The sequence below is a fragment of the Acinetobacter sp. WCHAc010052 genome, assembly GCF_002165295.2.
Classification (GTDB): domain Bacteria; phylum Pseudomonadota; class Gammaproteobacteria; order Pseudomonadales; family Moraxellaceae; genus Acinetobacter; species Acinetobacter chinensis.
Window position 1 is genome coordinate 980,412 of the sequence record NZ_CP032143.1, and the last position, 57,671, is coordinate 1,038,082.

Annotated in this window: 33 protein-coding genes and 2 tRNA genes (2 of these 35 cut by a window edge); 18 read left to right on the forward strand and 17 right to left on the reverse strand. The window is 44.2% G+C overall.

Going from position 1 to position 57,671, the window contains the following annotated elements:
- The 3 genes from CDG61_RS05175 to trpS form a co-directional block, all read right to left on the reverse strand.
- Positions 1-1,245, reverse strand: the 5' portion of a protein-coding gene (locus CDG61_RS05175) for a flotillin family protein (RefSeq protein WP_087551163.1). The gene continues 468 nt to the left of window position 1, outside the view; only the first 1,245 of its 1,713 coding nucleotides appear in the window; the start codon lies at positions 1,243-1,245; its stop codon lies off the left edge, out of view.
- Between the two features lie 31 nt (positions 1,246-1,276).
- Positions 1,277-1,924, reverse strand: coding sequence for a YqiJ family protein (locus CDG61_RS05180; protein ID WP_087551162.1), 648 nt, complete (start codon positions 1,922-1,924; stop codon positions 1,277-1,279).
- A 391-nt stretch (positions 1,925-2,315) separates the two neighbouring features.
- Entirely contained in the window at positions 2,316-3,329 is a 1,014-nt protein-coding gene (gene trpS / locus CDG61_RS05185) for a tryptophan--tRNA ligase (RefSeq protein WP_087513456.1), read from the reverse strand.
- A gap of 197 nt (positions 3,330-3,526) precedes the next feature.
- Here trpS and CDG61_RS05190 point away from each other — a divergent pair, with 197 nt between their 5' ends.
- The 11 genes from CDG61_RS05190 (at position 3,527) to CDG61_RS05240 (ending at position 38,734) form a co-directional block, all read left to right on the forward strand.
- On the forward strand, positions 3,527-4,456 hold the full coding sequence (locus CDG61_RS05190; protein ID WP_087551161.1) for a DUF808 domain-containing protein: 930 nt from the start codon (positions 3,527-3,529) through the stop codon (positions 4,454-4,456).
- A gap of 63 nt (positions 4,457-4,519) precedes the next feature.
- Positions 4,520-5,428: a neutral zinc metallopeptidase gene (locus tag CDG61_RS05195; RefSeq protein WP_087551160.1), complete on the forward strand. Its 909-nt coding sequence runs from the start codon at positions 4,520-4,522 to the stop codon at positions 5,426-5,428.
- A gap of 316 nt (positions 5,429-5,744) precedes the next feature.
- Positions 5,745-7,244 (forward strand): cation:proton antiporter, encoded by a 1,500-nt coding sequence (locus CDG61_RS05200; RefSeq protein ID WP_087551159.1) that lies wholly within the window; start codon positions 5,745-5,747, stop codon positions 7,242-7,244.
- A gap of 321 nt (positions 7,245-7,565) precedes the next feature.
- Positions 7,566-20,150 (forward strand): Ig-like domain-containing protein, encoded by a 12,585-nt coding sequence (locus CDG61_RS05205; protein WP_118998479.1) that lies wholly within the window; start codon positions 7,566-7,568, stop codon positions 20,148-20,150.
- Between the two features lie 617 nt (positions 20,151-20,767).
- Positions 20,768-30,268 carry an Ig-like domain-containing protein gene (locus tag CDG61_RS17755; RefSeq protein ID WP_322887959.1) on the forward strand — a complete coding sequence of 3,167 codons (9,501 nt, stop codon included), beginning with the start codon at positions 20,768-20,770 and terminating at the stop codon, positions 30,266-30,268.
- 157 nt (positions 30,269-30,425) lie between these two features.
- Complete coding sequence (locus tag CDG61_RS05215) at positions 30,426-32,093, forward strand: poly alpha-glucosyltransferase (RefSeq protein ID WP_087550652.1); 1,668 nt, start codon at positions 30,426-30,428, stop codon at positions 32,091-32,093.
- Positions 32,090-33,853: a hypothetical protein gene (locus CDG61_RS05220; RefSeq protein ID WP_087550653.1), complete on the forward strand. Its 1,764-nt coding sequence runs from the start codon at positions 32,090-32,092 to the stop codon at positions 33,851-33,853. Before CDG61_RS05215 ends, CDG61_RS05220 begins: the two co-directional genes overlap by 4 nt.
- A gap of 165 nt (positions 33,854-34,018) precedes the next feature.
- Positions 34,019-34,393: a capsular biosynthesis protein gene (locus CDG61_RS05225; protein ID WP_087550654.1), complete on the forward strand. Its 375-nt coding sequence runs from the start codon at positions 34,019-34,021 to the stop codon at positions 34,391-34,393.
- Position 34,394: 1 nt separating this feature from the next.
- Positions 34,395-35,111, forward strand: a complete 717-nt coding sequence (locus CDG61_RS05230) for a glycosyltransferase family 2 protein (RefSeq protein WP_087550655.1) — start codon at positions 34,395-34,397, stop codon at positions 35,109-35,111.
- On the forward strand, positions 35,111-36,679 hold the full coding sequence (locus CDG61_RS05235) for a phosphotransferase (RefSeq protein WP_087550656.1): 1,569 nt from the start codon (positions 35,111-35,113) through the stop codon (positions 36,677-36,679). Before CDG61_RS05230 ends, CDG61_RS05235 begins: the two co-directional genes overlap by 1 nt.
- 12 nt (positions 36,680-36,691) lie before the next feature.
- Entirely contained in the window at positions 36,692-38,734 is a 2,043-nt protein-coding gene (locus CDG61_RS05240) for a hypothetical protein (protein ID WP_087550657.1), read from the forward strand.
- Between the two features lie 45 nt (positions 38,735-38,779).
- Here CDG61_RS05240 and CDG61_RS05245 read toward each other — a convergent pair whose 3' ends face one another.
- A complete protein-coding gene (locus tag CDG61_RS05245) occupies positions 38,780-39,748 on the reverse strand; it encodes an alpha/beta fold hydrolase (protein WP_087550658.1) in 969 nt (322 codons plus the stop codon).
- Positions 39,749-39,850: 102 nt separating this feature from the next.
- On the opposite strand from CDG61_RS05245, the gene CDG61_RS05250 reads away from it, so the two are divergent.
- The gene (locus CDG61_RS05250) at positions 39,851-40,183 is read left to right on the forward strand and encodes an MGMT family protein (RefSeq protein WP_087550659.1); all 333 of its coding nucleotides are present in this window, start codon (positions 39,851-39,853) and stop codon (positions 40,181-40,183) included.
- Between the two features lie 56 nt (positions 40,184-40,239).
- On the opposite strand, the gene CDG61_RS05255 is transcribed toward CDG61_RS05250, so the two are convergent.
- Positions 40,240-40,680 carry a universal stress protein gene (locus CDG61_RS05255; RefSeq protein WP_087513268.1) on the reverse strand — a complete coding sequence of 147 codons (441 nt, stop codon included), beginning with the start codon at positions 40,678-40,680 and terminating at the stop codon, positions 40,240-40,242.
- Positions 40,681-41,155: 475 nt separating this feature from the next.
- Here CDG61_RS05255 and CDG61_RS05260 point away from each other — a divergent pair, with 475 nt between their 5' ends.
- Positions 41,156-41,569 (forward strand): hypothetical protein, encoded by a 414-nt coding sequence (locus CDG61_RS05260; RefSeq protein ID WP_147387771.1) that lies wholly within the window; start codon positions 41,156-41,158, stop codon positions 41,567-41,569.
- Positions 41,570-41,963: 394 nt separating this feature from the next.
- On the opposite strand, the gene CDG61_RS05265 is transcribed toward CDG61_RS05260, so the two are convergent.
- From CDG61_RS05265 to carA, 5 genes are all read right to left on the reverse strand, one after another.
- Positions 41,964-42,581, reverse strand: a complete 618-nt coding sequence (locus CDG61_RS05265; RefSeq protein ID WP_087550661.1) for a CatB-related O-acetyltransferase — start codon at positions 42,579-42,581, stop codon at positions 41,964-41,966.
- A 67-nt stretch (positions 42,582-42,648) separates the two neighbouring features.
- Complete coding sequence (locus tag CDG61_RS05270) at positions 42,649-43,530, reverse strand: class I SAM-dependent methyltransferase (protein ID WP_087550662.1); 882 nt, start codon at positions 43,528-43,530, stop codon at positions 42,649-42,651.
- A gap of 223 nt (positions 43,531-43,753) precedes the next feature.
- Positions 43,754-44,230 carry a transcription elongation factor GreA gene (gene greA, locus CDG61_RS05275; protein WP_087513264.1) on the reverse strand — a complete coding sequence of 159 codons (477 nt, stop codon included), beginning with the start codon at positions 44,228-44,230 and terminating at the stop codon, positions 43,754-43,756.
- A 95-nt stretch (positions 44,231-44,325) separates the two neighbouring features.
- Entirely contained in the window at positions 44,326-47,559 is a 3,234-nt protein-coding gene (gene carB / locus CDG61_RS05280; RefSeq protein WP_087550663.1) for a carbamoyl-phosphate synthase large subunit, read from the reverse strand.
- A 13-nt stretch (positions 47,560-47,572) separates the two neighbouring features.
- Positions 47,573-48,715 (reverse strand): glutamine-hydrolyzing carbamoyl-phosphate synthase small subunit, encoded by a 1,143-nt coding sequence (gene carA / locus CDG61_RS05285; RefSeq protein WP_087550664.1) that lies wholly within the window; start codon positions 48,713-48,715, stop codon positions 47,573-47,575.
- A 337-nt stretch (positions 48,716-49,052) separates the two neighbouring features.
- Here carA and CDG61_RS05290 point away from each other — a divergent pair, with 337 nt between their 5' ends.
- Complete coding sequence (locus tag CDG61_RS05290) at positions 49,053-49,604, forward strand: hypothetical protein (protein WP_228199616.1); 552 nt, start codon at positions 49,053-49,055, stop codon at positions 49,602-49,604.
- A gap of 112 nt (positions 49,605-49,716) precedes the next feature.
- Here the strand turns inward: CDG61_RS05290 and CDG61_RS05295 are convergent, their stop codons facing one another.
- Positions 49,717-50,256 carry a DOMON-like domain-containing protein gene (locus tag CDG61_RS05295; protein ID WP_087550665.1) on the reverse strand — a complete coding sequence of 180 codons (540 nt, stop codon included), beginning with the start codon at positions 50,254-50,256 and terminating at the stop codon, positions 49,717-49,719.
- 19 nt (positions 50,257-50,275) lie between these two features.
- Positions 50,276-50,599 carry a ribosome assembly RNA-binding protein YhbY gene (yhbY, locus tag CDG61_RS05300; protein WP_087513260.1) on the reverse strand — a complete coding sequence of 108 codons (324 nt, stop codon included), beginning with the start codon at positions 50,597-50,599 and terminating at the stop codon, positions 50,276-50,278.
- A gap of 283 nt (positions 50,600-50,882) precedes the next feature.
- Here yhbY and rlmE point away from each other — a divergent pair, with 283 nt between their 5' ends.
- The 4 genes from rlmE (at position 50,883) to CDG61_RS05320 (ending at position 54,988) form a co-directional block, all read left to right on the forward strand.
- Positions 50,883-51,533 carry a 23S rRNA (uridine(2552)-2'-O)-methyltransferase RlmE gene (gene rlmE / locus CDG61_RS05305; protein ID WP_087513259.1) on the forward strand — a complete coding sequence of 217 codons (651 nt, stop codon included), beginning with the start codon at positions 50,883-50,885 and terminating at the stop codon, positions 51,531-51,533.
- Positions 51,534-51,670: 137 nt separating this feature from the next.
- The gene (ftsH, locus tag CDG61_RS05310; protein WP_087513258.1) at positions 51,671-53,560 is read left to right on the forward strand and encodes an ATP-dependent zinc metalloprotease FtsH; all 1,890 of its coding nucleotides are present in this window, start codon (positions 51,671-51,673) and stop codon (positions 53,558-53,560) included.
- Positions 53,561-53,728: 168 nt separating this feature from the next.
- The gene (gene folP, locus CDG61_RS05315) at positions 53,729-54,580 is read left to right on the forward strand and encodes a dihydropteroate synthase (protein WP_087550860.1); all 852 of its coding nucleotides are present in this window, start codon (positions 53,729-53,731) and stop codon (positions 54,578-54,580) included.
- A 93-nt stretch (positions 54,581-54,673) separates the two neighbouring features.
- Positions 54,674-54,988: a DUF5713 family protein gene (locus CDG61_RS05320; protein WP_087513257.1), complete on the forward strand. Its 315-nt coding sequence runs from the start codon at positions 54,674-54,676 to the stop codon at positions 54,986-54,988.
- A 41-nt stretch (positions 54,989-55,029) separates the two neighbouring features.
- On the opposite strand, the gene CDG61_RS05325 is transcribed toward CDG61_RS05320, so the two are convergent.
- The 5 genes from CDG61_RS05325 to CDG61_RS05345 form a co-directional block, all read right to left on the reverse strand.
- The gene (locus tag CDG61_RS05325) at positions 55,030-55,455 is read right to left on the reverse strand and encodes a hypothetical protein (protein WP_087550666.1); all 426 of its coding nucleotides are present in this window, start codon (positions 55,453-55,455) and stop codon (positions 55,030-55,032) included.
- Positions 55,456-55,614: 159 nt separating this feature from the next.
- Positions 55,615-55,700, reverse strand: a tRNA-Leu gene (locus CDG61_RS05330).
- Between the two features lie 362 nt (positions 55,701-56,062).
- Positions 56,063-56,794 (reverse strand): hypothetical protein, encoded by a 732-nt coding sequence (locus tag CDG61_RS05335; RefSeq protein ID WP_087550667.1) that lies wholly within the window; start codon positions 56,792-56,794, stop codon positions 56,063-56,065.
- A 129-nt stretch (positions 56,795-56,923) separates the two neighbouring features.
- The gene (locus CDG61_RS05340) at positions 56,924-57,391 is read right to left on the reverse strand and encodes a hypothetical protein (protein ID WP_147387772.1); all 468 of its coding nucleotides are present in this window, start codon (positions 57,389-57,391) and stop codon (positions 56,924-56,926) included.
- A 251-nt stretch (positions 57,392-57,642) separates the two neighbouring features.
- Positions 57,643-57,671, reverse strand: a tRNA-Leu gene (locus tag CDG61_RS05345); it runs 57 nt beyond the window's last position.

Genomic DNA, 57,671 nt, shown 5'->3' on the forward strand with positions numbered 1-57,671 from the left:
AGAAATACGGATGGCTTCAGCTTCATCTGCTGCTGCTTTTTTACCTGCATCTGCGGCAACTGTGATGGCAATGGCATCTTTTTCTGCAGCCTGTTTTGCAGCGACCAGTTCAACCGCTTTTTCACGTTCTGCACGTTGAGTATCACGAACGGTCTGAACTTCTTCTTCTGCTTTTACCGCCTGAGCACGTGCCTGGTCAGCCTGAGCTTTGGCTTCTGACTCGGCACGGGATTTTTCTGCAATGGCAATTGCTCGATCCTGTTCAGCCAGCTCAATGGTTTTTTTCTGTTCAACCTGAGCTTTCTGAATAAGCTGGGCTTTCTGAATATTTTCATTTTCAACATCACGGGCAGAAGCAATCCGTTTCAGTTCAACTTCACGTTCAGCTGCAATCTGAGCTTCTTCTGCTTCACGTTTTTTTGCTGCTTCCTGTGCTGCAATTTCAGATAACTGTTCAGCACGACGGACAGCAATTTCACGTTCCTGCTGTAATTTTGCATATTCTTCTTCACGTAAAATCTGTAAGCGTGCCTGCTCAGCTTCGAGATTTTTAGTTTTAATCGCCAGATCCGTATCCTGTTCAATATGGTTACGTTTACGGCGGCGGTCTTCAATGGTTTCAGTCAGCTTGGTCAGACCTTCAGCATCAAAAGCATTCTGAGGGTTGAAATATTTAAATCCAGTCTGATCCAGACCGGTCAGTGAAACAGTTTCAAGTTCCAGACCATTTTTGAAAAGATCTTCGGATACAACCTGCTGAACTTTCTGAACAAAGTCGACGCGTTTTTCATGCAGTTCTTCCATCGCCATTTCGGCAGCAACGGCACGCAGCGAGTCTACAAACTTACCTTCAACCAGGTTTTTCAGTTCATTGGGTGACATGGTTTTCTGACCCAGAGTCTGAGCTGCGGTTGCAATGGATTCTGCGGTTGGTTTTACACGGACATAAAATTCTGCCATGACATCAACACGCATACGGTCACGGGTAATCAAGGCCTGATCATCTGCACGTCTGACTTCAAGACGTAAAGTATTCATGTTGACCGGAATGGTTTCATGTAAAACAGGGAGAACGATTGCACCACCACCCAGAATGACTTTTTCACCACCGAAACCGGTTCTGACAAAAGAGATTTCTTTACTTGAACGGCGATAGAGTCTGGCAATTATTATTCCAATAACCACAAAGGCGACAAGGATGACACCTGCAATAATTAAAATATTCATGAGGTTTGAGTTCAGCATTGTTTATTATTCCAAAGGTTTTAATAAAAATTTATACAGATACTGCAAGAAAGCCTATACTGGTCTTTTCAGATAAAATAACGGATTGTCCCTGACTGAAGATTTCATCGTCTTCAGGTTCGACGAGTATGTAATGGACCTGACCAAACTGATCTTTGACTTTAGCCTGGGCAGGGGAGTGCTGTTTTGCTTCACCAAGAATAATAACGGCTGTCCGACCAATCAGTTCTTCACTGAAAATAGCAGTCGTTTCATCTTTGGGTAAAATTTTTGCAATCAGCATACTGCTGTATCTGACCAGTGGCATACAGATAAACAGGCAGGCAGGAGCAATAATCCAGGCAGAAAAATAATGTGATGTAAACTGATAAAAAACGGTCTGTGCGATCAGACCTGTCAGACCATAGATGGTCAGGAAAATAATCAGCCAGATCAGCAGGGGTACACGACCGATATACAGCCAGTCCAGCAACTGAATAAACAGGTTTGGGCTGCTATCCATGCCAGTATCAGCATGCTGGGGAGAAGTGGACAGGTCATCAGGTAAAAACTGATCCAGCAGACCCTGAGAGCCTCCACCGGCAATCAGCAGCATTAATTCCAGAATACCCAGCATGAACATCAGGCTTAGACTGATACTGAAGGCATAATTGGACGGATGGGTAATCAGTTCCCACATTGCATATTTTCTCTATTGTTATTTCGTTGAAAAATTTGTTGTAAAAGTAAACAGCTTTAAAGATAACATGATGTCTGTAATTAAGTCTAAAAATACCGGGTAATAATCTACTTTTCTTCAGACAAAAAAATACGCAATGACTGGGGTGATCATTGCGTTGAACCAGCGGTCTGCTTACACAGACATGGAAAAGGAGAAATGAATGAAGAATTGCTTCTGCTCTCATTGCTGATCATCATAAAATGAATGGGGCATTACTTCATGATATTTCACGTAAAGACATGTAAGATCACGTTACTAACAATACGTTAGTTTAAAATTTCAGATTTTTATATAGAAAAAAGCTCTTAAAATATTAAGAGCTTTTTTCTTTTCAGCAACGCAGATTCAATCAGAAGTGGAATACACCTAAACCTGATTTAACTTCATCGAGTGTCTGCTGAGTGATATCACGGCACTTGTCTGTTCCAGCCTTAAGAATATCCATGATGTAATCAGGATCTTTAGCCAGTTCAATACGACGTTCACGGATAGGACCGATCAGCTCTTTCAGCACACCTTCAAGTCGTTTCTTGACAGTTCCATCACCCAGTCCACCGCGACGGTAATGAGCTTTGAGTTCTTCAAGTTCTTCTTTATTGGTATCAAAAGCATCCAGATAGGTAAACACGACATTACCTTCCACCTGTCCCGGATCTTCCACACGGAGGTGATTTGGATCGGTATACATGGCATTGACTGCTTTTTTGATATCTTTGTCAGTGGCATCCAGTACAATGGTGTTACCCAGTGATTTTGACATTTTTGCCTTACCGTCAAAGCCTGGTAAACGACTCATATTTGACAGCAGTGCTTTACATTCAGGTAAGAGATCCTGACCAATCTGACGGTTGATACGACGCACAATTTCATTGGTCTGTTCAATCATTGGAATCTGATCTTCACCCACAGGAACGACAGTCGCTTTAAATGCGGTAATGTCAGCAGCCTGTGCAACTGGGTAGCACAGGAATCCCGCAGGAATATCACGTTCAAAACCACGCATCTGGATTTCAGATTTAATGGTTGGATTACGTTCCAGGCGGGAAACAGTTACAAAGTTCAGATAGAGCATGGTCAGCTCATTCAGCGCAGGCAGGCAGGACTGAACACAGATGGTGGTTCTGGTCGGATCAATACCGACAGCCAGATAATCTGTTGCAACTTCCAGAATGTTGCGACGGACTTTTTCGAAGTTGTCGGCATTATCTGTCAGTGCCTGAGCATCTGCCAGCAACAGATGCTGGTGGTGAGAATCCTGTAAACCGACTCGGGAACGTAAAGAACCAACGAAATGACCTAAGTGAAGTTGTCCTGTCGGACGGTCGCCTGTCAGAATAACAGGGCGATTGTCTTGATTGCTCATTATCTTTTCCAGCAGTAATCGCACTATGACTGTGTTTTAAATTGGCTGTTATTGTACGGCATAATTTTTTTTTATGTCAGCACAATAAAAATGAAATGTCGTAATTTAAAAATATTGCTGCTATTAATGAAGCAAATACAGAATTTTTTTGCAGACACATTTAGAATGCACAGATTACTGATAAAAGGAAAATAATAATGGCGAGTAGCCTATTAATATTACTTGATGATATTGCAGCAGTTCTGGACGATGTCGCAGTCATGAGTAAAATGGCAGCAAAAAAAACAGCAGGAGTACTGGGTGATGACCTGGCACTGAATGCGCAGCAGGTCAGCGGTGTTCGTACCGACAGAGAATTGCCGGTTGTCTGGAGTGTGGCAAAAGGGTCATTTGTCAATAAACTGATTCTGGTTCCATTGGCACTTTTAATCAGTGTATTTGCACCGTGGTTAATCAGCCCCTTATTGATGCTGGGTGGTCTGTTTCTATGTTATGAGGGCGTAGAGAAAGTCATTCACAGTCTGCATCATAAAAAAGCCCGAACTGCGGAAGAAGCCCAGACTGAACTGAAGGAAATAGAAACAGATCTGGAAACATTTGAAAAAGATAAAATTAAAGGTGCTGTACGCACCGATTTTATTCTTTCTGCTGAAATTGTGGTGATTTCATTAGGTACGGTCGCAGCGGCAAGCTTTGGCACAAAAGTCATGGTACTGTCAGTCATTGCTGTTCTGATGACGGTTGGGGTCTATGGGTTTGTTGCCATGATTGTGAAAATTGATGATCTTGGGCTGTATCTGACTGAACAGGCATCCGCGCTGAAACAGAAAATCGGACGTGGTTTACTGGCATTTGCCCCCAAACTGATGAAAACACTGACAGTCGTTGGAACACTGGCGATGTTTCTGGTGGGTGGCGGTATTATTAATCATGCCATTCCATTTTTTCATCACTTCACCGAAGATACAGTCCACCAGGCAGAGCTTATTCCAAATGTAGGCAGTATCATTGGTGCTGTGACACCAACGTTTATTAACCTGTTGACGGGCTTAATAGCGGGGTTGCTGGTTGTGGCTGTGGTTTCTGTTATTCAGAAATTCTGGCCGAAGTCTGAAGCTGGTCAGTAGTACTGGAATCAGTACGACCTGCAGATTGATTAATGTAAATATAAAAACTGAAGGAACATCACTATGCGTTGGAAAGGACGTCGCGTCAGTGCGAATGTGGAAGACCGCCGTGGTGGCGGTGGTGGTGCAAAAGCAGGTGGTATCAGTATTCTGGGGATAGTGGTTGCTTTTGTGGCGTGGAAGTTTTTTGGTGTCGATCCGCAGCAGGCGTATCAGGCTACCAAACAGGTGACATCGCATACTCAGTCTGCGGAAACATCAGGTCTGGATAATCCAACGCCTGAACAGCAGGAAGCGATGGAGTTTGTAGGAACTGTACTGGGCGATACAGAAGATACCTGGAATAAAGTTTTTCAGGAACAGCTGAATACTCAGTATCAGCCACCCAAACTTGTGATGTTCAGCGGAGTGGTCAATTCAGGTTGTGGAACTGCGCAGTCTGCAATGGGACCGTTTTACTGTCCTGCTGACAGAAAAGTTTATATTGATACCGCATTTTTTAAAGATATGCGTCAACAGATGGGGATTTCTGGAGAACAGAACCAGACTGAGCTGACCCGTGAGGATCAGGCAGGAGACTTTGCTCAGGCTTATGTGATTGCACATGAAGTGGGTCATCATATTCAGACCTTACTTGGAATTTCTGATCAGGTTCATAAAGCACGTTCGCAGTCGAGTCAGACTGAGGGTAATCAGCTGTCAGTCCGTCAGGAATTACAGGCCGACTGTCTGGCAGGTATCTGGGCAAACCACACGCAGCAGCGGACACAGTTTCTTGAAAAAGGGGACATCGAGGAAGCAATGGATGCTGCCCATAAAATCGGTGATGACTATTTACAGAAAAGAGCCACAGGGCAGGTCGTACCGGACAGTTTCACGCATGGTTCTAGTCAGCAGCGTATGAAATGGTTCAGTCTGGGGTTGAACTCAGGCAACATTAACGATTGTGATACTTTTAATAACGCAATCTGAAGCAATACAGCTGTTCTTATTCGTCAGGAGTCTTTCAAGGCTCCTTTTTTTTGATGTGAGTTTTGAGTGATACAGGATTATTTTTATTTCCAGGCAATTTTTATGTTAAGAAAAATTATTTTTTATAGGGACTTAAATTAAATAAGTTTAGAATTATCTGACTTTCTGCATTTTCTTTGCTCTGTATTGTCAGATCAAGAGAATCCGTATGCTGAAAGTTTACTGAGAAGATAAATGCTTTCCCTGTTTTTATTTCTAATCAAATAGTTCATATATCTGCATTTATTCCATGTTTAAACGAACACCAGGAAGTTTCATGGGAAATTATTTTTTTCTGCAAGTGCTGACGGTCATTTTTGCCTTATCCATTGCAACAACAATTTTTAATAAACGGATACTGGGCTTTCCTCAGGCAATCGGCGTTCCGCTTGTTTCAGCAGTTTTCGTATTTTTACTTCAGTGGGGTGCCAGCCTTTTAAGTGGTAATCAGTTTATTACCATCAATATTCATAATATTGAAGAAGCAGTCCGGCATATTGATTTTTATGACTTCCTGATCAATGGTGTGATCTGTTTTATCCTGACATCTTCTGCGCTGAAATTTAAAGTCTCAGATTTAAAGTATCACTGGAAGCCGATCAGTATTCTTGCCAGTATTGCGCTTGTACTGTGTGCAGTATTTTTTGGTGTGACGCTGTATGGCTATCAGTTCCTGATCGGTCAGCAGGTGGATCTGCTCGTGCTTTTACTGTTAGGGGCTGCACTGGGTGCAACTGATCCGATTGGTATTAAAGGGGTTTTAAGTTCTGTCAGAGCACCGCATCATCTGATTGTAAAACTGGAAGGTGAATCTCTGTTTAATGATGCAATGTGTATCGCCGTGTTCATGACTTTACTGAATGTACTGCAGGGTGAGCATTTTTCTCTGATTGGGACGCTGGAAACCTTACTTTACGAAATTGTCGTGGCTGTGATTATTGGCTGGGCATTTGGTCTGGGTATTCTGCGTATACTTCGCGGTAAACATGAGATGGAATCGCTGATTCTGACGACGGCTTTACTTGCCTGTGGTTCTTATCTGGTTGCACTGTTCGCTCATGCTTCTGCTCCAATTGCCTGTGTAATTGGTGGACTGATTGTCGGTAATAAATGGAAAGAGATTTTACAGGAACGTGAAATCAGAGAGGTGAATCACTTCTGGCATACTGTTGAGGGGATTATCAATTCTTTTCTGTTTACCCTGATCGGGCTTGAGCTGTTTATTCTGGATTTAAGTATCAGTCTTATTCTTGGGGGCATGGTTGCATTTGTGATTCTGCATGCTTCAAGATTTGCGGCAAATTATCTGTCTTTTTCATTTTTTCCAAGTTTCAGACACAAAAGTTATAATGGCAGTCTGACCATACTGTCCTGGGGCGGCGTTCGGGGAGGTATTTCTTTGGCGCTGATTCTGGCTGTCGCGAATATTCCTCAGTTGAGTCAGTACAGCAGTATCCTGATCGGTTATACATTTATCAGTGTGCTTTTATCCGGCGTGGTCTGTGGGCTTGGACTGCCAGCGGTGATGAATGCTTTTTATTACAATCCAAATGAAGAAAAGGAAGGATTTAAAGGATGGTATCAGCGTTTATGTCACAGGATGAACCGAAAGGGTTATCAGTATATTGTGGGTGAAGATGTCAATGGTAATGAGACGATTACAGTCTACAAACCTGAGTTACTGATAGATAAAAAGACAGAAGATGGGGTCGCGGTACTGCACGATCCTGAAAAAGTTCAGCAAGTCAAGAGCTTCGAAAACCCCCAAAGTTTCTGATTTTGGGCTGAATGTATTAAAAAGGGGGCAAAAAAGCCCCTTTGTCATTTTTATGAAATAATTGTGAAAAAATCAAATATATAACAGGAGGATGGTTACAAAAAAAAATTTAAGAATTGCTGAAAATAAGTTGATGTTATTCAGTGGATATTTACCGATTAGGCTGAAATTTCAAAGAGCCCCTCTCTTTCTGTCGTGTTTTATTAAACATAAAGATTAAAAAGTGTGATAAAAGTCACGATTCAGAGCTTTATTTAATGAATTGTAGATACAAATCATTACAAAAAATGCCAAAATCTTAAAGATAAGAGGGCGTGCCGTATGCCGCAGATATCGGTTATATCAAAAGAAACGCATCAGTTATTATCGCAGGTCAATGCAGATAAGGTGGGTGTGACAGAAAACTCGGTCATTGTAGTCAAAATCCCGAAAGAGGATGTTGCTTCAATCACACGTGATGGTAATAATGCAATTATTACCTTGAAAAATGGCGAAGTTGTTGTAGTAGAAGGGTTCTTCAGTGAACAGACCCCGGACAACAGTCTCGTGTTTGAAGGTGATGATGGCTCATTGTTTTGGGCCAACTTCACAAATGCCGATGGCACAATAGCTGAAACAATAAAATACCAGGCTATAGAAGAAATTGAACCACTACTGTATCACGATAATCTGGCAGGCATTTTATTGCCTTGGGTTGCGGGTGCGGGTGGTGTAGGCATTATTGCAGCTGCTGCAAATAATGACGATGATGATCGTAAGCCGGAAACTGACTCCGATAGTGACAGCGATTCTGACTCTGACAGCGATTCTGACTCTGACAGCGATTCTGACTCTGACAGCGATTCTGATTCTGATTCTGACTCTGACAGCGACTCTGATTCCGACAGCGACTCAGACTCTGACAGCGACTCTGATTCCGACAGCGATTCTGATTCCGACAGCGATTCAGACTCCGACAGTGACTCTGATTCCGACAGTGACTCTGATTCCGACAGTGACTCTGATTCCGACAGTGACTCTGATTCCGACAGCGATTCTGACTCTGACAGCGACAGCGACTCTGATTCAGACTCTGACAGCGACTCTGACAGCGATTCTGACTCTGACAGTGATTCTGACTCTGACTCTGACAGCGACAGCGATTCTGATTCCGACAGTGACTCTGATTCCGACAGCGATTCAGACTCTGACAGCGATTCAGACTCAGACAGCGATTCTGACTCTGACAGCGATTCTGACTCCGACAGCGATTCAGACAGCGACAGCGACTCTGATTCCGACAGCGACTCAGACTCTGACAGCGACTCAGACTCTGACAGCGACTCTGATTCCGACAGCGACTCTGATTCCGACAGTGATTCAGACTCTGACAGCGATTCTGATTCCGACAGCGATTCTGACTCTGACAGCGACTCTGATTCTGACTCTGACAGCGACAGCGATTCTGACTCAGACAGCGATTCTGACTCTGACAGTGACTCTGATTCCGACAGTGATTCTGACTCTGACAGCGACTCTGATTCTGACAGCGATTCAGACTCTGACAGCGACTCTGATTCCGACAGCGATTCAGACTCAGACAGCGATTCAGACTCTGACAGCGATTCTGACTCTGACAGCGACTCTGACAGCGATTCAGACTCTGACAGCGATTCAGACTCTGACAGCGATTCAGACTCTGACAGCGACTCAGACTCTGACAGCGACTCAGACTCTGACAGCGATTCTGATTCCGACAGCGATTCTGACAGCGACAGCGACTCTGATTCCGACAGCGACTCTGATTCCGACAGCGACTCAGACTCTGACAGCGACTCAGACTCTGACAGCGACTCTGATTCCGACAGCGACTCTGATTCTGACTCTGACAGCGACAGCGATTCTGACTCAGACAGCGATTCTGACTCTGATTCCGACAGTGATTCAGACTCTGACAGCGACTCTGATTCTGACAGCGATTCTGACTCTGACAGCGACTCTGATTCTGACTCTGACAGCGACAGCGATTCTGACTCAGACAGCGATTCTGACTCTGATTCCGACAGTGATTCTGACTCTGACAGCGACTCTGATTCTGACAGCGATTCAGACTCTGACAGCGATTCAGACTCAGACAGCGATTCAGACTCTGACAGCGATTCAGACTCTGACAGCGATTCTGATTCCGACAGCGATTCTGACAGCGACAGCGACTCTGATTCCGACAGCGATTCAGACTCTGACAGCGACTCAGACTCTGACAGCGATTCAGACAGCGACAGCGATTCTGACTCTGACAGTGATTCTGACTCTGACAGCGATTCTGACTCTGACAGCGATTCTGACAGCGATTCTGACTCTGACAGCGATTCTGACTCTGACAGCGACTCTGATTCCGACAGCGATTCTGACTCTGACAGCGACTCTGATTCCGACAGCGATTCTGACTCTGACAGCGACTCTGATTCCGACAGTGATTCAGACTCTGACAGCGACTCTGATTCTGACAGTGATTCAGACTCTGACAGCGATTCTGATTCCGACAGCGATTCAGACTCTGACAGCGATTCTGATAGCGACAGCGATTCTGACTCCGACAGCGATTCTGATTCCGACAGCGACTCTGACTCTGACAGCGATTCTGACTCTGACAGCGACTCCGACTCTGACAGCGATTCTGACTCTGACAGCGACAGCGATTCTGATTCCGACAGCGACTCTGACTCTGACAGCGATTCTGACTCTGACAGCGATTCTGACTCTGACAGCGACTCCGACTCTGACAGCGATTCTGACTCTGACAGCGACAGCGATTCTGATTCCGACAGCGATTCTGACAGCGACTCTGATTCTGACTCTGACAGCGATTCTGACTCTGACAGCGACTCTGACTCTGACAGCGATTCTGACTCTGACAGTGATTCTGACTCTGACAGCGATTCTGACTCTGACAGCGATTCTGACTCTGACAGCGATTCTGACTCTGACAGCGACTCAGACTCCGACAGCGATTCTGACAGCGACAGCGACTCTGATTCCGACAGCGATTCTGACTCTGACAGCGACTCTGACTCTGACAGCGACTCCGACTCTGACAGCGATTCTGACTCCGACAGCGACTCTGATTCCGACAGCGATTCTGATTCTGACAGCGATTCTGATTCTGACAGCGACTCTGATTCCGACAGCGACTCAGACTCTGACAGCGACTCAGACTCTGACAGCGACTCTGACTCTGACAGCGATTCTGACTCTGACAGCGATTCTGACTCTGACAGCGACAGCGATTCTGACTCTGACAGCGATTCTGACTCTGACAGCGACTCAGACTCCGACAGCGATTCTGATAGCGACAGCGATTCTGACTCTGACAGCGACTCTGACTCTGACAGCGACTCCGACTCTGACAGCGATTCTGACTCCGACAGCGACTCTGATTCCGACAGCGATTCTGATTCTGACAGCGACTCTGATTCCGACAGCGACTCAGACTCTGACAGCGACTCAGACTCTGACAGCGATTCTGACTCTGACAGCGACAGCGATTCTGACTCTGACAGCGATTCTGACTCTGACAGCGATTCTGACTCTGACAGCGATTCTGATTCCGACAGCGATTCTGACTCCGACAGCGACTCTGATTCCGACAGCGATTCTGACTCTGACAGCGACTCAGACTCTGACAGCGACTCCGACTCCGACAGCGATTCTGACTCTGACAGCGATTCTGACTCTGACAGCGACAGCGATTCTGATTCCGACAGCGATTCTGACAGCGACTCTGATTCTGACTCTGACAGCGATTCTGACTCTGACAGCGACTCTGACTCTGACAGCGATTCTGACTCTGACAGTGATTCTGACTCTGACAGCGATTCTGACTCTGACAGCGATTCTGACTCTGACAGCGACTCTGACTCTGACAGCGATTCTGACTCTGACAGTGATTCTGACTCTGACAGCGATTCTGACTCTGACAGCGACTCCGACTCTGACAGCGATTCTGATTCTGACAGCGACTCAGACTCTGACAGCGATTCTGATAGCGACAGCGACTCTGACTCTGACAGCGACTCCGACTCTGACAGCGATTCCGACTCTGACAGCGATTCTGATAGCGACAGCGACTCTGACTCTGACAGCGATTCTGACTCTGACAGTGATTCAGACTCTGACAGTGATTCAGACTCTGACAGCGATTCAGACTCTGACAGCGATTCTGATTCCGACAGCGATTCTGACTCTGACAGCGATTCTGACTCTGACAGTGATTCTGACTCTGACAGCGATTCTGACTCTGACAGTGATTCCGACTCTGACAGCGATTCTGATTCCGACAGCGACTCTGATTCCGACAGCGATTCTGACTCTGACAGTGATTCAGACTCTGACAGCGACTCCGACTCTGACAGCGATTCAGACTCTGACAGCGATTCTGATTCCGACAGCGATTCTGATAGCGACAGCGATTCTGATTCCGACAGTGACTCTGATAGCGACAGCGACTCTGATAGCGACAGCGATTCTGATTCCGACAGCGATTCCGACTCTGACAGCGATTCTGATTCCGACAGCGATTCCGACTCTGACAGCGATTCTGACTCTGACAGCGATTCTGACTCTGACAGCGATTCTGACTCTGACAGCGACTCTGATTCTGACAGCGACAGCGATTCTGACAGCGACAGCGATTCTGACTCCGACAGTGATACAGATGCACCTGATGAACCTACTGCACAGTTCAATGCCGATGGTTCCAAAGTCACGGGTACAGCTGAGCCTGGTTCTCTTGTTAAAGTTAAAGACAAAGATGGCAATGTCATCGGTTCTGCAACTACAGATGCATCGGGTAACTACTCAGCAGATCTGAATCCTGCCCTGAAAAATGGTGAGAAGGTTGATGTAACGGCAACAGATACTGCCGGTAATGAATCCTTACCGACAGAGGCAACAGCTCCTGACCTGACAGCACCTGATGCACCGACAGCCACAGTGACACCGGACGGCACAGCAGTGACCGGTACGGGCGAACCTGGCGCGACAGTTCTTGTGAAAGACAAGGACGGCAACACCATCGGTTCAGCCGTGGTGGATGCAAGCGGCAACTACAGTGCACCGCTGGATACCCCGTTGACCAACGGTGAGAAAGTGGATGTGACTGCAACAGATGCAGCGGGCAATGAATCAACTCCGGTTGAAGCAACAGCTCCTGACACCACCGCACCTGATGCACCGACAGCCACAGTGACACCGGACGGCACAGCAGTGACCGGTACGGGCGAACCTGGCGCGACAGTTCTTGTGAAAGACAAGGACGGCAACACCATCGGTTCAGCCGTGGTGGATGCAAGCGGCAACTACAGTGCACCGCTGGATACCCCGTTGACCAACGGTGAGAAAGTGGATGTGACTGCAACAGATGCAGCGGGCAATGAATCAACTCCGGTTGAAGCAACAGCTCCTGACACCACCGCACCTGATGCACCGACAGCCACAGTGACACCGGACGGCACAGCAGTGACCGGTACGGGCGAACCTGGCGCAACCATTCTTGTGAAAGACAAGGACGGCAACACCATCGGTTCAGCCGTGGTGGATGCAAGCGGCAACTACAGTGCACCGCTGGATACCCCGTTGACCAACGGTGAGAAAGTGGATGTGACTGCAACAGATGCAGCGGGCAATGAATCAACTCCGGTTGAAGCAACAGCTCCTGACACCACCGCACCTGATGCACCGACAGCCACAGTGACACCGGACGGCACAGCAGTGACCGGTACGGGCGAACCTGGCGCGACAGTTCTTGTGAAAGACAAGGACGGCAACACCATCGGTTCAGCCGTGGTGGATGCAAGCGGCAACTACAGTGCACCGCTGGATACCCCGTTGACCAACGGTGAGAAAGTGGATGTGACTGCAACAGATGCAGCGGGCAATGAATCAACTCCGGTTGAAGCAACAGCTCCTGACACCACCGCACCTGATGCACCGACAGCCACAGTGACACCGGACGGCACAGCAGTGACCGGTACGGGCGAACCTGGCGCGACTATTCTTGTGAAAGACAAGGACGGCAACACCATCGGTTCAGCCGTGGTGGATGCAAGCGGCAACTACAGTGCACCGCTGGATACCCCGTTGACCAACGGTGAGAAAGTGGATGTGACTGCAACAGATGCAGCGGGCAATGAATCAACTCCGGTTGAAGCAACAGCTCCTGACACCACCGCACCTGATGCACCGACAGCCACAGTGACACCGGACGGCACAGCAGTGACCGGTACGGGCGAACCTGGCGCAACCATTCTTGTGAAAGACAAGGACGGCAACACCATCGGTTCAGCCGTGGTGGATGCAAGCGGCAACTACAGTGCACCGCTGGATACCCCGTTGACCAACGGTGAGAAAGTGGATGTGACTGCAACAGATGCAGCGGGCAATGAATCAACTCCGGTTGAAGCAACAGCTCCTGACACCACCGCACCTGATGCACCGACAGCCACAGTGACACCGGACGGCACAGCAGTGACCGGTACGGGCGAACCTGGCGCAACCATTCTTGTGAAAGACAAGGACGGCAACACCATCGGTTCAGCCGTGGTGGATGCAAGCGGCAACTACAGTGCACCGCTGGATACCCCGTTGACCAACGGTGAGAAAGTGGATGTGACTGCAACAGATGCAGCGGGCAATGAATCAACTCCGGTTGAAGCAACAGCTCCTGACACCACCGCACCTGATGCACCGACAGCCACAGTGACACCGGACGGCACAGCAGTGACCGGTACGGGCGAACCTGGCGCGACTATTCTTGTGAAAGACAAGGACGGCAACACCATCGGTTCAGCCGTGGTGGATGCAAGCGGCAACTACAGTGCACCGCTGGATACCCCGTTGACCAACGGTGAGAAAGTGGATGTGACTGCAACAGATGCAGCGGGCAATGAATCGACTCCGGTTGAAGCAACAGCTCCTGACACCACCGCACCTGATGCACCGACAGCCACAGTGACACCGGACGGCACAGCAGTGACCGGTACGGGCGAACCTGGCGCAACCATTCTTGTGAAAGACAAGGACGGCAACACCATCGGTTCAGCCGTGGTGGATGCAAGCGGCAACTACAGTGCACCGCTGGATACCCCGTTGACCAACGGTGAGAAAGTGGATGTGACTGCAACAGATGCAGCGGGCAATGAATCAACTCCGGTTGAAGCAACAGCTCCTGACACCACCGCACCTGATGCACCGACAGCCACAGTGACACCGGACGGCACAGCAGTGACCGGTACGGGCGAACCTGGCGCGACTATTCTTGTGAAAGACAAGGACGGCAACACCATCGGTTCAGCCGTGGTGGATGCAAGCGGCAACTACAGTGCACCGCTGGATACCCCGTTGACCAACGGTGAGAAAGTGGATGTGACTGCAACAGATGCAGTGGGCAATGAATCAACTCCGGTTGAAGCAACAGCTCCTGACACCACCGCACCTGATGCACCGACAGCCACAGTGACACCGGACGGCACAGCAGTGACCGGTACGGGCGAACCTGGCGCGACAGTTCTTGTGAAAGACAAGGACGGCAACACCATCGGTTCAGCCGTGGTGGATGCAAGCGGCAACTACAGTGCACCGCTGGATACCCCGTTGACCAACGGTGAGAAAGTGGATGTGACTGCAACAGATGCAGTGGGCAATGAATCAACTCCGGTTGAAGCAACAGCTCCTGACACCACCGCACCTGATGCACCGACAGCCACAGTGACACCGGACGGCACAGCAGTGACCGGTACGGGCGAACCTGGCGCGACAGTTCTTGTGAAAGACAAGGACGGCAACACCATCGGTTCAGCCGTGGTGGATGCAAGCGGCAACTACAGTGCACCGCTGGATACCCCGTTGACCAACGGTGAGAAAGTGGATGTGACTGCAACAGATGCAGCGGGCAATGAATCAACTCCGGTTGAAGCAACAGCTCCTGACACCACCGCACCTGATGCACCGACAGCCACAGTGACACCGGACGGCACAGCAGTGACCGGTACGGGCGAACCTGGCGCAACCATTCTTGTGAAAGACAAGGACGGCAACACCATCGGTTCAGCCGTGGTGGATGCAAGCGGCAACTACAGTGCACCGCTGGATACCCCGTTGACCAACGGTGAGAAAGTGGATGTGACTGCAACAGATGCAGCGGGCAATGAATCAACTCCGGTTGAAGCAACAGCTCCTGACACCACCGCACCTGATGCACCGACAGCCACAGTGACACCGGACGGCACAGCAGTGACCGGTACGGGCGAACCTGGCGCGACAGTTCTTGTGAAAGACAAGGACGGCAACACCATCGGTTCAGCCGTGGTGGATGCAAGCGGCAACTACAGTGCACCGCTGGATACCCCGTTGACCAACGGTGAGAAAGTGGATGTGACTGCAACAGATGCAGCGGGCAATGAATCAACTCCGGTTGAAGCAACAGCTCCTGACACCACCGCACCTGATGCACCGACAGCCACAGTGACACCGGACGGCACAGCAGTGACCGGTACGGGCGAACCTGGCGCGACAGTTCTTGTGAAAGACAAGGACGGCAACACCATCGGTTCAGCCGTGGTGGATGCAAGCGGCAACTACAGTGCACCGCTGGATACCCCGTTGACCAACGGTGAGAAAGTGGATGTGACTGCAACAGATGCAGCGGGCAATGAATCAACTCCGGTTGAAGCAACAGCTCCTGACACCACCGCACCTGATGCACCGACAGCCACAGTGACACCGGACGGCACAGCAGTGACCGGTACGGGCGAACCTGGCGCAACCATTCTTGTGAAAGACAAGGACGGCAACACCATCGGTTCAGCCGTGGTGGATGCAAGCGGCAACTACAGTGCACCGCTGGATACCCCGTTGACCAACGGTGAGAAAGTGGATGTGACTGCAACAGATGCAGTGGGCAATGAATCAACTCCGGTTGAAGCAACAGCTCCTGACACCACCGCACCTGATGCACCGACAGCCACAGTGACACCGGACGGCACAGCAGTGACCGGTACGGGCGAACCTGGCGCGACAGTTCTTGTGAAAGACAAGGACGGCAACACCATCGGTTCAGCCGTGGTGGATGCAAGCGGCAACTACAGTGCACCGCTGGATACCCCGTTGACCAACGGTGAGAAAGTGGATGTGACTGCAACAGATGCAGCGGGCAATGAATCAACTCCGGTTGAAGCAACAGCTCCTGACACCACCGCACCTGATGCACCGACAGCCACAGTGACACCGGACGGCACAGCAGTGACCGGTACGGGCGAACCTGGCGCAACCATTCTTGTGAAAGACAAGGACGGCAACACCATCGGTTCAGCCGTGGTGGATGCAAGCGGCAACTACAGTGCACCGCTGGATACCCCGTTGACCAACGGTGAGAAAGTGGATGTGACTGCAACAGATGCAGTGGGCAATGAATCAACTCCGGTTGAAGCAACAGCTCCTGACACCACCGCACCTGATGCACCGACAGCAGCAGTTGATCAGACGGCCGGTGACAAAGTGACGGGAACAGCTGAACCTGGTTCAGTGGTGACCGTGAAGGATGCAGCCGGAAATGTACTGGGCTCTGCAACAGCAGATGCTTCAGGTAACTACACAGTTCCAGTGAATCCTGCACTTGTGGATGGTGAGAAAGTCAGCGTGACAGCGAAAGATGCCGGTGGAGAATCACCTGCAACCCCTGCGACCGCACCTGACCTGTTCGCACCTGCAGCACCGACAGCAGCAGTTGATCAGACGGCTGGTGACAAAGTGACGGGAACAGCTGAACCTGGTTCAGTGGTGACCGTGAAGGATGCAGCCGGAAATGTACTGGGCTCTGCAACAGCAGATGCTTCAGGTAACTACACAGTTCCAGTGAATCCTGCACTTGTGGATGGTGAGAAAGTCAGCGTGACAGCGAAAGATGCCGGTGGAGAATCACCTGCAACCCCTGCGACCGCACCTGACCTGTTCGCACCTGCAGCACCGACAGCAGCAGTTGATCAGACGGCTGGTGACAAAGTGACGGGAACAGCTGAACCTGGTTCAGTGGTGACCGTGAAGGATGCAGCCGGAAATGTACTGGGCTCTGCAACAGCAGATGCTTCAGGTAACTACACAGTTCCAGTGAATCCTGCACTTGTGGATGGTGAGAAAGTCAGCGTGACAGCGAAAGATGCCGGTGGAGAATCACCTGCAACCCCTGCGACCGCACCTGACCTGTTTGCACCTGCAGCACCGACAGCAGCAGTTGATCAGACGGCTGGTGACAAAGTGACGGGAACAGCTGAAGCCGGTTCTACAGTGACTGTTTATGCAGCTGATGGCGTGACCAAACTTGGTTCTGCAACAGCAGATGCAAGCGGCAACTACACAGTGAATCTTGCAACTCCACTGACCAACGGTGAAGAAGTGAAGGTGACAGCGAAAGACCCAGGTGGCGAATCCGCTCCTGCGACTGCCACTGCTCCGGATACAGCACCTCCGACGAACATCACGGTTGATATCACATCAGTCAGCGATGATACGGGGACAGCGGGTGATTTCATCACGACGGACAACACCCTCAGCATCAACGGTACAGTTTCACGTACCCTGCTGGCAGGTGAGAAGGTTCAGGTATCGAAAGATGGCGTGAACTGGATAGATGCAACCACAGGTTCTGATGGCAAATCATGGACTGCAGTTGATCCGGCGACACTTGCGGTGGGTAACTATACCTATCAGGCACGTGTGGTTGATGCTGCTGGAAATGCATCTGCTCAGAAAGACACTCAGAATGTGAAAGTTGTGGAACTGCTGGCTGTCAATGATGTGAACACACTGATCACACTGGCGACTCCTGTAACGACAACTGTTGCTGAAACAACAGGTACCTCGATTACACTGGGCAGCTGGAATGGCGTATTCATACGCGGGGACCTTGCTGAAAGCACAGATGCACTGAAAGTTGAAATTCCTCAGGGTACACTTGTGACTCAGACAATCTCATTCGGTGGACTTGCATTAGGTCTGGGGATCGGTACCGTCGATCTGATTGTATTCAAATACAATGAAGTGACCGGTAACTATGATCAGATTGATAAGAAAGTGGGTGCAGGTTTTGAAATCGGACCATTTATGGGCGGTTCTGCAGATGTGACCATGGACGGCGGTAAGTACATGTTCCTGACGCAGAAAACCGGTTTCAGTGCAAGCTTCATCGGTGGTGTGGTGTTAACCGCAGAGCAGGCAACAGGCACAAGTTATGGTGATCTTGAGATTTCAGGAAACGTCGTAAATGCCAAAGTGGGTACAGAGAAATCTGATATTCATACCGGCACAGTGACTGTAACTTCTGTCACTGGTGCAGGTGGAACCAAAGCGGTTTCGAATGACCCACTGGTTGCAGGTGATGCCTCAACTGCCGGTCTGAAACCGACTGTACTGACAGGTGAGTTCGGAACCCTGACCATCTATGCAGGTGGCGGTTATAAGTATGTGCGTGATTACACCAAGGCTGGAGCAATCGGTAAGGTGGATAACTTCACCTATCAGATCACAGATCAGTATGGTAATAAATCAACTGCGCAGCTGAACATCCGGATCAACTCAAACGGTTCAGGTTATGTATTTGATGACAGTAACCCGGCAGCTGATGCCAAGCTGAATGTGGATACGAACAACGATACCAACACGACCCGTTCGATCCTCAGTACGAGCAACCCGACTGTATCGACTGTTGTGAAAGAAAGCGGCTTCCTGGCTTCTGACAACGTGATCAACTACAACGGTGTATCGAGTACCTCAAGTTCTGACAACACCAGTACAACATTTACCATTAAGGCTAAGTCAGCAGTGACGATGAACTTTAATGTGGATGTTCCTGCGAATCAGACAGAGTTCTTTGGCAGTAACAAAACTGATTACTCCATGAAGATCATCATTGAGCAGCAGAACGGTTCGAGCTGGACAGCAGTTTCGTCTTCAGCTGTGATCAAAGCTGATGGAGCAAGCAGCCTGAGCTTCATGGCAGGTGCTGCAGACGGTACTTACCGTGTCCGTATCGAAACCTACAATACGGGTGCGTACAAACCAACGTTTGACAGTTCAACGTTTGCCATCAACAACATTGACCTCAAGTCCTATGCAGTTGGCGGTTATAACGTTGCCGACACATCGACGACCTATGTTGTATCGGGTAACGTAAGAGCCAATGATACCGGTGCGAAAGATGCTTCGACCTCGAAGCTGTCGATTGCGCTTGATCAGGGTGCTTACCAGGATGTGACAGGTGCTGTGACCATCAACGGTAAATACGGCAAACTGGTGATCAATGCAGATGGTGGTTACACCTATGATCCGACCAACAGTATCTACAACTTGGGTAAAACAGAAGTGTTTAACTATAAGCTGACGACTGTTGACGGAAACAGCACGGATACATCAAGTCTGTCGATCAATATCGAGTCAACAGGTGTGATCATGAACTCCACCGATACTGCCACAACGCTGACAGGTACATCGGGTGATGATCTTCTGATCAGCCGAGGCGGTAATGAAACGATTACGACTTCAGGCGGACATGACACAGTGATCTTCAACCTGTTGAAGAACACAGTAGCGGATGCGACCGGCGGTAACGGTCACGACACCTGGACGGACTTTACCAAAGGTCTGAGCAATGCATCGGGTGATGTGATTGATATCAAGGGTCTGCTGTCTGATCAGACAGGCGTCAATGCGGGTAATATCGGTAATTATGTGAAAGTGGCTTATAACGGCACAGATACTGTGATCAGTATTGACCGTGACGGCACAGGAGCAAATTACAGTTCAGCGGATCTGCTGACACTGAAAAATACCAACACGACACTGGCTGAGCTGCTGCAGAACAACCAGCTGTTATTCTGATCTGAATACATAATTCAGTAAAAGAAAGAGGACCCCAGGGTCCTCTTTTTTATTTGATGATATGAAAAGCGTGAAGTGCAGAAAAAATACACGATGTTGAATTGCAGCAATGAAACAGAAAAGCTGTAGGAGTGCATCTAATTGATGCATTGATCAGTGTTTAGATGAATTTATTAAAAAACTTATGTGTGTATGGCTATTATCTCAAAATATTATTTTGATACATAATTGGAAATAAAAGAGTTTTTTAATAAAAGTCATATAAAAACAAAAATTTACATATAATTTGTCTGAATTTTTTTATCAATAATGATTCTATTCTTTGTTTTTTTTAGGTTTTTTTAAGATACAAAAAAAATGAATTTTTTTTAAATTGTTTAATTAATTGATATTCAATAAATATTTTATATTAAACAAATGAAATAAATCACACAATAAACTACACAATTCAACATAGTGTGTGAAAAAAAACAAAAGTGTGATAAAAATCACAATTGGGAAGCTATAAGCTAATGAATTGTACCCACAAGTCATTATAAAAATACCAAAAATCTCTAATTAAAGAGGGTTTCGAGATGCCGCAAATATCGGTGATATCAAAGGAGACTCATAAATTATTGGAACAGGTTAATTCCAATAATGTAGGAGTCACAGAAAATTCAGTCATTGTAGTCAAAATCCCGAAAGAGGATGTTGCTTCAATTACTCGTGATGGTAATAACGCTGTTATTACATTAAAGAACGGTGAAGTTGTTGTAGTAGAAGGGTTCTTCAATGAGCAGACCCCAGACAACAGCCTTGTGTTTGAAGGAAATGATGGTTCACTGTTCTGGGCTAATTTCACAAATGCAGATGGTACAATCGCTGAAACAATTAAATATCAGGCTATACAGGAAATTGAACCACTGCTGTATCACGATAATCTGGCAGGTATTTTACTGCCGTGGATTGCTGGTGCAGGCGGTGTAGGCGCAATTGCAGCTGCCGCAGGTGGTGGCGGTGACGGTGACAGCACTCCAACTCCGGATACAACCCCACCGGCTAAACCGACTGATGTCAAATTTAATGACAAAGGCGATCAGGTAACCGGTAAAGGTGAGCCTGGGGCTACAGTAATTGTTAAGGATAAAGACGGTAAGGTAATTGGAACAGGTACAGTTGATCCAAGTGGTAACTTTGTTGTTGATGTTAAACCACCATTGACCAATGGCGAAAAAGTTGATGTAACACTGAAAGATCCATCAGGCAATGAATCTGGTCCAACTGAAGCAACAGCACCTGATACAACAGCACCTGATGCACCGACAGAAGTGGCAATCACTCCAGACGGTACGCAAGTAACCGGTAAGGGTGAGCCGGGCGCTATTGTAAAAGTTAAAGACAAAGACGGTAATGTGCTGGGTTCAGCTGTAGTTGATCCAAGCGGTAACTTTGTTGTTAAACTTGATGATCCGTTAACCAACGGTGAAAAAGTTGATGTTACACAAACAGATAAAGCAGAGAATGAATCTGAACCAACAGAAGCAACTGCTAAAGATACAACGGCACCTGCTGCCCCAACTGATGTTGACTTCAATGATAAAGGTGATGAAGTAACCGGTAAGGGTGAGCCAGGCGCAACTGTAGAAGTTAAAGATAAGAACGGTAATGTTATTGGTACTGCTGTGGTTGATCCAAGCGGTAATTTTGTTGTTGAAATTCAACCACCGTTAACCAATGGTGAAGAAGTTACAGTTACACAAAAAGATCCTGCGGGTAATGTGTCACCATCAGTAGATGTTACTGCACCAGACTTAGATGAATCTGACAGCGACTCTGATTCTGACAGCGACTCTGATTCTGACAGCGATTCCGACTCTGACAGCGATTCTGATTCCGACAGCGACTCAGACTCTGACAGCGATTCTGACTCTGACAGCGATTCAGACTCTGATTCTGACAGCGACTCTGATTCTGACAGCGATTCCGACTCTGACAGCGATTCTGATTCCGACAGCGACTCAGACTCTGACAGCGACTCAGACTCTGACAGCGACTCAGACTCTGACAGCGATTCTGACTCTGACAGCGACTCTGATTCTGACTCCGACAGCGATTCTGACTCTGACAGCGATTCAGACTCTGACAGCGACTCTGATAGCGACAGCGATTCAGACTCTGACAGTGATTCTGACTCTGACAGTGATTCTGACTCTGACAGTGATTCTGACTCTGACAGCGACTCTGATTCCGACAGTGATTCTGACTCTGACAGCGATTCTGATTCTGACAGCGATTCTGACTCTGACAGCGATTCTGATTCCGATAGCGATTCCGACTCTGACAGCGACTCAGACTCTGACAGCGATTCAGACTCTGACAGCGATTCTGATTCTGACAGCGATTCAGACTCTGACAGCGACTCTGATTCCGACAGCGACTCAGACTCTGACAGCGATTCTGATAGCGACAGCGATTCTGATAGCGACAGCGACTCTGACAGCGACAGTGACTCTGATTCCGACAGCGATTCTGACTCTGACAGCGACAGCGATTCTGACTCTGACAGCGACAGCGATTCTGACTCTGACAGCGACTCTGATAGCGACAGCGATTCTGACTCTGACAGCGATTCTGATTCCGACAGCGATTCAGACTCTGACAGCGACTCTGATTCTGACAGCGATTCCGACTCCGACAGCGACTCTGATTCCGACAGCGATTCTGACAGCGACAGCGACTCTGATTCTGACAGCGATTCTGACTCTGACAGTGATTCTGATTCCGACAGCGATTCTGACTCTGACAGCGACTCTGATTCCGACAGCGACTCTGATTCCGACAGCGACTCTGATTCCGACAGCGATTCTGATTCTGACAGCGACTCTGATTCCGACAGCGATTCAGACTCTGACAGCGATTCTGATTCCGACAGCGATTCTGACTCCGACAGCGATTCTGATTCCGACAGCGACTCTGACTCTGACAGCGATTCTGACTCTGACAGCGATTCTGACTCTGACAGCGATTCTGACTCTGACAGCGATTCTGACTCTGACAGCGATTCTGACTCTGACAGCGATTCTGACTCTGACAGCGATTCTGATAGCGACAGCGATTCAGACTCTGACAGCGACTCTGATTCCGACAGCGACTCAGACTCTGACAGCGACTCAGACTCTGACAGCGACTCTGACTCTGACAGCGATTCTGACTCTGACAGCGATTCTGACTCTGACAGCGACAGCGATTCTGACTCTGACAGCGATTCTGACTCTGACAGCGACTCAGACTCCGACAGCGATTCTGATAGCGACAGCGATTCTGACTCTGACAGCGACTCTGACTCTGACAGCGACTCCGACTCTGACAGCGATTCTGACTCCGACAGCGACTCTGATTCCGACAGCGATTCTGATTCTGACAGCGACTCTGATTCCGACAGCGACTCAGACTCTGACAGCGACTCAGACTCTGACAGCGATTCTGACTCTGACAGCGACAGCGATTCTGACTCTGACAGCGATTCTGACTCTGACAGCGATTCTGACTCTGACAGCGATTCTGATTCCGACAGCGATTCTGACTCCGACAGCGACTCTGATTCCGACAGCGATTCTGACTCTGACAGCGACTCCGACTCCGACAGCGATTCTGACTCTGACAGCGACTCCGACTCTGACAGCGATTCTGACTCTGACAGCGACAGCGATTCTGATTCCGACAGCGATTCTGACAGCGACTCTGATTCTGACTCTGACAGCGATTCTGACTCTGACAGCGATTCTGACTCTGACAGTGATTCTGACTCTGACAGCGATTCTGACTCTGACAGCGATTCTGACTCTGACAGCGACTCTGACTCTGACAGCGACTCCGACTCTGACAGCGATTCTGACTCCGACAGCGACTCTGATTCCGACAGCGATTCTGATTCTGACAGCGACTCTGATTCCGACAGCGACTCAGACTCTGACAGCGACTCAGACTCTGACAGCGATTCTGACTCTGACAGCGACAGCGATTCTGACTCTGACAGCGATTCAGACTCTGACAGCGATTCTGACTCTGACTCTGACAGCGATTCTGATTCCGACAGCGATTCTGACTCCGACAGCGACTCTGATTCCGACAGCGATTCTGACTCTGACAGCGACTCAGACTCTGACAGCGACTCCGACTCCGACAGCGATTCTGACTCTGACAGCGATTCTGACTCTGACAGCGACAGCGATTCTGATTCCGACAGCGATTCTGACAGCGACTCTGATTCTGACTCTGACAGCGATTCTGACTCTGACAGCGACTCTGACTCTGACAGCGATTCTGACTCTGACAGTGATTCTGACTCTGACAGCGATTCTGACTCTGACAGCGATTCTGACTCTGACAGCGACTCTGACTCTGACAGCGATTCTGACTCTGACAGTGATTCTGACTCTGACAGCGATTCTGACTCTGACAGCGACTCCGACTCTGACAGCGATTCTGATTCTGACAGCGACTCAGACTCTGACAGCGATTCTGATAGCGACAGCGACTCTGACTCTGACAGCGACTCCGACTCTGACAGCGATTCCGACTCTGACAGCGATTCTGATAGCGACAGCGACTCTGACTCTGACAGCGATTCTGACTCTGACAGTGATTCAGACTCTGACAGTGATTCAGACTCTGACAGCGATTCAGACTCTGACAGCGATTCTGATTCCGACAGCGATTCTGACTCTGACAGCGATTCTGACTCTGACAGTGATTCTGACTCTGACAGCGATTCTGACTCTGACAGTGATTCCGACTCTGACAGCGATTCTGATTCCGACAGCGACTCTGATTCCGACAGCGATTCTGACTCTGACAGTGATTCAGACTCTGACAGCGACTCCGACTCTGACAGCGATTCAGACTCTGACAGCGATTCTGATTCCGACAGCGATTCTGATAGCGACAGCGATTCTGATTCCGACAGTGACTCTGATAGCGACAGCGACTCTGATAGCGACAGCGATTCTGATTCCGACAGCGATTCCGACTCTGACAGCGATTCTGATTCCGACAGCGATTCCGACTCTGACAGCGATTCTGACTCTGACAGCGATTCTGACTCTGACAGCGATTCTGACTCTGACAGCGACTCTGATTCTGACAGCGACAGCGATTCTGACAGCGACAGCGATTCTGACTCCGACAGTGATACAGATGCACCTGATGAACCTACTGCACAGTTCAATGCCGATGGTTCCAAAGTCACGGGTACAGCTGAGCCTGGTTCTCTTGTTAAAGTTAAAGACAAAGATGGCAATGTCATCGGTTCTGCAACTACAGATGCATCGGGTAACTACTCAGCAGATCTGAATCCTGCCCTGAAAAATGGTGAGAAGGTTGATGTAACGGCAACAGATACTGCCGGTAATGAATCCTTACCGACAGAGGCAACAGCTCCTGACCTGACAGCACCTGATGCACCGACAGCCACAGTGACACCGGACGGCACAGCAGTGACCGGTACGGGCGAACCTGGCGCGACAGTTCTTGTGAAAGACAAGGACGGCAACACCATCGGTTCAGCCGTGGTGGATGCAAGCGGCAACTACAGTGCACCGCTGGATACCCCGTTGACCAACGGTGAGAAAGTGGATGTGACTGCAACAGATGCAGCGGGCAATGAATCAACTCCGGTTGAAGCAACAGCTCCTGACACCACCGCACCTGATGCACCGACAGCCACAGTGACACCGGACGGCACAGCAGTGACCGGTACGGGCGAACCTGGCGCGACAGTTCTTGTGAAAGACAAGGACGGCAACACCATCGGTTCAGCCGTGGTGGATGCAAGCGGCAACTACAGTGCACCGCTGGATACCCCGTTGACCAACGGTGAGAAAGTGGATGTGACTGCAACAGATGCAGCGGGCAATGAATCAACTCCGGTTGAAGCAACAGCTCCTGACACCACCGCACCTGATGCACCGACAGCCACAGTGACACCGGACGGCACAGCAGTGACCGGTACGGGCGAACCTGGCGCGACAGTTCTTGTGAAAGACAAGGACGGCAACACCATCGGTTCAGCCGTGGTGGATGCAAGCGGCAACTACAGTGCACCGCTGGATACCCCGTTGACCAACGGTGAGAAAGTGGATGTGACTGCAACAGATGCAGCGGGCAATGAATCAACTCCGGTTGAAGCAACAGCTCCTGACACCACCGCACCTGATGCACCGACAGCCACAGTGACACCGGACGGCACAGCAGTGACCGGTACGGGCGAACCTGGCGCAACCATTCTTGTGAAAGACAAGGACGGCAACACCATCGGTTCAGCCGTGGTGGATGCAAGCGGCAACTACAGTGCACCGCTGGATACCCCGTTGACCAACGGTGAGAAAGTGGATGTGACTGCAACAGATGCAGCGGGCAATGAATCAACTCCGGTTGAAGCAACAGCTCCTGACACCACCGCACCTGATGCACCGACAGCCACAGTGACACCGGACGGCACAGCAGTGACCGGTACGGGCGAACCTGGCGCAACCATTCTTGTGAAAGACAAGGACGGCAACACCATCGGTTCAGCCGTGGTGGATGCAAGCGGCAACTACAGTGCACCGCTGGATACCCCGTTGACCAACGGTGAGAAAGTGGATGTGACTGCAACAGATGCAGCGGGCAATGAATCGACTCCGGTTGAAGCAACAGCTCCTGACACCACCGCACCTGATGCACCGACAGCCACAGTGACACCGGACGGCACAGCAGTGACCGGTACGGGCGAACCTGGCGCAACCATTCTTGTGAAAGACAAGGACGGCAACACCATCGGTTCAGCCGTGGTGGATGCAAGCGGCAACTACAGTGCACCGCTGGATACCCCGTTGACCAACGGTGAGAAAGTGGATGTGACTGCAACAGATGCAGCGGGCAATGAATCGACTCCGGTTGAAGCAACAGCTCCTGACACCACCGCACCTGATGCACCGACAGCAACTGTAGATCAGACTGCTGGTGACAAAGTGACAGGTACAGGTGAACCTGGCGCAACCATTCTTGTGAAAGACAAGGACGGCAACACCATCGGTTCAGCCGTGGTGGATGCAAGCGGCAACTACAGTGCACCGCTGGATACACCTCTTGTAGATGGTGAGAAAGTGGATGTGACTGCAACAGATGCAGCGGGCAATGAATCAACTCCGGTTGAGGCAACAGCACCTGACCTGTTCGCACCTGCAGCACCGACAGCGACTGTAGATCAGACGGCTGGTGACAAAGTGACGGGAACAGCTGAACCTGGTTCAGTGGTGACCGTGAAGGATGCAGCCGGAAATGTACTGGGCTCTGCAACAGCAGATGCTTCAGGTAACTACACAGTTCCAGTGAATCCTGCACTTGTGGATGGTGAGAAAGTCAGCGTGACCGCGAAAGATGCCGGTGGAGAATCACCTGCAACGCCTGCGACCGCACCTGACCTGTTCGCACCTGCAACACCGACAGCAGCAGTTGATCAGACGGCTGGTGACAAAGTGACAGGTACAGCTGAAGCTGGCTCCACAGTGACTGTTTATGCAGCTGATGGCGTGACCAAACTTGGTTCTGCAACAGCAGATGCAAGCGGCAACTACACAGTGAATCTTGCAACTCCACTGACCAACGGTGAAGAAGTGAAGGTGACAGCGAAAGACCCAGGTGGCGAATCCGCTCCTGCGACTGCCACTGCTCCGGATACAGCACCTCCGACGAACATCACGGTTGATATCACATCAGTCAGCGATGATACGGGGACAGCGGGTGATTTCATCACGACGGACAACACCCTCAGCATCAACGGTACAGTTTCACGTACCCTGCTGGCAGGTGAGAAGGTTCAGGTATCGAAAGATGGCGTGAACTGGATAGATGCAACCACAGGTTCTGATGGCAAATCATGGACTGCAGTTGATCCGGCGACACTTGCGGTGGGTAACTATACCTATCAGGCACGTGTGGTTGATGCTGCTGGAAATGCATCTGCTCAGAAAGACACTCAGAATGTGAAAGTTGTGGAACTGCTGGCTGTCAATGATGTGAACACACTGATCACACTGGCGACTCCTGTAACGACAACTGTTGCTGAAACAACAGGTACCTCGATTACACTGGGCAGCTGGAATGGCGTATTCATACGCGGGGACCTTGCTGAAAGCACAGATGCACTGAAAGTTGAAATTCCTCAGGGTACACTTGTGACTCAGACAATCTCATTCGGTGGACTTGCATTAGGTCTGGGGATCGGTACCGTCGATCTGATTGTATTCAAATACAATGAAGTGACCGGTAACTATGATCAGATTGATAAGAAAGTGGGTGCAGGTTTTGAAATCGGACCATTTATGGGCGGTTCTGCAGATGTGACCATGGACGGCGGTAAGTACATGTTCCTGACGCAGAAAACCGGTTTCAGTGCAAGCTTCATCGGTGGTGTGGTGTTAACCGCAGAGCAGGCAACAGGCACAAGTTATGGTGATCTTGAGATTTCAGGAAACGTCGTAAATGCCAAAGTGGGTACAGAGAAATCTGATATTCATACCGGCACAGTGACTGTAACTTCTGTCACTGGTGCAGGTGGAACCAAAGCGGTTTCGAATGACCCACTGGTTGCAGGTGATGCCTCAACTGCCGGTCTGAAACCGACTGTACTGACAGGTGAGTTCGGAACCCTGACCATCTATGCAGGTGGCGGTTATAAGTATGTGCGTGATTACACCAAGGCTGGAGCAATCGGTAAGGTGGATAACTTCACCTATCAGATCACAGATCAGTATGGTAATAAATCAACTGCGCAGCTGAACATCCGGATCAACTCAAACGGTTCAGGTTATGTATTTGATGACAGTAACCCGGCAGCTGATGCCAAGCTGAATGTGGATACGAACAACGATACCAACACGACCCGTTCGATCCTCAGTACGAGCAACCCGACTGTATCGACTGTTGTGAAAGAAAGCGGCTTCCTGGCTTCTGACAACGTGATCAACTACAACGGTGTATCGAGTACCTCAAGTTCTGACAACACCAGTACAACATTTACCATTAAGGCTAAGTCAGCAGTGACGATGAACTTTAATGTGGATGTTCCTGCGAATCAGACAGAGTTCTTTGGCAGTAACAAAACTGATTACTCCATGAAGATCATCATTGAGCAGCAGAACGGTTCGAGCTGGACAGCAGTTTCGTCTTCAGCTGTGATCAAAGCTGATGGAGCAAGCAGCCTGAGCTTCATGGCAGGTGCTGCAGACGGTACTTACCGTGTCCGTATCGAAACCTACAATACGGGTGCGTACAAACCAACGTTTGACAGTTCAACGTTTGCCATCAACAACATTGACCTCAAGTCCTATGCAGTTGGCGGTTATAACGTTGCCGACACATCGACGACCTATGTTGTATCGGGTAACGTAAGAGCCAATGATACCGGTGCGAAAGATGCTTCGACCTCGAAGCTGTCGATTGCGCTTGATCAGGGTGCTTACCAGGATGTGACAGGTGCTGTGACCATCAACGGTAAATACGGCAAACTGGTGATCAATGCAGATGGTGGTTACACCTATGATCCGACCAACAGTATCTACAACTTGGGTAAAACAGAAGTGTTTAACTATAAGCTGACGACTGTTGACGGAAACAGCACGGATACATCAAGTCTGTCGATCAATATCGAGTCAACAGGTGTGATCATGAACTCCACCGATACTGCCACAACGCTGACAGGTACATCGGGTGATGATCTTCTGATCAGCCGAGGCGGTAATGAAACGATTACGACTTCAGGCGGACATGACACAGTGATCTTCAACCTGTTGAAGAACACAGTAGCGGATGCGACCGGCGGTAACGGTCACGACACCTGGACGGACTTTACCAAAGGTCTGAGCAATGCATCGGGTGATGTGATTGATATCAAGGGTCTGCTGTCTGATCAGACAGGCGTCAATGCGGGTAATATCGGTAATTATGTGAAAGTGGCTTATAACGGCACAGATACTGTGATCAGTATTGACCGTGACGGCACAGGAGCAAATTACAGTTCAGCGGATCTGCTGACACTGAAAAATACCAACACGACACTGGCTGAGCTGCTGCAGAACAACCAGCTGTTATTCTGATCTGAATACATAATTCAGTAAAAGAAAGAGGACCTCAGGGTCCTCTTTTTTATATAAATCAATTACTAAAAACATATAAATAAGGTCTTAACAGAAAGAAAACTTATGCTATATTTGTTGTGAACTACATAACAATTTTTATATAACGTGTGAAAAAATGACAGTTAATACTTTTTCAGAACTTGCTGAATTTAAAGAAAATTTAGGGAAATGGTTGAATAGTGAGCTGAATAGGGAAGCTCAGGATATTTATGTGGTTTTTTTCTCTTACGGTACCCGTAAAAACAGGTGTAATGTCTGGTCCACAGCAGACAAAGATGTTCAGACTGTAATCAAAAGAACCCTTAAATTCTGTGAACAGTTTTTTGATAAGAACCGTGGTTTACCTGAATATTTAAAGTTTGACATTGCGGTCAATATTGAAAAGAAAGACTGGGCTGATATCAATGCAGAAGTGACAGGACAGATACATAATAATCATTACAGAAAAGGTATCAGCTTTGACAGTAGTTTCGGTCAGTGCTTCCTCGAACAGGAAATTTATGGAAAGTCCATTATCAAAGGCGTGGTTTATAATGAACCCAATTTTTTTGATGAAAAAAATCTGAACGATGCATTAAAGAAAAAAAATCCAAACTTTAAAGGAAATATACAACTTTCAAAATTAAAGACGGCCTGGGTGTTTGATACCATCTCTGCAATTTATGAAAATAAAAAATTTTTGGCATTACAGAGTGGTGGAGCTTCTAACGGTATAAGGTTTATTGAAGGTGATAAAAAAGCGCATATTAAAGAAATTGTACTTAAAAACGCAGAATTTCTGCATGGGCAAATCCAGGAAAATGGTCGCTTTGTTTATGGTTATTTCCCAGCATTTGACCGTGAAATTAAAAGCTATAACACTGTCCGGCACTGTACAGCAGTTTATGCACTGCTCGAAACACTGGAAGTTGAATACAATGATGCCTATTTGCCAAAAATAAAAACATCCATTCAGTATGCAATTAATACATTCTATAAAGAAATGGATGGTAAAGCATTTTTGATTGATGGCAATGAACCTGATCAGGAAATAAAACTGGGCTCAAATGCTGCTGCAATTTTCATGTTTGCAAAATATCAGGAAATTACCAAAGACAGTCAGTATATTGCTTATGCAGAAAAACTGGCCGAAGGTATCCGCTATATGGTGGATGATAAAGGCGAAACAACACATGTTTTAAGCTATCCATCACTGGATGTGAAAGAACAGTTCCGTATTGTTTATTATGATGGCGAAGCTGCGCTTGGATTGCTGCGCTTATATCAACTGAATGACAATCCGGTTTTACTTGATACAGTAAAGCTGATGTTTGAGCATTTTATAGAGAAAGATTACGATAAATATCATGATCACTGGTTAAGTTACTGTAGCAATGAGCTGACAAAAATCTGTCCAGAAGAAAAATATTTTAAGTTTGGCATGAATAACTATTTAAAGCATATGGACTTTATCAGAAATCGAAAAACAGCTTATGCAACATTCCTAGAAATGATGATGTCAGCTTATAAGATGGTCATTCGTATGTGTGAACAGGGTTATGATGAACTGTTCGCACAGGCTAAATTTGAAGAACTTGAAGACCTGATCGAATATCGTACCGAGTATCAGCGTTCAGGATTTTTTTATCCTGAGGTTGCCATGTATATGGCTAAGCCCGAACGTATTCTGAATGCGTTCAATGTTCGGCATGATAGATTGCGTACAAGGATTGATGATCAGGAACATAACCTTTCAGGTTATGTGGCTTATATTAATCATTTCAAAGCCGATGGTGAGGTATGAAAAAAGATCTGTGGGCAGTGATATGTGGCAATATCAGAGATGAACTGGATTTTAAGCTGACCTTGAGTAAACTGGTTCAGCTTCGTTCTGAGCATAAAATCCACCATATTTTACTTTCAACATGGAGTGGAGAAATTGATAAGTATGAAGGTTTAAGAGCTGCACTTAAACAGTTGGATGTGTATGTGCTTGAAAGTCATCCAATTTCAGATGGACTACAGGCAACACCAACTGATGCAGTCAATTTCTGGCGTCAGTCCCGACAGTTAATGGGAGCACTGGATTTAATTCCTAAAGACAGTTTTATATTGCGTGTCAGAACGGATAGAAGTCTGAACTATATTAATCAAATGGAAAAAATGAGTGTATTTGATAACTATGCCGTTGAGTCTATAAGTTTTGGTAAATTTCCAAGAGTATTTCAGTATAAGGTTTTTGTGTTTTCACCAAAAACCGTCAGACTGATGCACATGATTGACTTTGTATTTCTTGGTTACCACAAAGATTTGTATAAGTTGATCAATTTTGATGTAAATGAATTGATGTTTCAGAAGCAGGTTGTGGCAAATGCACAGTGGTTTATAAAGCCATTTATTGAAGAGTTTCCGGTTCTTCGTGATTATATGCGTTTTACTGTTTTCAGAAGTACAATTCAACTGTTAAAAAAATATGTAGATGAAAAAAAAGAAGAGTCAGTTTTTCCTGATATATATTATAAAGTTTATGCAATATTCATATTGATTATGCATACGCATTTTAAAATACTTTATATGGGACGAGTGAATGATAATACTTTGAGTGAGACAGGGTTTCATCAGTTTTTCAGTACTTCACCTGGAAACAATCTTTATTCAACAGGATTAGGGACTTCAATCAGAAATGAAAAAGTATTAACTTATGCCGTTGAAGGTAAGTTAAAGCCCTCTGAAAGCTATTCAAAATTTATGGATCAGATCAGATCGCTGGCAGTTCATGGAAATACTGTTGAAATGGAATACAGCTATCAGGATATGAAAAATCTTGAAGATTTTGTTAACAGTGGAGTTTACGATGACAAAGGAGTTAAATGGTATAAACAGCTAAAAACAAAACCTTTATTGGTCAATAAAAAGTATAAAGAAACTTATGATGTCAGTGCGTTGAACTGTATAAAATGTGAAAGTCAGCTATGGCATGATTTAACAGAAACTTTTTCAATTGAAAAAGAGTTATGGAGTAAATGGCTGGAAATAAGCAGTCCAAAATCTATTTCAACTGAGAGAATGCTGTTGCCTGTTGCAAAAACAGGAATTGAATATGCAACGTATATTTTACTCGATATGCTGCATCATAATAAAATATCACAGGTAAATATTTCAGAAGTAATCAGAATCGTTGAGTTTTATCTCAATATATCGGTAACGAAGAAACTGAATACAACATTAACAACGAGGATTGCATATAAGTATCTGCAGCTGATTAAAAGTGGAAAAATTTTGAATCCAAAGATAAATTTGAATACACTTTTTTCCTGTGTTCTTCTTGATTATGAAAAGCTGTACGATAATGAAGAATCAGATTATATCAAGTCAGTTCAGGAAATATTGACCCATCATAATTTAAATGATGTTGAAAAAAAATTATTGAATTCAATACTCATTGATATGGAACTGGAAAGCAAGCTGAGTCGTGATGAAGTTTTAAAATTCTATCAAGAAAACAATATGAAAATTGATGAAAAAATAGTTTTAAAGGATTACATAAGAGAAGAAGAGGTCTAAAAGTTAATTTCTGAATTTTTGACACTGACTGATTTATTAGAAGTTAATGTTACTTTAACTGATCAAGATAAGATTTTGCAGTATATACTCATCCTTAATCTGAATTTCACATAGTTGGAATTTGAATTCAAGGGAAACTAATAATTAATGTAAAAAGTAATCAGTATGAAAAGATTAATATTTGATGTGGATGAAACGATTTGTACAACTATCAATGGTGATTATAAGAACTCAAAGCCTATTACTTCAGTAATAGAAAAAATGTGGGATTATAAACAGCAAGGTTTTGAAATCTGTCTTTCTACAAGTCGAAATATGAAAACCTATAATGGAAACAGCGGTAAAATTGCAGCAAATACATTGCCAATTCTGATTGAATGGCTAAATAAACATAATGTTCCATATGATGAAATCTATATAGCTAAACCATGGTGTGGTTTTGAAGGATTTTATGTAGATGATAAAGCAATAAGACCCGATGAGTTTGTGAACTTATCATATGAAGAAATAATTAACCTTACAACTAAAGAACAGGTATAAAATGATTGTAATTCCAATGGCAGGATTAAGTTCCAGATTCTTTAAAGAAGGGTATACAGTGCCGAAGTATATGCTTGATTTAAATGGGATAACTGTTTTTGAATGGTCTGTCAGTTCATTTAAGGAATATTATTCATCCGACTTGTTTCTGTTCATTGTTTTTGATCATTTTAATACAGCTGATTTCGTTAAAAATCAGGTTGAAAAAATGGGTATTTCTAATTATCAAATTGTTACCCTGACTGAACATACACTTGGACAGGCAGATACTGTATTTCAGGGGCTGAAAGAAGTGAATCAGGATGAAGATATTTATATCTTCAATATTGATTCACGACTGGAAAAGTTTACTAAATTTACAGATTATGAAAATCTTGATGGCTACCTTGAAGTATTTGATGGAGAAGGTGAGCATTGGTCTTTTGTTTTGCCTGGTGAAAATAATCAGGTATTGAAAACAACTGAAAAAGATAGAATTTCCAGTTTGTGCAGTAATGGATTATATTATTTTAAATCATCCAGCATTTTTAAAAAATATGTGAAAGAAGAAGTTGATAGTTTTAGTGGAAATGAAATTTATATTGCTCCTTTGTACAATAAGTACATTAAAGATGGTTTGAATATTAAATATAAACTTGTTAATGAAACAGATATCAGTTTTTGTGGAACTCCAGCTGAGTATAAGGAAACTTTAAATAAAATTCTGGGAGTAAAGTGATGATTCTGATTGCATCAGGCGCATATGTTATATCTGAATTTCAGGTGGAGCTTGGAAAAATTCCACCATGTCTGTTACCTATAGGGAATAAAAAGTTACTCGAGCTGCAGGTGTCTGCATTGAGAAAGACATTTAATAATCAGGATATTTACCTGTCATTGCCTGAAAGTTATGAACTCTCTTCATCTGAAAATAAGATTATTGATGCGCTGAACCTTACAGTAGTTAAAACTCCAGATCAATTTAATCTGTGTGACTCATTATTATATGTATTAAATACAAATGAAAAAATGAATGCTGATGAAGTGTTTTATCTGTTGCATGGTGATACATTTATCTCTGATTTTGTTAATTTAAAAGATAGAAATATTATTTCAGTATCACGTTCTTATGATAGTTATACCTGGGAAGTTGTTAAACAGAATAATGAACATGCTTTAGTATGGAGTGGTTTTTTCTCTTTTTCATCAATCAGTTATCTACTGAAATCACTAACATTAAATCGTAATGATTATGTTAATGCAGTAAAATATTACAGCAACCAACACGAATTATCTCTTGTTGAAACCGATAAATGGCATGATTTAGGGCATTCAAATACCTATTTCAGTTCCAGAGCAAATATAACGACGCAACGTGCATTTAATGATCTGAAAATTATTGATGGTATAGTCAGTAAGCAAGGTAAACCTGATGTCAAGATTCAGGCTGAAGCCTTGTGGTTTGAAAATATTCCATCCGAACTTAAAAAATTTACCCCTGTTTTATTAAATCATGGTGAGCGTAATGAAGGATATTATTATGAACTTGAGTATCTTCCATATATCCCACTGAATGAACTGTTTGTTCATGGTAAAAATGAAATACTGCAATGGAATAAAATTATACGTAAACTTGCTGAGTATATTAATATTTCCATACAGAATGATATGGATGAAAACAGTAAAAGAGATATTAATCAGGATACATTTAAGCTTATAACGGATAAAACACGTGATCGACTAAAAGAATATTCTGAAGAAATGAATTTTGATCTGCAAAAAAGTTTTATTTATAAGAATAATAAGCTACCTTCTGTACATCAGATTATGGAAGAATGTATAGAAAAAGTGTTGCGGATCGAAATTGTTCATGGTGTTATGCATGGAGATCTTTGCTTCAGTAATATTTTATACGATTCGCGAGGCGATCGGATTAAAGTTATTGATCCCCGTGGGTTAAATTATAAAGCTGAATTTACAGTATTTGGTGATCTTAAGTATGATTTTGCAAAGCTGACACATTCAATAGTTGGTCTTTATGATTATATTATTTCAGGTTATTATAAGATTGAAGAATCAGCAAATGGATCTATAGAAATTGTTTTTGATATAGATGAGCGCATTGAAAAAGTTATATCTCAATATATGCAGAATTTTAAGGTTAGCGGCTTGTCAGTTCAGGATATCATTCCCTTAGTTATTCTTTTGTTTATGTCAATGCTTCCATTACATGCAGATAGACCAGACAGGCAGAAAGCAATGCTTATAAATGCTTTGAGGTTATATAAAGTCTATATGCTGAATTGATCTGGGGGAATTATGTACTTATTGAGAGATGATCCGATTGTAGAAGAAATTAGAGGCTATTATAATAATTTGGAAGAATTTAATGATTCTGAAGAGGAATTTATCTTTAAAATCAAAAAACTGTTTTCTGATAATAAAATTGTTGAGGTTTCTGCGTATACTTTAAAAGGAATAGAAATTTTTCCCAATAACCTTAAAATTAAGCTTTTAAATTTTGATGCATTACTGAGACTTGGTTTTTTTCTGGATGCACAGCAGGCAATAGAAAAATGTTTTTTTTTAGAAAGAAGTAAAAATATTCTTGTTTTTGAAAGAATTTTTGAGCTTTATCTTAGATTGATTGAATATGATAAATTAATTGATCTTTGTCAGAGTAATATTCAGATACTCTTAAAAAGCGAGAGAGCATCCCGGCAATATATGGATTTCCTTATCCGAACAAGAAATTATGAACACTATGATTACATTTTTGAAAATCATAAAGAAATAATTCTTGAAATTTTAGGAAATCCCATACAGCGCGTGATCTTTGATTATAAAAAATATAAAGTTTCTGATTTGATTCATCTTCAACAATCATATTCAAAATTAGATTTTGAAAAAATAATGGATATTATCTGGCGACTGTATCATCAAGGTGAGAGATCATTATTGTTTTTTAAGAATGCTTGTAAAACTTATGAAGGTGAGGTTTATACAGGACCAAGACAAATATTTTTTAATAGGCTGGCATATTTATGCTTTCCTGATGAGGTTAACTTTCTACTTGAATATACACATAATCTTGTCTTTAATAAGTATTATGAAAATACATATTATTTTCTAAAAAAAATTAGTATTAAGGGTATCATCTGTAATCCATTGGTTAATGAGTATCAGAGAAACCGATTGTATTATTTTACAATCAAGCTGAACTCTCTTGTTCAGGATGAAGATAAATGTCTAATTACCTATGATCAGGCTTTAAAATTTAATCTGATAAAGCCTTATAGTCTTGATTTCTGTAGACAATATTCACTTGCTCTAAAAGCGGGAATTTCAACAGCTGATTTTGAGCAAAAAATACGGAATTTTTCAGAAAAAACGCAGGAAGTTATTAATTTTATTGTTTTTAAAATTTCACAGATTGTATCTGATGATAAGAATGAATTTGTAGATTTGAATCTGGTTGGGCAGATGCGTGGTGGATTAAACTCTGTCAATGATATAAATGAACTGATATCGAATTATAATTTCAAAAAAGTTTTCTTCTCAACATGGAACATTCAGCCTGTATTTCCACCAAGGTTATATTCCTTAAGACGTATCCTTGGTATTTCTGCTGTTAGATTACTCCCTGAACCGTTCAGGCATTTTGGATTTTTTCAGCAAAAGTTTCCAATGCTGTCAAAAAAAATATTTTCTTCTGAAGGTATTGAACTTAACCTTGAAACCCTGAGTAAAATAAATACAGATGTTGAATATCGTATTGTTGATGAGAAAGCATTTAATACATTGTATGAGTCACAACAGGGATTTCTGATAGGCTCAAGATTGCATCAGGCAAAAATGTTTTATCATTTTTATCATTCTATTCCATCATTTTCTGGTGCGCGTGTGGTTTTGAGAAAACGACCTGATATGAAAAATCATATTAAGTTTGATATGTCTGACCATTTCAAAGTACTGTCAAAACATGATAATTATCTGTATACCAATTATTTTGATCATAATCTGGGATTTTGTGACCGTTTTTCATTAGGTAGCCAGGCTTCAATCAAAAAAATAGGGATGATCTGGGAAACTGCACTTCATTTTAATAAACTGATTTATGCTGATTTTTTTGATGACTATACACATCTCAGAGCAGCAGAGCATTTGATGAGCTCTCACATTGTCGCCTGTGGCATTAAAACGCGGTATATACACTGTCAAAGAGAGGAGTTTATTGAGTCTGACAATTTAGGGGAAATTCCTCTTAAAAGTGAATTTTTAGAGGATTTCAGTGCATTGTCTGATGAGGAAAAAGGGCAGTTGAGTAAGTTCTATAATTATATGATTGAAACACTCAGTTGATGAACTGGGTTAAGGCAATAGCTTATCAGCTATTGCCTTTTCGGTTTATTTCACTTTATTTAAAAAATCCATATATGGTTTCACAAGTAACTGTTCCTGTTCCATAATTGGCATATGACCCACACCTTTTAAAATGACAGGTTCCTGCGCATTTTTCAGTAATCCTTTCAGTTCAGCAGCGGCTTCAACATTTATGACCTGGTCTTTGTCTCCCCATGCGATCAGTACTGGTTGATCTATAGAGCGGGCAGCCAAAGCAAAAGTATCTGGTGTATAAACTTTTGCCATTACAATCAGTTGTTCAATCAGCTTTGAGGTATTGGCTGATTGTGAAATCATCATTTTTTCCTGAGATTCTTTCAGTTCTTTCGGAATAAATGGGGGTAAGTTCGTCGCAATTTTTAAGATTCTGTCCAGATCACCTGGTTTAGCAACCAACATATTTCTGAGTGTTGTTGGATCTTTCAGATAGGGCGTATTAGCAGATTTAAATACGCCAGCACTATCTACTAGGAACAGTGATTTTGTATCTACAGGATATTGTGCAGTATAGAGCAGGGCTATAGCTCCCCCCATCGAATGTCCTGCAACATGTAATCCATTTTCAAACTTTGCTGCTTCTGCAAAACGACGCAGTTTTTCAGTCATATTAGGAATGGAATAATCAAAGTCTGCTGCAACTTTGCTGTCACCCTGCCCTGGTAAATCTGGAATAATAACGTGATAATACGGTGTCAGATAACGGGCTAAGCGGTTCCAGTTATCACGGCTGCCAGCTAAACCGTGTACTAGCATCAACGTCGGCTTACCAGCCTGTCCACCTTCACTGTAAGCCCATTCTATATCGCCAACTTTAAGTTTTTTACTCTGCATACCTGCCCAGGCTCTTTCCTGTTGCAGCACACTCTGTATATCTATGGAACCTGCAAGTGCTATAGAGGGCAGGCTGAATGCACTTACTGTACCGACAGCCAGTGCTGTGGAAAGTAATAGTTTTTTGAAGATTCCTTTCATTGATATTCTCAGTTTTTGTTGTTAGTGTCCTGTTTAAGCTTAGATTAAGCTTGTATTAATTTCATTTGCCTAAAATGAATAACGGTTAATTTTTGAGTCAATATGGCAGGCAATTTCAGTAAAAGCACAAATGAACTGGCAGTGCAGATTCTTTCAGTAATTGCCCAGATTCCTTATGGAAAAGTTGCAAGCTATGGGCAGATTGCAAAACTGGCAGGTTTACCCCGGCATGCAAGACTGGTTGGTTTTGTGCTGAAAAATTTGGACAATTCTTCAGAGATTCCCTGGTATAGAGTGATTAACTCTCAAGGAAAGATCAGTTTACCTAAGGAAAATGAAACAGGTGAAAATCTACAGCAGATAAAATTGATGCAGGAGAATGTACCTGTGATCAATGGAAAAGTGGATTTAAAAAAATATGGATGGATGCAGTGAAATTATTGAAATAACTCCTCACTGCATCTGCAAGGAGGAGCGGAGTTCTGAACAGTTTACTGACGTACTACCAGTACTGGAATTTCTGTTTCGCCAAGTACACTTTGAGCAACGCTGCCCAGGAATAGTTTTTTGATACCTGTACGGCCATGCGAGCCAATGACGATCAGATCGGCATTGATTTCTTTAGCTGCATTTACAATTTCACGATGAATAACCTGACCTTCGATCAGTTTTGATTCAACATTAACACCTTCTGCTTTGAATTTTTCAGCAGCTTCTTCCAGTGTTTTGATGATGGATGAGCGAGCACGTTCAATCAGCTCATTTGTCTGAGTGGATGTAATGTATTCAGCAGCAATGTAAGGGTCAAGAGCGAGAACCTGGACAACTGTGATTTTGCTGCCAAAAGCTTTTGAAAATTCAACAGCTTTTGCGACTGCTGAATAAGAAGTTTCTGAACCATCCACAGGGACTAAAATATTTTGATAGGACATTTTTTCTCTCCATTAACATTATTTCAAAGATGTAGTATTTATCACTATGAATTACGGAGTACTTTACAGCCTCTCTTTATCATACTGCTGTTCCCCAACAAAGAAAACATAGTAATTTCATAGGGATAATTTTTAAAAATACTCATGTGCTGAGGTTTAACTTAGCATAAATTGTTTATTTAATATGCACCTATACACTAAAGTCTGAGTACGGATTTCAATCAGATAGTGGCATATGAAAGTTTTGGATACATATTATTTTGGAACAATTTGTGACTGGTCAGGGCTGTGATGATTAAAGTTATTTTATTTTTCTAAGTTAGAATAATTTATATGAATAGCATCAATTAAAATATTGAAAAATTTATATTTTTAAAAATACAGGTCAGTACATAAAATAATAAAGTTAATGAACTGAATTTCAACTGGAGTGACCTTTCACTTATTTAATAAATACAAATGAATGGATACTATAATGAATAAATTGGTATGTATTTTATTTTCCACCATCAGCTTGTTTTGTGTTTCGCTATGTGAAGCTAAGGAAAATATTGTGGCTCGACCTTGGATCAAAATTAAAACAGAAAAAGAAGAATTGAGCCGAATCTGCCGTGAAGCATCAGTCCGATGCAATGATATGGGTAGTAGCTTATGGAAAGTAAAAAATACGCACGATCAGATTTTGTATTTATTGACAGATCAATTGGAACTGATTCAGTTAAAAAAGGTGGGAGAAAAATTAGCAGTTCTGAATCATTGGAAATTTAAAAATTATTCTCACTCGATAACTGAATATGGAGGTAATGAATTAAATTCTGGAGGTATGTCTATCTATCCTGCATTTTATCCGATAAGTACTGACATCAATGCTATAGCTTTGGTGAGCTAGTGGTATGCAGGATATTCTGGTGGAGGAAGAGAAGAATCCATTGCAGACTTTGTTGCATTGGAATCAAACGGGAAATATCAACCAGCTGTGTCTTCCATTCCGTTTTCATTGTCCGAAAGGATCAGAGCATGTTTTTCTGAGAAAGATTATAAAACCTCACCGCACTGTCATGATGAAAATGGTTCAATTCTGTCGATTCAGTTTAAGGATGTTGGAAAGCCGTATTATCAATGGACGTTGAACTATACGGATTTTACCTGGGATGCGGGTAAGACTGAAAAATTCAAAAAAGTTAAAAAGCATAGTGTAGTGTTGATGTCTTTTGGGAGAAAAATGCAATAACTCTATAACTAATAACTATTTGATGGGGTTTAAAATATTGGGGATTGTATTCTTATTGAGAGTTAAAATTCAATAAATCAGCTACATTATTAGTCTGCAACTTCTCCCGCATTTTTAAAAACTGCTTTTCATCCATTTCATAGAGTTTAAGGGAAAGCAGTTTTTCGATATCTTCCTCAGAAAAACGGTACTTAATGACTTTGGCAGGTACACCACCAACGATGGCATAAGGAGGCACATCCTGCGTAACTACAGCACCAGTTGCGACCACAGCACCTTCACCCAAAGTCACACCTTGCATGATCATGGCACGACTACCAATCCAGCAACCATCACCAATCACAGTATCACCCGCAGGTAAAAAACTACGTGTATCAAAAGGGAAAGTAGAAATCCAGTCAGGACGATGTAACTGATTGCCACCCATCATGATGACGCATTCAGCCCCAAAACAGACAAAATTACCAATATAAAGCTGATCAATCGGCTTTTCAGGCGTCGATGGCTTGTCATGTAGATAACGCACCACACAACGCTCAAACCCTTGATCCCAGTACGCTGAATAATAAGAATAATTCCCTTTGATATGAATATTTGGATTGTTCACAGTTTTGGAAATAAACTCAAATTCACACCAGTGTTTCACAGGTGAGTTAATGGAATCAGTCATATAAAAAGCAACAGGTGAGTGGTTGCACTATTTTATATGACTTAAGCCAAAAGATGAATCAAATAGCCTAAGCAATTCTAAGCTGAATCAGGTGTGTCGCAGCTGTGTGACGAATCAGATCAGTGCGGTGTTTCAAATAGCGTTCCGTAATATCATCACCTGACAGATCTTCCACTACGGCATAACCCATCGCTTCAACAGCACAATGTAATTGCTGTGAGCTGAATGCACCCATCAGAGGCTCTTTTAACAGGCGGGTAAATTGTGAGACAGCATAACTGCCCATTTTCTCTATGCCTTGCAACTCTCTGAAGTCAACAGAATAATCCATTGCCAGTTCACTGTTCTGAGCGGCAAAACTGGCAATGTTACGCAGAGTTGTCAGAGTGGTCTCTGGTGCGAGATAGTGAGTTGTGCCCAACCATGAAAAAAATGCGGGCAGATGCTGCTGATAACTGCTGCGGGTTAAAGCATCTGAGAGCTGTTCTTTTTCAAAGTCTATAGAGACAAACTCAACATTTGAAGGAAGTTCACTGCTTAAACTTATTCTTTTCAGTTTGTTTATTTTTAGTTGTTGAGTATCAGGATGATCCACTTCATAAATTTTTAATTGAGGGTACTGGTGTGCGAGTCTCAGAACAAATGAATCCAGTCCTGCACCTACGAGTACATATTGCTGTAATCCACGTCCAATGGCTTCAATGAGTAAATCCTCTGTGAACCTTGAACGGGCAACCACCTGAGCCGTCAGTAAGCCGAGTATCCGATTCAGTGACTTTGAGTTAATAACTTTATGCAGCAGGGGAATGGCCAATAATCTACGCCATTCAGCGCTGGTCATTTGCAGGGCATATGGGTCAGAAAATACAGGATTCTGAGCATGGAGATGGTGATTTGCACGTAATGCAGCTGCGGCTTCTGCGGTTCTGCTGGCTTGTCCTGCTTTCATAATATTATGGGAACTCTTTCCTGTTTTTTCTTACTCTAAGGGAACTGGAAAAATTAGCAATGACAGAAACGCTGAGTGTATTGGCAAAATATGCGACTCAGAAATATGAAAAATTCACTGAATATTGCGGCAGTGTCTCAATCACAGAAGCTAAGAGGGCAAGCGCTTATAGCAGGTAAAAAAAACCCCTCAAAAGAGGGGTTGGGATTGAATCTTTAAGAGATTAAAGATATTCAACACTCACAACTTCATATTCCACTTCACCTTGAGGTGTCGTGATTTTGGCATCATCGCCTTCATTTTTACCCAGAAGACCACGCGCAATCGGCGAGTTCACAGAGATTTTATTAATTTTAAAATCTGCTTCATCATCACCAACGATCTGGTAAGTTTTCTTTTCTTCGGTATCTAAGTTTTCGATGGTCACAGTCACACCAAAAACAACACGACCTGTTTGCTCAAGTTCTTTTACATCGATCACCTGGCAAGCACCAAGTTTACCTTCGATGTCCTGAATACGGCCTTCACAGAAACCCTGTTGCTCACGTGCTGCATGATATTCTGCGTTTTCTTTTAAGTCCCCATGTTCACGCGCTTCAGCAATAGCCGCAGTAATACGTGGACGATCAATTGATTTCAATTGATATAATTCTTTTTCCAGTGCAACTTTGCCTGCTGGAGTCATAGGATAACGTTGCATTGTTGTCCCTCTAAAATTGTGATGTATTAAAAAATACAGGTTTATAAATGAAAAAATCCCGCCACCGAGAGGTGACGGGACTTCTCGGAAACGAATTAACCCAGTGTTTGTAAATCTTGCAAACGGTATACGTCCATTGGTAATTTAATTGCTAAAGCCTGGCATACTGCATCCGCACCGTTCAGGGTAGTGGTGTAATACACTTTACCTTGAAGCGCAGAGCGACGGATTGAGAATGAATCCTGCTGAGCCTGTTTACCTTCAGTTGTATTGATAATGAGGTGAATTTCGCCATTTTTCAAGCGGTCGACGATATTTGGGCGACCCTCAGTGACTTTATTCACGCGTTCAACTTCAATACCCGCTTGTTGAATAACATCAAAAGTACCACCAGTTGCGATAATTTTAAAGCCTAGATCAACAAGTTGTTGTGCGATAGGAACAACACGAGGTTTATCTGAATCACGTACAGAAATAAATACGTGTTTGATTTCACCTTCAGTTGGTTTACCTGGTAAACGATCATTTGAGCCTAACACAGCTTTATAGAACGCTTCACCAAAAGTAGTACCTACACCCATCACTTCGCCTGTAGATTTCATCTCTGGGCCAAGGATCGGGTCAACACCTGGGAATTTATTGAATGGGAATACCGCTTCTTTCACTGCGAAGTGAGTCGGGATAATTTCTTTTGTGAATCCTTGAGATTCTAAAGATTGACCCGCCATACAACGTGCAGCAACTTTCGCTAAAGATTCACCGATACATTTAGAAACAAACGGCACAGTACGCGATGCACGTGGATTCACTTCCAGGATGTAAACGTCATTACCTTTTACAGCATATTGAACGTTCATCAAACCAACAACGCCAAGTTCTTTCGCCATTGCAATGGTTTGACGGCGCATTTCATCCTGAATTTCTTTAGATAAAGAATAAGGAGGAATAGAACATGCTGAGTCACCAGAGTGAATACCTGCTTGTTCGATGTGCTGCATGATCCCGCCGATCACAACGTCTTTACCGTCAGATACGCAGTCAACGTCAACTTCGATGGCATCATCAAGGAAACGGTCAAGAAGTACAGGTGCTTCGTTAGACGCTTGTACCGCATCACGTAAGTAGCGTTTCAATTCGTCATCGTTATAGACGATTTCCATCGCACGACCACCCAGTACATAAGAAGGGCGTACAACTAATGGATAGCCAACTTTCGCAGCTTCAGCCATACCTTCTTCAGCAGATTTTACAATGCTGTTGTTTGGTTGACGAAGTTGCAGTCGTTGAATCATTTGCTGGAAACGTTCACGGTCTTCTGCACGGTCAATCGCATCTGGAGATGTACCGATAATTGGCGCACCAGCTTCTTCTAAAGCACGAGCCAGTTTAAGCGGAGTCTGACCACCGTACTGTACGATAATGCCTTTTGGCTTCTCGATACGTACGATTTCTAAAACATCTTCAAGTGTAATCGGTTCGAAGTACAAACGATCAGAAGTGTCATAATCCGTTGAAACAGTTTCAGGGTTACAGTTCACCATGATGGTTTCATAACCGTCATCACGCATTGCAAGGGCAGCGTGTACACAGCAGTAATCGAATTCGATACCCTGGCCAATACGGTTAGGACCACCACCGATCACCATGATTTTGTCTTTGGTCGATGGATTCGCTTCACATTCTTCATCGTAAGTTGAGTACATGTACGCTGTATCTGATTCAAACTCAGCAGCACAAGTATCAACACGTTTGTAAACAGGAGTTACACCCAGGTTCCAACGATGTTTACGGAATTGTTTTTGTGAAATGCCCATCAAGTTGGCAATGCGAAGATCTGATAAACCTTTACGTTTGAATGAACGGATATTGTCCGCATTCAAATCACCAAAACCTAAAGTTTTGATTTCATTTTCAGATTTGATGATGTCTTCGATCTGGATCAGGAACCAACGGTCGATATTTGTCGCAGCAAAAACTTCGTCTAAAGTGAAACCATGACGGAATGCATCGCCGACATACCAGATACGCTCTGGACCTGGAACTTTAAGTTCAACAAGGATCTTTTCACGCGCGCCTTCAGTACCGACAGCGATTTTTTCATCAAAACCACATGCACCCACTTCAAGACCACGAAGTGCTTTTTGTACAGATTCCTGGAAGTTACGACCAATCGCCATCACTTCACCCACAGATTTCATCTGTGTCGTCAAAGTTGCGTCTGCTTGTGGAAATTTCTCGAAGTTAAAACGAGGAATCTTCGTTACAACATAGTCAATTGCAGGTTCGAATGAAGCAGGAGTTGTACCGCCAGTGATGTCGTTTTTCAACTCATCAAGGGTATAACCAACAGCCAGTTTCGCAGCGATTTTAGCAATCGGGAAACCAGTTGCTTTAGACGCAAGTGCAGATGAACGAGAAACACGTGGGTTCATCTCGATCACAACCATACGACCGTCTTTCGGGTTAATACCGAATTGAACGTTCGAACCACCCGTTTCCACACCGATTTCACGAAGAACTGCTAAAGAAGCGTTACGTAAAAGTTGGAATTCTTTGTCTGTCAATGTTTGCGCAGGTGCAACAGTGATTGAGTCACCGGTGTGCACGCCCATTGGGTCAAAGTTTTCAATGGTACATACGATGATACAGTTGTCGTTTTTGTCACGAACAACTTCCATTTCGTATTCTTTCCAACCAATTAAAGATTCATCAATCAATAATTGTTTCGTTGGAGAAAGATCGAAACCACGTTCACAGATTTCAATGAATTCTTCACGGTTGTAAGCGATACCACCGCCTGAACCACCCATGGTGAATGATGGACGGATAATGACAGGGAAGCCGAAACGTGCCTGAATTTCAAGTGCGTGTTCCATGCTTTCTGCAACGTCAGCACGTGGACATTCCAGACCGATTTTGCGCATTGCGATATCGAAAAGTTTACGGTCTTCCGCTTTTTCGATCGCTTCTTTGGTCGCGCCAATCAATTCAACATTGTATTTTTTCAAAATACCGTTGGCATCAAGTGCAAGTGCACAGTTCAATGCGGTTTGACCACCCATTGTCGGAAGAACTGCATCTGGGCGTTCTTTCTCAATAATTGCTGCAACAGTCTGCCAGGTAATCGGTTCGATATACGTTGCATCTGCCATTGCAGGGTCAGTCATAATGGTCGCTGGGTTAGAGTTCACCAGAATAACACGGTAGCCTTCTTCACGAAGGGCTTTACATGCTTGCGCACCTGAGTAGTCAAACTCACATGCCTGACCGATGACAATCGGACCTGCACCAATAATTAAGATGCTTTTAATGTCTGTACGTTTAGCCATGATCGCTCCTCAATTACTTCTTAGATGCTTCAATAAGTTCGATGAAATGATCGAACAAAGGTGCGCAGTCGTGTGGACCAGGACTTGCTTCAGGGTGACCCTGGAAGCTGAACGCTGGTTTGTCTGTGCGATGAATCCCTTGAAGAGTCTGATCGAACAATGATTTGTGCGTCGCTTTTAAGTTTGCAGGTAATGTATCTGCATCTACAGCGAAGCCGTGGTTCTGAGAAGTAATCATCACAGTCCCTGTTTCAATGTTCTGAACAGGGTGGTTTGCACCGTGGTGACCATGCGGCATTTTCACCGTTTTAGCACCAGACGCGAGTGCAAGAATCTGGTGACCTAAGCAGATCCCAAATACAGGCATATTACGCGCATCTTCTACAATGGTTTTCACTGCTTCAATCGCATAATCACATGCAGCTGGATCGCCAGGACCATTTGACAGGAACACGCCATCTGGATTCAGTGCAAGCACTTCAGCTGCAGGAGTCTGAGCAGGAACAACAGTCAGTTTACAACCGCGGTCTGCAAGCATACGTAAGATGTTGGTTTTGACACCGTAATCATATGCAACAACATGGAATTTCGCTTCAGGCTGGGAGAAGCCTTTGCCTAAAGTCCATGAACCTTCAGTCCATTCAAAGCCTTCTGGATCACAGCATTCTTTCGCCAGGTCCAGACCGTTCAGCCCGCCAAATGCACGCGCTTTTTCCAGTGCTTCTTCTTCTGTAATATTTTCACCGGCAAGGATGCAACCATTCTGTGCACCTTTGTCACGCAGAATACGGGTCAGTTTACGGGTATCGATATCTGCAATGGCAACCACATTGTGCTGCTGAAGATATTCACCGAGAGACTGAGTCGCGCGGAAGTTGCTGTGTAATAACGGCAGATCACGGATGATCAGACCATTTGCCCATACTTTATGAATTCGACCTGATTCTGCATCTTCATCATTACAACCTGTGTTCCCGATGTGCGGGTACGTTAGCGTCACAAGCTGCTGTGCATAACTCGGGTCAGTTAAAATTTCCTGATAACCAGTCATTGCTGTGTTAAAAACGACTTCACCAGTCGTACTTCCCGTAGCGCCGATCGATGTACCTTTAAAGATAGTACCGTCAGCAAGGGCTAAAATGGCGGGGGTGCTCAAACCAAAGCTCCTGATCTAAAACCACAAAAATAGGGCTGTAAAAAAGCGAACAGACGAAAAAAAAGGAAGGTTAATTAAATCCTACCCTCCTCGTGTCTGTTCGCTTGTAACTTAACAGAGCATTATACGCATGCATACAGGAAAAGTCCATTCAGAAAGCTGAGAATATGTAAGATAAATGCCTTGATTTTTGCAAAGAACTTTGCTTTTAAAATCTGGGTGAGAAATGTAAGCATTTAAGAATTGTCTGACAAATCAGAACTTAAATTTTATCAGAATTGATTAAACTTAAAGATGTAACAACATAACTATTATATAAACAGCTAAGGGGAATTTTATGACGACTGAGCAAAAAGAAAGCGTTCCAGCAAAACCTGTTAAGACCGTAAAAAGTACCGTTCATGCAGCAGATGCGGGTACTGACTCTGTTGAAACCGTTGAGAGTGTAAAGCAGAAAGCGGTTGAAGCCGTTCAGGAGGCTGGACAGCATGTTAAAGAAGCAGGACAGCAGGTTGTGGAAGCTGTTCATCAGGCACAGCATCAGGCGATTGATGCTGTCACTGAGAGCTGTGAGAAGATTGAACAGGAAGCGAAACAGTTGAATGCCGGTATTCAGGAACAGCTTCGTCAGTTGAAGCACGAAGTAGTGGGTCGTATTGAAGTGATCAAAAAGCAGATTAACAGTTCACAGGGTGATCTGGCTGAGATCAGTGAATTTGTTAAAAATGAGCTGAGCAGTGTGCTTGAAGAACTGACCCGCCTGTCAAAAGAAATTCGCGATGACGTTGGACAGATTACTGTGAAGCACAAAGATCAGCTTACTGAAACTTTTAAACGCTCAAAAGAAAATACCGTTGAAGCATGGAACAAAGTTTCTGCAAAGCAATAATCCTGTAAGGTTCATAGTCTGTTTTGTACAGCTTTGTTCAGTTCAGGCATAAAAAAGTGAGACAGATGGTCTCACTTTTTTTTGGAATACAGGATATGGAACGGATCAAATGCTAGAAGGTATGCAGCCAGTCACGTTTGTTATGAAAGTCTGCCTGTTGTCCGCTGTGTTGCATGGCATAAAAACGTTCCCCCTGGGATGTTTTCAGTACTGCGGTCAGCCCAATAAACAGATCAGACCATTTGAGTTTATGTTTCAGCATAAATTCTGTTAAGTCCAGACTGACATTCAGCCCATAATGCATCCGTTTCAGCTGATTCAGCTCTATATCGTCTGCAGTCAGTGGAGGCATGCTTTCTGGATAGCGGTATTCTTCGAACTGATATACCTGCCATGCTTCAGATGGGGAGAGATTGATTTCCCGATAAAAATCTTCATTCTGTACACCGATGAAGATTTCAAAGCAGGTCTGTTCCCACAGAAAGTCCTGACGGGGATTTGAAGAAACAGGAGCAGGATATTCAATCAGCTGATTCGGATCACGTACCCAGTAGCCTACATTTAAAGTGTAAGGTGCCTGCTGTTCAATTGCACCGACCACTGAAATACTTTGAAAACGACGATCAGAATCGCTGAGCTCGTAACTGGCCATAATTGAATAATCTTAAAAATCAGTTGGACAGATGAGCGTGTCGAACAAGATTGGACAGTTTTGGATTCTGTTTTGCAGCCTTTTTATAAAGCAATGCAATTTTACCAATGGTCTGTACGACTTCAGATGCAGTTGTATCTGCAATTTCAGCAATGACAGCAGCACGGGCTTCGCGGTCTTCACCGGAAACTTTGATTTTGATCAGTTCATGATCTGTCAGTGCGCGGTTGGTTTCTTCAACGACGTTTTCAGACAAACCTTTATCACCAATCATAACAACTGGGTTTAAAGCATGACCGATTTGACGTAAACGCTTACGTTCCTGAATAGATAAAGCCGCCATATTAAAGATAACCTGATTTTAAAAACGACCTATTATAGCAAATTTGCATGCCCAGTTGATATTGATAAATTCAGCATCTTTGATCTGGTTTGTAAAATAAATGAAGCAGACTGAGATATTTTCCAGGAGGACGTGTAGAAGCTCTGGATGGTATGCGAAAAGTTCCGATACAGATCATTGAAAAAAACAGTGTCAGGGTGCGATAAGGATACACTTGTATACTGCAAAAAGTGTGTTTTTCACGTACAATTGTAAATTAGAAGTTTTTTTTATTTAGAGAGTTATGGCTACACGCATTACCAACCAGAAATTGTCCAAAAGTAGTCGTGCGTGGATGAGAGAGCATCTCGATGACCATTTTGTGAAAAAAGCACAAAAAGAGGGTTATCGTGCACGTGCAGCTTATAAGCTTCTTGAAATACAGGAAAAATATAAAATTATTAAGCCTGGAATGACAGTTGTTGACCTGGGTGCCGCACCGGGCAGCTGGTCGCAGATCGCAGGTAAACTGGTGGGCGACAAAGGGCTAGTGATTGCATCTGATATTCTTGAAATGGATGCATTGCCTGATGTGACCTTCCTTCAGGGCGATTTTCGTGAAGAAGAAGTTTTCGAAAAATTGTTAAATATTTTAAATGGACGTACTGTAGACGTTGTAATTTCTGATATGGCCCCCAATACATCAGGTAATAAGGCTGTAGATCAGCCTCGACAGATTTATCTGTGCGAGCTGGCAGTCGATTTTGCCAACAGGGTACTGGGACCAAATGGACAGTTCGTTGTTAAAGTGTTCCAGGGAACAGGCTTTGACGAGTTCCGCAAGCAGGTGGTGGACAGTTTTGATGTCATGAAAACAATCAAACCGGCTGCATCCCGTGCACGTTCCAAAGAGGTATTTCTGGTCGGGCAGGGGCGGAAAAAGGCTTCGAAATAAAGTTTACTTGCCAAGCCGTTAAAAATTGTGCATTTTGTACATTTTTAAAATTTAATGAACAGCTGTTCTTCAGCGTTAATATTAGGGTCACCCGTAACAGGGCAATGATCAAATTAGATTGATATGGGAATAAAGCTTTGAGCGATCTCTTCAAGAATGCCGTATTGTGGCTCATTATACTTGGTGTGCTGATTCTTATTTTCAGTAACATCAATGGCAGTGAGAAGCCAACTGCAATGAACTATTCCGAGTTCGTTACAGCGGTGAATTCAGGCCAGATTAAGCAAGTCACAATTGATGGTGAAAAAATCATTGGCAAAAAAGCAAACGGAACTGAGTTTGAAAGCATTCGTCCTGCTGTTCAGGACCCTGAGCTTATGCCTAACCTGATCAAGAATAACGTTGTCGTTGAAGGTACTGCACCTCAGCGTCAGGGTTTATTGATGCAACTACTCATCGCAAGTTTTCCTGTACTTCTAATCATTCTGCTGTTTATGTTCTTTATGCGTAACATGGGTGGTGGAGCTGGTGGTAAAAATGGTCCGATGAGTTTTGGTAAATCCAAAGCGAAAATGCTGTCGGAAGATCAGATCAAAGTGACGTTTCAGGATGTTGCGGGCTGTGATGAAGCGAAACAGGAAGTTGTGGAGATCGTGGATTTCCTGAAAGATCCTGCTAAATTCAAACGTCTCGGTGCAACGATTCCTAAAGGCGTACTGATGGTTGGTCCTCCTGGTACGGGTAAAACATTGCTGGCTAAAGCGATTGCCGGTGAAGCAAAAGTTCCGTTTTTCAGTATCTCAGGTTCTGACTTTGTTGAAATGTTTGTGGGTGTGGGTGCGTCCCGTGTCCGTGATATGTTTGAGCAGGCGAAACGTCATGCACCTTGTATCATCTTTATTGATGAGATTGATGCGGTCGGTCGTCACCGTGGTTCAGGTACAGGTGGTGGTCACGATGAGCGTGAACAGACGCTGAACCAGATGCTTGTTGAGATGGACGGTTTTGAAGGGAATGAAGGTATTATTGTCATTGCTGCGACAAACCGTGCAGATGTACTCGATAAAGCATTGCTTCGTCCTGGACGTTTTGACCGTCAGGTGATGGTTGGTCTGCCGGACATTAAAGGTCGTGAACAGATTTTAAATGTACACCTGAAAAAATTACCTTCAGTAACTGGTGTGGATGTAAAAGTTCTTGCACGTGGTACACCTGGTTTCTCTGGTGCACAACTTGCAAACCTTGTGAACGAAGCTGCGTTGTTTGCTGCCCGTCGTAACAAAAACACTGTCGATATGCATGACTTTGAAGATGCGAAAGACAAGCTGTATATGGGACCTGAGCGTAAATCAATGGTCATCCGTGACGAAGAGCGTCGTGCGACTGCTTATCATGAAGCAGGTCATGCGATTGTTGCTGAAATTCTTCCGGGTACAGACCCTGTGCATAAAGTAACAATTATGCCACGTGGCTGGGCACTGGGTGTGACCTGGCAGCTTCCTGAGCAGGATGCGATCAGTCACTACAAATCAAAAATGTTGAATGAACTTTCAATCCTGTTTGGTGGTCGTATTGCAGAAGAAGTCTTCATTAACCAGATGTCGACGGGTGCTTCAAATGACTTCGAACGTGCTACGAAAATGGCACGTGCGATGGTAACCAAGTATGGTATGTCTGACGCAATGGGCGTGATGGTCTATGAAGAAGATAACCAGAATGGTTTCTTTGGAAATATGGGTAATCGCACCATTTCAGAAGCAACGCAACAGCAGGTTGATCAGGAAGTTCGCCGTATTCTGGATGAGCAGTACCGTGTTGCCCGTGATATTCTTGAAAATAACAAAGATATCGCACATGCCATGGTTAAAGCGCTGATGGAATGGGAAACGATTGACCGTGATCAGATCCGTGACATTATGGAAGGGCGTGAACCACAACCACCGAAGGTGTATGTGGCAGAAAACCCTGTGATTGATGTGACTCCGACTGATGGTCCATCAACTCCACCGCCATTACCAGCGACCTGAGCTAAAACTTTACATTAAGCGAAGATCAGGATCAGGGTAATGTAAAAAAGAGTCTCAAATGAGGCTCTTTTTTTGTGCTTAAAAATAATGATGCCAAAATAATTGAGGGATAAAAACATCGCTCAGGTTAAACTAGTGGTTCAGCAATTGTGGATGATAGGCAGTAAGATGCAACTGATGGAATTACCTCAGCGCTCATTAAAATGTGGACGATTGACACTGGATTTATCCCGACCACATATTATGGGGATTTTAAATGTTACTCCTGATTCATTCAGTGATGGTGGGAAACATAATGCTAAGGATCAGGCTGTTGCACATGCTCTGGACATGATGGCTGATGGAGCAACGGTGATTGATATCGGTGGGGAGTCAACCCGTCCAGGCGCTTCAGCTGTGACTGTAGAGGAAGAAATCCGCCGTGTAATACCTGTGGTGGAGGCATTGTCAGCCTATGATGTGATTCTGTCGGTAGATACTTCAGAACCTCTGGTTATGCAGGCAGCGGTTAAGGCTGGTGCGCATATCTGGAATGATGTCCGTGCATTGACCCGACCTGGGGCATTGCAGATGGCGGCGCAGCTACAGATTCCTGTGATCATTATGCATATGCGTGGTGAACCGACCACGATGAATCAGCTTGATCAGTATAATGATGTGACTTTGGATGTAATTTCAGAATTACAGCAAAGGGTGACAGATGCATTAAATGCAGGTGTAAAAGCTGAAAATATCATGATTGATCCAGGTTTTGGTTTTGCTAAAAATGCGCAGCAAAATTTAAAACTGCTTCAGGAGCTTTATAAGCTGAATGACATGGGTTATCCCGTGCTTTCAGCATTGTCACGCAAACGGTTTATTGGTGAGGCTTTGAATGGTGCAGATGCTCAGCATCGCGCAGTAGGCTCTGTTGCAGGGCATTTGTTGAGTATCCAGCAGGGTGCATGTATGGTACGGGCGCATGATGTAAAAGCCATGAGTGATGCGGTTCATGTGTGGATGGCGATGAGGCAGGCCTGAAGTGAAATGATAAATTTTCAGCGATCTATTTGTTGAAATGTATAATTTATGTTATATACGCAGTGCTTAAACTGATGAACTTTGAGTGACTGTATGTTTGCAGACTTACTTCTCCCTATGTTCGATGATGAATATTATCCCGATATTCTTGTTGCTGAAGTTAAGCAACACATTGAACTGTTTGCGAAAAAAATCGCAAAAAACGAATGTTCTGAACATGAAATTTATCATATCGCTGGTCAGACTGTGGTTGAAATCAATGAGATGAAACCGCAGTTTGAAGACCTTGATTCTTCACTGGATGATACGGCTGCAGATTATATTGCTGAAGCCATGATGATGGTAGTGCAGGATCTGGGCTATATGGATATTGAAATGGAAGAGCTTGTATCAAACAGAGAGTGGTAACACTCTCTGTTTTGTTTGCAAAGCTGGATTGCTTAACGTTTTTATTCTCCCAGCAGATCCTTTAAATGACAGGATGAACCCGTTTTTATATCAGTCACTTCACTGACTTTCAGATGATATTCAGCATTTTTCTCACTGAAACTCCCCAACACCGTGATCCAGAACTTATCTCCAGATGACAGGAGTTTTTTAACTTTCTGTTTCTGCGCGGGATCTATGAAATTCAGCACATAGTCATCCGCTGTCAGGCTACAGCGATGTAAGAGGATTTGTGAGTTTTTGAGACTGACTGTACCTGTAAATAAATCAAAAATTTCATCATTCGTATTGTTTATGCTTTCAGTATGGCGTGAAGCAGTATTTTCGGTATAAAGGTCTGCAGGGCTGGTATCGGTGTCCTGAGCAAGGCTGTAGGATGAAAAGCTCAGGCAGATCAGGAGTGCTGAATATATTGTTATGGGCTTCATGGTGAATTTTTTAAATATTGTGATACCTGAGCATACATGATTATGCTGAGCTGTATTTTGCTTTTTAGATGAGGTCTGCCAGAAAAATATTAAAAAACAGGCATAAAAAAACCAGCGATCGCTGGAAGTTTTATTGCACCATTTAAATCTGTAAATAAATGGTGCCCGAGGCCAGACTCGAACTGGCACGCTTTGTGGGCGGGGGATTTTAAATCCCCTGTGTCTACCGATTTCACCACTCGGGCATGTGCGCAATAATAAAGGACGATAATTCACTTGGCAAGGTGGAATTGGTGAGTTTGCTGTCTTTTCATGCAGTTATTCATATATTCAAAAATAAAAATGATTTTCCTGAGGCAAAACCGATTTCATGATTCTGTCATTGGTGTTTAATGAAATGGTCATCTGCTTACTCTAATGTTCATGAGTAAAAAACGCAGGGAAAAATACAGATTAAAACAGCAGCAGGTTGATGGGTTTTGAGTGTTTCAGATGTGATTGGCAGTTTTGAGAGCTCTGGTTTTGTGGTTCAGTGGTTCTGCTGTCTGTACAGGCTGTGAGACAAATAAAAAACGGGCAGTTGCCCGTATAAAAATATCTAAAAGGTTTACATCAGACTGTCAACATATTCATCCAGGTCGGTAAACTTGTTGGTTCTGGAAAGTTCATTTTCGTATTTGATCAGTTTTAAATGCAGTTCCAGAAACTCTGCCAGATGCTGTTCTGCAATGCTGAATTTATCAGAATCTTTTGGAATAAATTTCATTGCAGTACGTGCTTTCAGGGTTTGTTTATAACTCCAGAGACAGGCTCTGCGTACCTGCTGCAAATTATAATAATCCATATCTGAAGATGCTTCACGGAACATATTTTCTTTATAAAATTTGACGAAGCCAAAGCTTAAGGTGAGGAAAAAAAGCACACTCTGCAATAGACTGCTTTGTACAAAAGCAATATTAACCGTTTGTAGGATAATCAGAACCGCCAGTTTGAGTGGCGTGTTGCTTAACTGCTGGTACAGATGGGTGGAGCTGTGTTTAATCTGTTTGATAATGAAAGGAACGGCCGTCATCAGAAACAGCATAATGATCAGTATGCTTATTCCAAAAGACTGCACACCCTCAAACTGAGGGAATGTCATTGAAATCAGTTCATCCAGAGCAAAGGCTGTGCTGACAAAAATCATGACAGCCAGTCCCCAGGGAATGAATTCTTTGTAATCGTCAAGCATGCCTTTGGCTTTGATCTGCCCGTACAGCAAAAAGTTGCGTTTAAAAATACGCGGATACTGCTGTTCCAGTTGTTGCAGAAAAAGGGTCGCTTGCTGGGTTTTAATCATGTATGAAAATTCAATATCTGTTCTGGCTGGATAGGGCTCGGGTTGCGAGCCATCTACGGGGTGCATTGTACGTGTGAAACTGACCAGCCAGCAAGTACAGGAACGCTCAACTTTCTGAATGCATTTCAGTTAAGTGTGATCTTTTGATGAGCAGATGGGAGACGATTCTTTTTGAATTTCGGCATACCGGTTCTGAAACCTTAAGTCATGCACTGGACTGTGCTTTTGCTGTTCTGAGTCTGTTGAGTATTCTTCAGATACATAGGCTTTAATCTGAATCACTCTGGCGGTATAGAATAACTGCTTAAACCATTCAAAGTTTGCAGAAGATGAATGCTTAAAAGGCTGCTTAATGGTTTTGTTATCCAGGATAAAATCCACTTGATATGAAGTGTCAGGTGAGGAAGATAGAATATCGAGCCCATCGCTGTCTTCAATCAGGAAAAAGGGGGTTTTATCTGAATCTTTACAATTCAAAGCCATACTTATGCGGGAAAGATCGGGATTGATGTTGATCATGAGTAGGTGTCCCAGATCTTTTTTATATAAGGCATTCCATTGGCTTTTGGGTAAAAGAGGAACTAAATTGTCATTCACTGTTTTACCTGGAAAATCTTCCTTAAAGTTATCTATGTCAAAAATATGTTTCTGTGCAGCTTGAGATTGAGATGTTATTGATTCGACAGGCGTATGTGCACAGGCTGAAAGCAGAACGGCAGATGAAAGAAATATAGAGATATAAGAGGTGTATGCAGATATGGATTTATTATTCATTTATTAAAATTAAGACATAAAAAAACCAGCATAATGCTGGAATTTTTATTACACCATTTAATTGTGTAACTAAATGGTGCCCGAGGCCAGACTCGAACTGGCA

Excerpts from the sequence above, each read along its gene's own strand:
- CDG61_RS05180 (WP_087551162.1), bottom strand. The coding sequence starts at position 1,924 with ATGTGGGAACTGATTACCCATCCGTCCAATTATGCCTTCAGTATCAGT.
- trpS (WP_087513456.1), bottom strand. The coding sequence starts at position 3,329 with ATGAGCAATCAAGACAATCGCCCTGTTATTCTGACAGGCGACCGTCCG.
- CDG61_RS05190 (WP_087551161.1), top strand. The coding sequence starts at position 3,527 with ATGGCGAGTAGCCTATTAATATTACTTGATGATATTGCAGCAGTTCTG.
- CDG61_RS05195 (WP_087551160.1), top strand. The coding sequence starts at position 4,520 with ATGCGTTGGAAAGGACGTCGCGTCAGTGCGAATGTGGAAGACCGCCGT.
- CDG61_RS05200 (WP_087551159.1), top strand. The coding sequence starts at position 5,745 with ATGGGAAATTATTTTTTTCTGCAAGTGCTGACGGTCATTTTTGCCTTA.
- CDG61_RS05205 (WP_118998479.1), top strand. The coding sequence starts at position 7,566 with ATGCCGCAGATATCGGTTATATCAAAAGAAACGCATCAGTTATTATCG.
- CDG61_RS05215 (WP_087550652.1), top strand. The coding sequence starts at position 30,426 with ATGACAGTTAATACTTTTTCAGAACTTGCTGAATTTAAAGAAAATTTA.
- CDG61_RS05220 (WP_087550653.1), top strand. The coding sequence starts at position 32,090 with ATGAAAAAAGATCTGTGGGCAGTGATATGTGGCAATATCAGAGATGAA.
- CDG61_RS05225 (WP_087550654.1), top strand. The coding sequence starts at position 34,019 with ATGAAAAGATTAATATTTGATGTGGATGAAACGATTTGTACAACTATC.
- CDG61_RS05230 (WP_087550655.1), top strand. The coding sequence starts at position 34,395 with ATGATTGTAATTCCAATGGCAGGATTAAGTTCCAGATTCTTTAAAGAA.
- CDG61_RS05235 (WP_087550656.1), top strand. The coding sequence starts at position 35,111 with ATGATTCTGATTGCATCAGGCGCATATGTTATATCTGAATTTCAGGTG.
- CDG61_RS05240 (WP_087550657.1), top strand. The coding sequence starts at position 36,692 with ATGTACTTATTGAGAGATGATCCGATTGTAGAAGAAATTAGAGGCTAT.
- CDG61_RS05245 (WP_087550658.1), bottom strand. The coding sequence starts at position 39,748 with ATGAAAGGAATCTTCAAAAAACTATTACTTTCCACAGCACTGGCTGTC.
- CDG61_RS05250 (WP_087550659.1), top strand. The coding sequence starts at position 39,851 with ATGGCAGGCAATTTCAGTAAAAGCACAAATGAACTGGCAGTGCAGATT.
- CDG61_RS05255 (WP_087513268.1), bottom strand. The coding sequence starts at position 40,680 with ATGTCCTATCAAAATATTTTAGTCCCTGTGGATGGTTCAGAAACTTCT.
- CDG61_RS05260 (WP_147387771.1), top strand. The coding sequence starts at position 41,156 with ATGAATAAATTGGTATGTATTTTATTTTCCACCATCAGCTTGTTTTGT.
- CDG61_RS05265 (WP_087550661.1), bottom strand. The coding sequence starts at position 42,581 with ATGACTGATTCCATTAACTCACCTGTGAAACACTGGTGTGAATTTGAG.
- CDG61_RS05270 (WP_087550662.1), bottom strand. The coding sequence starts at position 43,530 with ATGAAAGCAGGACAAGCCAGCAGAACCGCAGAAGCCGCAGCTGCATTA.
- greA (WP_087513264.1), bottom strand. The coding sequence starts at position 44,230 with ATGCAACGTTATCCTATGACTCCAGCAGGCAAAGTTGCACTGGAAAAA.
- carB (WP_087550663.1), bottom strand. The coding sequence starts at position 47,559 with ATGGCTAAACGTACAGACATTAAAAGCATCTTAATTATTGGTGCAGGT.
- CDG61_RS05290 (WP_228199616.1), top strand. The coding sequence starts at position 49,053 with ATGACGACTGAGCAAAAAGAAAGCGTTCCAGCAAAACCTGTTAAGACC.
- CDG61_RS05295 (WP_087550665.1), bottom strand. The coding sequence starts at position 50,256 with ATGGCCAGTTACGAGCTCAGCGATTCTGATCGTCGTTTTCAAAGTATT.
- yhbY (WP_087513260.1), bottom strand. The coding sequence starts at position 50,599 with ATGGCGGCTTTATCTATTCAGGAACGTAAGCGTTTACGTCAAATCGGT.
- rlmE (WP_087513259.1), top strand. The coding sequence starts at position 50,883 with ATGGCTACACGCATTACCAACCAGAAATTGTCCAAAAGTAGTCGTGCG.
- folP (WP_087550860.1), top strand. The coding sequence starts at position 53,729 with ATGCAACTGATGGAATTACCTCAGCGCTCATTAAAATGTGGACGATTG.
- CDG61_RS05320 (WP_087513257.1), top strand. The coding sequence starts at position 54,674 with ATGTTTGCAGACTTACTTCTCCCTATGTTCGATGATGAATATTATCCC.
- CDG61_RS05325 (WP_087550666.1), bottom strand. The coding sequence starts at position 55,455 with ATGAAGCCCATAACAATATATTCAGCACTCCTGATCTGCCTGAGCTTT.
- CDG61_RS05335 (WP_087550667.1), bottom strand. The coding sequence starts at position 56,794 with ATGATTAAAACCCAGCAAGCGACCCTTTTTCTGCAACAACTGGAACAG.